38 protein-coding genes and 1 tRNA gene are annotated in these 49,469 nt (G+C 36.5%); 24 read left to right on the top strand and 15 right to left on the bottom strand.

The window, feature by feature from the left end; all coding sequences use genetic code 11:
- The 5 genes from N2Z72_02655 to N2Z72_02635 all read right to left on the bottom strand — a co-directional run.
- On the bottom strand, window positions 1-454 hold a 454-nt coding region (locus N2Z72_02655), incomplete at its 3' end, for a GEVED domain-containing protein (protein MCX7696577.1).
- Between the two features lie 95 nt (window positions 455-549).
- The gene (gene sprA / locus N2Z72_02650) at window positions 550-7,764 is read right to left on the bottom strand and encodes a cell surface protein SprA (protein ID MCX7696576.1); all 7,215 of its coding nucleotides are present in this window, start codon (window positions 7,762-7,764) and stop codon (window positions 550-552) included.
- Window positions 7,765-7,777: 13 nt separating this feature from the next.
- Window positions 7,778-8,368 (bottom strand): Holliday junction branch migration protein RuvA, encoded by a 591-nt coding sequence (gene ruvA, locus N2Z72_02645; GenBank protein MCX7696575.1) that lies wholly within the window; start codon window positions 8,366-8,368, stop codon window positions 7,778-7,780.
- On the bottom strand, window positions 8,361-9,824 hold the full coding sequence (locus N2Z72_02640) for an NADP-dependent malic enzyme (protein ID MCX7696574.1): 1,464 nt from the start codon (window positions 9,822-9,824) through the stop codon (window positions 8,361-8,363). Before N2Z72_02640 ends, ruvA begins: the two co-directional genes overlap by 8 nt.
- Window positions 9,825-9,831: 7 nt before the next feature.
- Window positions 9,832-11,076 carry a glycine C-acetyltransferase gene (locus N2Z72_02635; GenBank protein MCX7696573.1) on the bottom strand — a complete coding sequence of 415 codons (1,245 nt, stop codon included), beginning with the start codon at window positions 11,074-11,076 and terminating at the stop codon, window positions 9,832-9,834.
- Window positions 11,077-11,294: 218 nt separating this feature from the next.
- On the opposite strand from N2Z72_02635, the gene N2Z72_02630 reads away from it, so the two are divergent.
- From N2Z72_02630 to N2Z72_02610, 5 genes are read left to right on the top strand one after another with little or no spacing between them, the layout of a single operon-like run.
- A complete protein-coding gene (locus N2Z72_02630; protein MCX7696572.1) occupies window positions 11,295-13,253 on the top strand; it encodes a hypothetical protein in 1,959 nt (652 codons plus the stop codon).
- Window positions 13,243-14,544, top strand: coding sequence for a T9SS type A sorting domain-containing protein (locus tag N2Z72_02625; protein ID MCX7696571.1), 1,302 nt, complete (start codon window positions 13,243-13,245; stop codon window positions 14,542-14,544). The genes N2Z72_02630 and N2Z72_02625 overlap by 11 nt, the downstream gene beginning before the upstream one ends.
- Before the next feature lie 56 nt (window positions 14,545-14,600).
- A complete protein-coding gene (locus tag N2Z72_02620) occupies window positions 14,601-15,839 on the top strand; it encodes an insulinase family protein (protein ID MCX7696570.1) in 1,239 nt (412 codons plus the stop codon).
- A 7-nt stretch (window positions 15,840-15,846) separates the two neighbouring features.
- On the top strand, window positions 15,847-17,112 hold the full coding sequence (locus tag N2Z72_02615) for an insulinase family protein (protein ID MCX7696569.1): 1,266 nt from the start codon (window positions 15,847-15,849) through the stop codon (window positions 17,110-17,112).
- Entirely contained in the window at window positions 17,112-19,112 is a 2,001-nt protein-coding gene (locus N2Z72_02610) for a gliding motility-associated C-terminal domain-containing protein (protein MCX7696568.1), read from the top strand. The genes N2Z72_02615 and N2Z72_02610 overlap by 1 nt, the downstream gene beginning before the upstream one ends.
- 495 nt (window positions 19,113-19,607) lie before the next feature.
- Here the strand turns inward: N2Z72_02610 and N2Z72_02605 are convergent, their stop codons facing one another.
- Together N2Z72_02605 and N2Z72_02600 are read right to left on the bottom strand one after the other, a co-directional pair.
- Window positions 19,608-20,039: a hypothetical protein gene (locus tag N2Z72_02605; GenBank protein MCX7696567.1), complete on the bottom strand. Its 432-nt coding sequence runs from the start codon at window positions 20,037-20,039 to the stop codon at window positions 19,608-19,610.
- 311 nt (window positions 20,040-20,350) lie between these two features.
- Window positions 20,351-20,422, bottom strand: a tRNA-Arg gene (locus N2Z72_02600).
- 403 nt (window positions 20,423-20,825) lie between these two features.
- Here N2Z72_02600 and purB point away from each other — a divergent pair.
- From purB to N2Z72_02585, 3 genes are read left to right on the top strand one after another with little or no spacing between them, the layout of a single operon-like run.
- On the top strand, window positions 20,826-22,175 hold the full coding sequence (purB, locus tag N2Z72_02595) for an adenylosuccinate lyase (GenBank protein ID MCX7696566.1): 1,350 nt from the start codon (window positions 20,826-20,828) through the stop codon (window positions 22,173-22,175).
- Window positions 22,172-22,879: a ceramidase gene (locus tag N2Z72_02590; GenBank protein ID MCX7696565.1), complete on the top strand. Its 708-nt coding sequence runs from the start codon at window positions 22,172-22,174 to the stop codon at window positions 22,877-22,879. The genes purB and N2Z72_02590 overlap by 4 nt, the downstream gene beginning before the upstream one ends.
- Complete coding sequence (locus N2Z72_02585) at window positions 22,860-23,942, top strand: radical SAM protein (protein MCX7696564.1); 1,083 nt, start codon at window positions 22,860-22,862, stop codon at window positions 23,940-23,942. Before N2Z72_02590 ends, N2Z72_02585 begins: the two co-directional genes overlap by 20 nt.
- A gap of 591 nt (window positions 23,943-24,533) precedes the next feature.
- Here the strand turns inward: N2Z72_02585 and N2Z72_02580 are convergent.
- A complete protein-coding gene (locus tag N2Z72_02580) occupies window positions 24,534-25,268 on the bottom strand; it encodes a DUF4339 domain-containing protein (protein ID MCX7696563.1) in 735 nt (244 codons plus the stop codon).
- A gap of 506 nt (window positions 25,269-25,774) precedes the next feature.
- Between N2Z72_02580 and N2Z72_02575 the strand changes: the two genes are divergently transcribed.
- The 3 genes from N2Z72_02575 to N2Z72_02565 all read left to right on the top strand — a co-directional run bounded on the left by N2Z72_02575 (window position 25,775) and on the right by N2Z72_02565 (window position 29,700).
- On the top strand, window positions 25,775-27,313 hold the full coding sequence (locus N2Z72_02575) for a Re/Si-specific NAD(P)(+) transhydrogenase subunit alpha (protein ID MCX7696562.1): 1,539 nt from the start codon (window positions 25,775-25,777) through the stop codon (window positions 27,311-27,313).
- A gap of 6 nt (window positions 27,314-27,319) precedes the next feature.
- Window positions 27,320-28,732, top strand: a complete 1,413-nt coding sequence (locus N2Z72_02570) for an NAD(P)(+) transhydrogenase (Re/Si-specific) subunit beta (GenBank protein MCX7696561.1) — start codon at window positions 27,320-27,322, stop codon at window positions 28,730-28,732.
- Between the two features lie 83 nt (window positions 28,733-28,815).
- Window positions 28,816-29,700, top strand: coding sequence for a class I SAM-dependent methyltransferase (locus tag N2Z72_02565; protein ID MCX7696560.1), 885 nt, complete (start codon window positions 28,816-28,818; stop codon window positions 29,698-29,700).
- Between the two features lie 143 nt (window positions 29,701-29,843).
- Here N2Z72_02565 and cydB read toward each other — a convergent pair whose 3' ends face one another.
- Genes cydB through N2Z72_02550 form a run of 3 tightly spaced genes read right to left on the bottom strand, consistent with a single transcriptional unit; the run spans window position 29,844 to window position 32,784 of the window.
- On the bottom strand, window positions 29,844-30,983 hold the full coding sequence (gene cydB / locus N2Z72_02560) for a cytochrome d ubiquinol oxidase subunit II (GenBank protein ID MCX7696559.1): 1,140 nt from the start codon (window positions 30,981-30,983) through the stop codon (window positions 29,844-29,846).
- Between the two features lie 19 nt (window positions 30,984-31,002).
- Window positions 31,003-32,562, bottom strand: coding sequence for a cytochrome ubiquinol oxidase subunit I (locus N2Z72_02555; GenBank protein ID MCX7696558.1), 1,560 nt, complete (start codon window positions 32,560-32,562; stop codon window positions 31,003-31,005).
- A 6-nt stretch (window positions 32,563-32,568) separates the two neighbouring features.
- Window positions 32,569-32,784 carry a DUF4492 domain-containing protein gene (locus tag N2Z72_02550; protein ID MCX7696557.1) on the bottom strand — a complete coding sequence of 72 codons (216 nt, stop codon included), beginning with the start codon at window positions 32,782-32,784 and terminating at the stop codon, window positions 32,569-32,571.
- A gap of 274 nt (window positions 32,785-33,058) precedes the next feature.
- On the opposite strand from N2Z72_02550, the gene N2Z72_02545 reads away from it, so the two are divergent.
- The 12 genes from N2Z72_02545 (at window position 33,059) to N2Z72_02490 (ending at window position 44,073) form a co-directional block, all read left to right on the top strand.
- Entirely contained in the window at window positions 33,059-33,547 is a 489-nt protein-coding gene (locus N2Z72_02545) for a hypothetical protein (protein MCX7696556.1), read from the top strand.
- Window positions 33,544-34,302, top strand: coding sequence for a 5'/3'-nucleotidase SurE (surE, locus tag N2Z72_02540; protein MCX7696555.1), 759 nt, complete (start codon window positions 33,544-33,546; stop codon window positions 34,300-34,302). Before N2Z72_02545 ends, surE begins: the two co-directional genes overlap by 4 nt.
- The gene (locus N2Z72_02535; protein MCX7696554.1) at window positions 34,299-34,577 is read left to right on the top strand and encodes a hypothetical protein; all 279 of its coding nucleotides are present in this window, start codon (window positions 34,299-34,301) and stop codon (window positions 34,575-34,577) included. Before surE ends, N2Z72_02535 begins: the two co-directional genes overlap by 4 nt.
- A gap of 8 nt (window positions 34,578-34,585) precedes the next feature.
- Complete coding sequence (lpxB, locus tag N2Z72_02530) at window positions 34,586-35,686, top strand: lipid-A-disaccharide synthase (protein MCX7696553.1); 1,101 nt, start codon at window positions 34,586-34,588, stop codon at window positions 35,684-35,686.
- Window positions 35,683-36,822, top strand: coding sequence for a SpoIID/LytB domain-containing protein (locus tag N2Z72_02525; GenBank protein MCX7696552.1), 1,140 nt, complete (start codon window positions 35,683-35,685; stop codon window positions 36,820-36,822). Before lpxB ends, N2Z72_02525 begins: the two co-directional genes overlap by 4 nt.
- Window positions 36,819-38,810, top strand: coding sequence for a ComEC family competence protein (locus tag N2Z72_02520; protein ID MCX7696551.1), 1,992 nt, complete (start codon window positions 36,819-36,821; stop codon window positions 38,808-38,810). Before N2Z72_02525 ends, N2Z72_02520 begins: the two co-directional genes overlap by 4 nt.
- A 104-nt stretch (window positions 38,811-38,914) precedes the next feature.
- The gene (locus tag N2Z72_02515; protein ID MCX7696550.1) at window positions 38,915-39,373 is read left to right on the top strand and encodes a hypothetical protein; all 459 of its coding nucleotides are present in this window, start codon (window positions 38,915-38,917) and stop codon (window positions 39,371-39,373) included.
- A 4-nt stretch (window positions 39,374-39,377) separates the two neighbouring features.
- On the top strand, window positions 39,378-41,228 hold the full coding sequence (locus N2Z72_02510; GenBank protein ID MCX7696549.1) for a PKD domain-containing protein: 1,851 nt from the start codon (window positions 39,378-39,380) through the stop codon (window positions 41,226-41,228).
- Window positions 41,225-41,605 (top strand): hypothetical protein, encoded by a 381-nt coding sequence (locus tag N2Z72_02505; GenBank protein MCX7696548.1) that lies wholly within the window; start codon window positions 41,225-41,227, stop codon window positions 41,603-41,605. The genes N2Z72_02510 and N2Z72_02505 overlap by 4 nt, the downstream gene beginning before the upstream one ends.
- Window positions 41,606-41,609: 4 nt before the next feature.
- Window positions 41,610-42,983 carry a Mur ligase family protein gene (locus N2Z72_02500; GenBank protein ID MCX7696547.1) on the top strand — a complete coding sequence of 458 codons (1,374 nt, stop codon included), beginning with the start codon at window positions 41,610-41,612 and terminating at the stop codon, window positions 42,981-42,983.
- Between the two features lie 10 nt (window positions 42,984-42,993).
- Entirely contained in the window at window positions 42,994-43,569 is a 576-nt protein-coding gene (locus N2Z72_02495; protein ID MCX7696546.1) for a DUF1573 domain-containing protein, read from the top strand.
- Window positions 43,570-43,572: 3 nt separating this feature from the next.
- The gene (locus tag N2Z72_02490; protein ID MCX7696545.1) at window positions 43,573-44,073 is read left to right on the top strand and encodes a DUF1573 domain-containing protein; all 501 of its coding nucleotides are present in this window, start codon (window positions 43,573-43,575) and stop codon (window positions 44,071-44,073) included.
- 1 nt (window position 44,074) lies between these two features.
- Here the strand turns inward: N2Z72_02490 and porQ are convergent, their stop codons facing one another.
- The 3 genes from porQ to N2Z72_02475 are packed head-to-tail and all read right to left on the bottom strand — an operon-like array spanning window position 44,075 to window position 47,359.
- Window positions 44,075-45,112: a type IX secretion system protein PorQ gene (gene porQ / locus N2Z72_02485; protein MCX7696544.1), complete on the bottom strand. Its 1,038-nt coding sequence runs from the start codon at window positions 45,110-45,112 to the stop codon at window positions 44,075-44,077.
- A gap of 15 nt (window positions 45,113-45,127) precedes the next feature.
- Window positions 45,128-46,666 carry an NAD(+) synthase gene (gene nadE / locus N2Z72_02480; protein ID MCX7696543.1) on the bottom strand — a complete coding sequence of 513 codons (1,539 nt, stop codon included), beginning with the start codon at window positions 46,664-46,666 and terminating at the stop codon, window positions 45,128-45,130.
- Window positions 46,667-46,675: 9 nt separating this feature from the next.
- On the bottom strand, window positions 46,676-47,359 hold the full coding sequence (locus N2Z72_02475; GenBank protein MCX7696542.1) for a PorT family protein: 684 nt from the start codon (window positions 47,357-47,359) through the stop codon (window positions 46,676-46,678).
- Between the two features lie 24 nt (window positions 47,360-47,383).
- On the opposite strand from N2Z72_02475, the gene N2Z72_02470 reads away from it, so the two are divergent.
- Complete coding sequence (locus N2Z72_02470; GenBank protein ID MCX7696541.1) at window positions 47,384-48,451, top strand: hypothetical protein; 1,068 nt, start codon at window positions 47,384-47,386, stop codon at window positions 48,449-48,451.
- Between the two features lie 48 nt (window positions 48,452-48,499).
- Here N2Z72_02470 and N2Z72_02465 read toward each other — a convergent pair whose 3' ends face one another.
- A complete protein-coding gene (locus N2Z72_02465) occupies window positions 48,500-48,934 on the bottom strand; it encodes a hypothetical protein (protein MCX7696540.1) in 435 nt (144 codons plus the stop codon).
- Window positions 48,935-49,469: the final 535 nt, after the last annotated feature.

Here is a 49,469-nt window from a genome sequence, read left to right as displayed (position 1 = left end):
CTCCAGTCGTATTACAAGGAACTGCTTGAGCATTGTATTTCTTCATGACACGCATTCTCTTGGGACCAGTACTGCAACTTGATGGAACGGTGATGTTTCCTAGCACAGGACAAGAATTACAATTTAAAATTCGCCCAAGGGCATATCTTTCACCAGGATCATTCAAAACTCCATTGTTGTTCCAATCAAAATACACCGTAATACTGTCGGTGAAATTTCCATTGGTATTTCCAAAAACCATGATTTCGTAGGATTGACCTGCAACAATATAGGTATTCACATTCGTGAAATCTTCGTATGCACTTCCCCCTACCGAACAAGAACTGTTCTGATCAATGGTATGAAAAACAACCCTACATATAGGTTCAACCACACCTGAAAAATTAGGGGTACAATACTGGGCTTTTATAATGATTGCAAGGCAATGAATAAATAAAAAAAAGGACAACCTCATATCAAAATGAACTTTTAACAAATTTAAAATTATTTTTTTTCTAGAGTAAAAAGAAAATTGTTCAGAAAAACATCATTTAAACAAAATGCTCATAGTTATTGAGTAAGTGTGAATCTCACACTAATTCCTGCGTTGGTGCTACCATTAATAAATTGAGATGACACATGAGGATAGTTTAACACTTTATCGAAGAAAGCTCGTAAAGTGATCTTCTGACTAAGTTGATATTCTGCCGAAGTATTTAAAGTAAACACCCGTTGCCCAGCACTGACCTGATTGAACTGCTCAACAATCTTCCGTAAAATGGTTTTATTATCTTTGATTGAAAAATCCAATTTTAATGTAAGATCAGACTTAAATGTTTTTTGATTTATTGTAAATTCTACATTTTGGAATTTATATCCACTCCCTACAATAAATTCGCTTGAATACATTTCAGTAATTTGATTGTTGGTTAAAGCCATCGAAATATTACGTGTCCTACGATATTCAAGTTTTGTGATCAAACTATTCTTCCATGAAAGATCAATGCTTAGTAAAGGTGTAAATTGTTCATTGATAGCAACTTGATTCAATTCATAGGGAGCAATGAAGTTATTGAGCGCATCTCGCACAGTGCTAAAACCATCTCCATCTGGATCCTTAAAAAGAACGTTTCCTTTAAAACTTCCTATAGTATACGTTGACTTATAGGAATGAGTTATGGTTCCGGATTTTAAATATTTTTTAAAAGCCTTTATATTTTGTAAACTGGAATAAGTAATGCGCCAATTGGGAAGTGGTACATGAGGGAACATCTCATAAATCCATTTCATGGTAGTCTTTCCAGTATAAGCAGCCAAAAATGCTGGAATTAAAACATATTGCGATGTGGATCCATAACCATCAGGATAAGACTTACCTGTGATGGTATCCGTCACGTAATTTCCATTCCAATTTGTTGAGCGGATTGCTACTTCTTGGGCTATTTCTTGTCGGATCTCCAGAAAACGTGTAAAATTCTTGTTTGAAAAATCTTTGGCATTTTTCGCAAAAGTGGTTCTCCATGTAATGATGCTCATACTGAAATTGCCAGTTTCTTGAGGAGTATAAGATTCAAAATACAAACCGTTATAACGATAGTATTCAGTTTTATCCATAGAAAAATTTCGCAAAGTTGTTACATCGACTTTGAAATTTTTAAATGGCTCTAATGATGCTCTGAAATTAAGATTTTCTTTAAATCGCCTTGTCAGAGGTACATTGAGTAAAGTATCTGTGGATAACATACCCATTGAAGCAAGTCTTTCATGTACGGGCTGCTGATGCCCAAACACAAATCCCCAACCGGGAGACTGTTTTTTGAGATACATGCCTAAGATGTCAACTGTTCCCATATAACCTGGTATGGTCATGCCCTCCGAACGGGTATAATTGACAGAAATGTTTTTTACCATGAGCAAAGTGGTAAAAAACGCATCTCTAATTTTTACAAAAATGGAAACTGTATCTTTGGGTTCCTTACTCTTGGGAACGGTATCTTGTTGTTGGACAGGTTTTTGTGGTTTTGTCTGAATTTGCTGTTGTTGTACTTTTTGTAACAACTTTTTAAAATAAGAAACCTTGTTATACAGGGTTGTTAAATTAGCACTTCCGTTAAGTGTAATGCTACGATTGTTTTCAATGATGTTTCCGAAAGGATGTGGTACATAATTACCTAAAGAATCCTTATACAAAGGTGCCCCTTGCCAACGATAATCGCCTACATATTGAACAGATGCACTCAAAAAATCAAGCAACGGTAGTTTGTTGATTGGTACGGTATAATTGAATTTTGTACTTTGGTTAAAATTGGTAATACGGCCCATACTTTTAATGTTCTGCCAAATAGAATCCATCTTAAAACGATAATCACTATCCCTTCTATCAATTCTTCCAGGAGGTTCGTCGATACGTGCGTCTACGTTGGCAGTATAATCAAGGGTCAAGTTTTTCGTTAATTTATGCTTAAGTGCATAATTTCTATTCCACGTAAAAGTCTTAATGTAGTTTGGTTCGATAATAATAAGAGCATTCATTTTGTTTCTCCACTTGTTCTCTTCGTACTGGCGTTGCAATTCAGTCATAAATGAAAATGACTGAGGCATAAGGGAAAAATTAAACTCCTTAATAATTCTGAAAACCTTGGGTTGTAGCCATTTGACTTTTTTAAAGGGCTCGTACACCTTTGGGTTCGTGCTAAAATTATATCCTATGCCACCTCTATATTGCTTTTTTAAATTGTATTCAATATCTATGTTTCGGTGGAAAATCTCATTGTATGCATAAGTAATGGAAAAATTTGAAATATCATAAAAATGGGCTTTATCTGATGTCTTTTCCTTCTGAACATTTACGAAATTGATGCTTTTACGACGAGTATAATCCTGGACTATTCTTCTAACCGAATCACGATCATCTTTAGAAGAATAAGTTCTCAAATCTTCATGTAAATACACGTCAGGATCAAGAGGATTGTATTGAGGGTTAGCAAAAGTTTCGCTGAAATCCCAATGCATAGGAAACTTGATTTTAGCTTTTTGAGGCATGAGCTTGCCCAATTCAAGGTTAGTAGCAATGTCGTATGAAAGGATGTTTTCTTTCTGTCGTTCTGCTATTTTTTTGTCGATACTTCCAAAGCCAGCTGTCGATACATTCCCAACTAGAGTTACATTGCCTAAATCAGCAAGATTAGCATTAATCTGAGTAGTGGCAGCCCATCCACCTTTTTCGTCAAAATCTGTCAATCGAAGCTCGTTGACCCACACTTCGACACATTTAGGTTCCTCATCATCATTTAAGTTGGTAGGGGAACGCTTAGGATTACGGATTCCAATCATAATAGTACGAACATCACTTAAGTTGGGAACTCCCATGATGGTTATTTTGTTCTGGCCATCCATGATAGAAAAAGGAAGTGTAGTCGATACACCTTGTGCCCCTGCTCTAATGAGAGTATTTCTTTTTTTCTTGAGTTCCACAAGCTTGTCAAGATCCAAATCTATCGAATCTTTCCATACCAGTTGACGTATGTTAGGATCTTGTGGACTAATACTCAAAGGCGTAGGATGCAGTGGTATTTCGTACTCATAAAAATTATCTGTAAAATCTGTTCCTAGACGTATAAAAATAGTCACATCACCGTCATTTAATGTATACCGATCTGGATCGCTCAATTCTGAATGAATAAACATTTTAAGTTTTTTATATAAGCGAATGTCAAGATTTGTAGTTTTGTAAACTGCACGAGCGTCACCATCAATCAAATGACAGGCTTTCAATACCAAAGCCTGTTCGTTCATCCGGTAAGAGGTATTTCCTCCCCAACCTATTTCTCGCTCGATTCCGGGTGGTAAAACATAAGGAATAGGAAGTCTGTTACCGTTCTCTTCATAACTTACAGCAGAAATGATAAATGAAGTCTGGTTTTGATCATCCCCTGTAACATACTCTCCAGGATACAACAAAGAATGTTCATACTTCCTCCATTGACTTCTTACAAGTTCAAGTGTGGCAAAACGAAGTACGATGGGTTCACTGAATTCACGTAAAAATATGCGCATAAAACGAATAGACTTGAAGTCTGAAATATTTCCAATGACCTGCTGAGGCTCTTTGACTGGTATCTTAAATTGATACCACTTAACATTCGTGGTAGTTCCGTTAGGTAATTTCACTGTTGCTACACGAATATCCGTTATATAATTTTGTCCTATCTCCATTTTGGATGGCTGAAGATCGATCACATACTGAAAATATCTCTCGTTTTCGTTGAGAGTATTGTCCTTGTTGATATCTTCCATGTCGGGAAGTGTGGTAGATGAAGTAGGATAAGGCTCAGGAGAAAGTTCGCTCGTAGGACTATTACCCTCCAATCCATTATACATCATGTATCTTTCCAAAATAGAAAGCTTTTGCTCGTCGTAATCTGAACCTCGAAAATAATGATAATTATCCGAAGCTGGATCAGCTAAGGCATTTGCATAAGCTTGTGAGGCATTGGTAAAATTGAGAGCTATAGCATCAAGATAAGCTTTGAAAAAACTTTTTTCTTCTTCGCTATTTAATCCATCTAAACCAATGTCTTGATATTTTCTAGATTCAGGACTGTTATCAAAAGCATTGGTGATGGCCTGCATCTTTGGGACTCTACCCCATTGGGTAGTGTCGACATTAGTCACTTCAGCGCTTGTGGGTAAGCCGTTTTCAAAACTTTTACGGTGATCTCTCAGAATATCTTCAGAAATATCCCCTAAGTTAAATACCAATTTTCCACCAGGATGGTTAGGTTCATAAATGAATGGATCCATTAGCCAGAATTCGATGTATTCCACGTTAGTTTCTTCAAAATCCGGAGCATCGATTTTTCTCATAATCCCTCCCCAGCGTGTTTGAGGAAGTAAAAGTCTTCCCTGAGCATCTATTCCAGCAGAAACCGAAGTAGGAATTACATCGAAATTGTAGGGACCTTTCATCGAAGGATAAAAAGCCAAATCAAGTGTAGGAATATTGGTTACAATGTTATTAGGATTTTCCTTAGATGGAAACACCTCCGTTTCTAAAACTTCACGCATGTAATGATTTGATCTCATTTCAGGATCCTTGCGGATGTGTTCAGGTGTTAAGTTGTTGTTTCGCCAAAACAATGGATCAATCACATACCAACATAATTTAGCACGATTAAATCCAGACCTCCAAGTTGAATCATCCGAAGCTTCAGGGAACCAATAAGGCTGCCCTTGCGGAATGGAAGCAAGCCTCCATGTACTTACATTCTTCAATTCAAAAGAAGATTTTGTTGCCTCAAAGTCATCGATGTAAGCTGTCCCGTTTTTACCAATTGCTCGTGCATGTCCTGGGATCAAGTTAGCTACCTCTCCCTGAATATTAATCTTAGAAGGAGTTTTTGTCGAAATATTGGGTAAGTAATCAACGAGTTTTGTCAGAAATGGTGACTCAGTTTGATACGAATAGTTCAGACCCCAAATGGTGTTTGAGATAGGTTCGTCGCCAATGTTCACTTTATATGTGTATGGCCTTTCAGTTAAATTAAGAAGGGTTGCACCTATAAGAAAGTTCTTATTAATTTCGTAATCCCAATGTGTTCCCATGAAAGTCTTAGTCTGAAAAGTAAGCATAGACTGACTCTCTACCGATACATTAATGGGAGCACCACTATTTAATATGCCTTCGTTGATAATGCGAAGCCTACCTAAATTATAATCTACCGTATAATCCACATTTTCTGTAAGCAAAACTCCGCCTGCTGTGACCTTCACGCTTCCTTGAGGAATATTCGTGGCATTCAGCATAATTTCGTTACCCACAGCCGATTTATATTGCCCAGTAATGATAAACCGATTTTTCTGAGGAAACTGTCTTGCACCAGATTTAGTCATAGTATAGAGTGAATCGTAACAGTATTTATCAGCAAGTACAGGATCGTTAAGTATTTGTCTCAAATCTCGTCCGAATGGCTCAAGAACGGGAAAATAAATACGTCCGTTCTTCGCATTTATGGTTCCTCCCGTGGTTGCAGCATTATCAATAAAATCGAAAATCCCATCAGGTTCAGGATCGTTGTTGACATTGAGGTTATCTAGATTCAACAAGCGTATGAGGGGAATTCCTTGCCATTGGCCCTCAGGAATGTAACCCACTGGAACACCTATTTTTTCACTCTTGTATAAAACGTCCAGCCTAAAATCTTTTGAGTTAACCTGATATCCTCCAATGGAGTACACATTCTTCATCATTAAATCCCAAAGAGGAATTTTGGTATTGGTGCTTGATCCCTTCAAAAGCTTGACTATCAGACATTTAGGAGGATCTATACCACCATTAGCAAATTCTCCAACCTGATAGACACTATCTGAACCTATGATCGTATATTGGAAAGCCACAGCAAGAACTTGATCATCATTAAGTTTAGTATTAAGTGAAATAAAACCAAGTTTTGTATTTACTGTGTATTCTGTTGGTGAGAGAAGACGTGCATTTTCTACAATTTCATAATCCACTCCACCACTAAACCCAGCACTTTGTAAATAAGAGCTTACCTTGTTAATATCGCGAATTTGCGAAGGATCGATGTATGAGAGCAAGTTATTGGCTTTGTTACTTGGCAAATATTCACCTGGGGTAGGGTTAAGTATGGAGTTATAAGGATTGGCCTCTCCCAAATCCATAAATGCTACAATGTTTCTGTTTTCTTGAGTTGCAGGGCCAATATTGGTTACCCAAACTTCAATTTTGGTTATATTGATAGGCGACCCTACTATAGGTAGGTTTTTGAGCCATTTGTTGTAATTATTTCTAAAATAGTGAGCAAGTAAATAATGTTTCTTTTCCTCGTATTCATCAGCATAGAGCTCAAATCTATTGACCTGCCCACCACCACTGATCGTAATATTGGTTGTCTGACTTTTTTGTTGACTGAAAACATTGGTCATGGTGAGCTTTCCAAACTGAAGTTTGGTTTTTATCCCGAAAAGAGACTGACTCCCAGTAATAAGTGTGCTATTTAAAGGCAGGGTCACATCTCCTGCTTCAATCAGTTTGATAATCTCATCTTCCTTCCCCTCATATTTTAATTTTACTTTGTTCTCGAACTCGAAGTTTGACTCCGTATTCCACTTGATGCCAAAGTCAACCTTATCGCCAATTTTTGCCTGAACGTTCATTTGAATTTTCTCCTGAAAATCGAAGTTGGTAACTCGTCGTTGTTTGGCACTTAGAGCAGGATCATCTCGTCGGTTGGAATTAATCCCAAAAATAAGTTCAGCTGTACCAGAAGGTCTAATGTCGATAGTACTCGAACCGAAAGGAGATTCCTCTTTCATGAAAGGAATGTTGAACGAAAAAAGAGAACCAGGGTCTTTGACTTTCTTTTGTCCCTTTGCCTGTTCACGCCAGTATCGTTCAAGTGCTCTGTCGAAGTCATACTCAATATATTCATCCCTGCTTAACGTGATAGGATAACGATAATGAAAGTTACCAATTTTCTGATAAATAATGTATTCATTCGATTCAGGGTCATAAACCACAGTGTCTTTATAGTTCTTAGGCAGAGAAAGATAGAGAGGAGGCTCATAGTCTGGTGGTATTTCATACCACAAACGATCCCTGAAAGGGAAAGGTAAACTATCATCTACGGTAGAATCTGGAGGATCTCCTTGAAAAATAGGATAAACAAAGTGAATTTCCGTTTTTGCAGGACGTGATACCCATGAAATTGGTATCAACATGCCAACAAACGATGCAAAAAAAATTGTGTTTCTCAGAACTTTCACTTTCCCACTGTTTTTAGATATGTTTGAGTGCTTGGCGCAAAACGAGTTCTGTGTTAAGTGAGGGTAAGTCTTTTAATTCATCCATAGCTTTCATGACTGCTTTTTCAGCTTGTTGTTTTTGATATCCGAGTTGCATCAATGCAAGTAACGCTTCCCTTGCAAAATTATTGTGTAAAGGTCGTTGAGTGCTTTGAATAGCAGACAACGATTCAAATTTATCTTTAAGCTCTAAAACAATCCTATCAGCAATTTTTTGTCCTACACCTTTCACTTTCCTTAGTATAGTTGAATCTTGATGCATCACAGCATCAATCAATTGAGACTGCTCAACGGAAGAGAGAATCATCCGTGCAATGGAAGGACCAACACCAGAAACACTAATTAAATGACGAAATATTTCACGTTCTTCCCGGCTAAAAAAAGCATACAAACTCACATTTTCTTCTTTGAAAATCATATGGACATACAGTAACGCTTCATCTTTCCCTCTCAAAAATTCATACGTAGGAAAAGTTATATGTAAATAAAAACCAACATTATTCACGTTAAGTACAACATGAACGGGTGATAGTTCTACTACACGACCTCGAAGAAAATCAAACATATCCCATTTTAGCAAGTGTTTTTTGCAAAGCTTTTTCAACCAGTTCGTTGGGTGGTGCAGGTATATAACCTTGTTCCATCATGGCATGAGTAAGAGACTGGGCATATTCAATATCTTTTTTAGCCCATGCCAAAGCTTCTTCGAAAGTAAGTTTTCGCCTAGCAACACCATCCTCAATAGCTTGCATGGCCACGCAAGCAGCTTCATAAGGAAACACTTCGCTCTCCTCCATAGTGGGAACAATGTATTCAGGATGAATGCCTTTTTTCTCAGCAAATTCGGCCACAGCATGAGCAGCAGCTATAGCCATTTCATCAGTAATTTTTCGAGCTCTCACCATAAGAGCTCCTTTGAGAATCCCAGGAAAACCAATGGAGTTATTCACCTGATTAGGAAAATCACCACGTCCCGTAGCTACAATAAATGCGCCTGCTTCTTTAGCTGCACAAGGATATATTTCAGGAACAGGATTAGCACAAGCAAACACGATGGCTTTCGGGTTCATCAGACGGATCCAATCTTGTTTTACCGTGTCGGGGCCTGGAGTAGAGAGAGAAATTAAAACATCAGCACCTTTCATGGCATCTTCTATGCGATCAATTCTCTCTGGATTTGTTTGCAGGCACAATTCCCATTTGCGGTAAAAACGCTTGTCTTGTTCAATGTCGGTTCTTCCCGCATGAAGAGCTCCCTTGCTATCAAACGCAATAATATGATGAGGATTAGCGCCATCCAAGATCAATAACCGGGCAATGGTCGTATTCGACGCACCAGCACCAAACAGCACAAACTTCGCTTCGTCCATTTTCTTCTCGGCTAGTTTAAGAGCATTAATTACCCCAGCAAGAGTAACACTTGCAGTTCCCTGAGCATCATCGTGCCAGACGGGTATATCACATTCTTCACGAAGCACGTCCAAAACCTCAAAACAATTGGGCTGACTGATGTCTTCAAGGTTGATTGCTCCGAAGCTATGCTGAACCATTTTCACAAAGTCGATGATTTTGCGAGGATTATTCTTCCCCGTCTCATCTCTACTATCCACACATAAAGCTACAGCGTCTACACCACCTAAATACTTCATTAAAAAGGCTTTTCCCTCCATGACCCCCAATCCTCCTGGGGGAGTCACATCTCCATCTCCCAACACACGAGTCGAATCAGAAACCACAGCCACCAAATTGCCGCGATTAGAAAGTTCAAAACTTACATCGTTCTCATCCCTAATGGCAGTTGAAATGGCAGAAACACCAGGCGTATACCACACATTAAACCAATTAAAACCTATCACAGGGGCTTTGGGAACCACCTGTATCTTGCCCCCAAAAAAACGATGAGCTAACAATGCCAGCTCCTTCAGAAATATTGTTTTAGCTTTAGCTAGTTGATCAGCAGTAAAACTGGATGGAAACAATTTTTCCAATTCTTGTAATGGATCATGAAAAAAAACAGACATATTGACTTTAAATTATTCCAAAATGTTTTCCTACTTTGACAAAAGCTTCTACAGCTCGGTCAATATGTTCATCTGTATGAGCTGCTGACAATTGGACACGAATTCTATCTTTTCCTCTTGGAACCACAGGATACGAGAAGGCGATCACATAAATACCTTCATCCAACATCTTATCGGCAAACTGCCCAGCTAACTTAGCCGAATCGGGATATTTACCAAACATAATGGGAGTGATAGGATGCTCACCAGGGAGAATATCGAACCCTGCTTCTGTCATCATACTTCGGAAACGTTTGGTATTCTTTTCAAGCCTGTCACGCAATTCGGTCGAAGCTGAAAGTAGATCAATAACTCGAATGGTTGCCCCCACGATAGCAGGTGCAAGAGAATTAGAAAATAAATAGGGACGAGATTTATTGCGAAGCCATTCAACGATGGTTTTAGGTCCTGCTATGCATCCGCCCGATGCACCTCCCATGGCTTTGCCGAAGGTTGTCGTGATAATATCTACTCTTTCAATCACGTTATGGTATTCATGTGTACCACGACCTTTTTTACCCATAAAGCCCGTGGCATGACTATCATCGATCATCACCATGGCATCGTATTTCTCAGCCAGGTCACAAATTTCATCCAGCTTTGCTATATCCCCATCCATACTAAAAACCCCGTCAGTTGCAATCATGATAAATCGAGCGCCCTCTTGCCGTGCTTCTTTAAGACAACGCTCTAGCCCTTTCGCCATTTTTCCTGTGGCAGGATCCAACTCTTCCACATCTCTCATATCGTTGTGCTTATATGCCCATCTCTTTGCCTTGCATAATCTAATCCCATCGATGATGGAAGCATGATTCAATGCATCACTAATGATGGCATCCTCAGGCCCCAACAATGGCTCAAACAAAGCACCATTGGCATCAAAAGCACTGGAAAATAAAATGGCATCTTCCTTGCCTAAAAATTCAGCAATTTTTTTCTCTAATTCTTTATGGATATCTTGAGTTCCACATATAAACCGAACACTCGACATCCCATAACCACGATAATCAATCGTCTCATGTGCTGTCTTGATAAGTTCAGGATGGGATGACAATCCAAGGTAATTATTGGCACAAAAGTTTAACACTTTCTTGCCTTTTACCACAATCTCTGGCCCTTGAGGACTTTCTATGATCCGTTCATGCTTATATAAACCACTTTCGTGTAATACTTTAATTTCTTTTTCTAAAAATTCTACAACTGTCTTGTGCATGGTTTAAAATTTTCACAAAAGTACATGAAACTTTTAAAATTTTATCCTGCCTCATAAAATTTTTAAGAATACCATGAGTTTTTTGATAAATACATACTAATTTTTTTGCTTTTCTGTAAAAAAGATCCTATATTTGTCATATGATAACAATCAGATAATTTACTAGGCATGATAAACTTTTTTTACGTATTTTTGTCTAAATAATAGTAAAAAATCTTATGAAGATGATGTATGAAAATTTTATTAAAAAATTAGTGATTATCATAGGAGCATTTGGTATTTCGCTAACTGCAAATGCTCAATCAATTGGAATAGGCAGTACTGTTTTTACACCTGATGCTTCAGCTATGTTGGAAGTTCAAGCTACCAATCGTGGGATTTTAATTCCACGGGTTGCTTTAACAAGCATCAACGATGCCGCAACTATTCCTTCTCCTGCCACATCGTTGCTTGTTTATAATACTGGAACTGGTGGTCTTTCCCCTGCAGGCTATTACTACAATGCTGGAACTCCTGCTGCACCCAGCTGGACTCTTCTGATTACTCGAGCTCATGCTTGGTTGCTGGCAGGAAATGCAGGGGTAGATTCAGCCACTCAATTTTTGGGAACTACCGATGCCAGACCTGTGATTATTCGAACCAACAATACAGCTCGTATAAGAGTTCTGACCAGTGGTCAAGTTCTCGTAAATGGCACCACTCCAGCTAGCTCTGCCGATCTTTTCGACGTATTTGGAAATGCTACCTATCTTTATGCCATCAATGGTTATGCCACTGCAAACAATGGGATTGGAGTATATGGTCAAAACGCTGTTAGTGGAGCAGGTGGAGGCGCTGGTGTTTACGGAATTTCCCTGCAAACAGGTGCTGGGGGAGTTGTAGGAGATGGTCTTAACAATACACGTGGTACCGTAGGAATTACCAACAATGCTAACTATGCTGGCGTCCATGCTCAACAGCTTCATGCTGATGGGGATGCTATATTCGCCGCTAATTCAGCCGCCAATGGAGCAGCAACAGGTTCCGCAATATGGGCTACTTCCGGCCAAACAGGAGGTGCCACCATCATGGCTGGCCTTCGCTCTAATAGTTATTTTTCTGGTACTACTATATCAGCCATCACCGATCAGAGCATCACTAATGGAAGAGCCATCATAGCTGAATGCAGTAACACCACAGGTGTTTCAATACATGGTCAAACCAGTGGCACACAAGCAATTGCAGTTTTAGGAATTAATAGCAGCACTACAGCCAACATTAACGCTACAGGAGTATGGGGGCAAACCTCTAATCCACGAGGATCAGGCGGTTATTTTGCCAACACAGCTGCAGCCGGAACCAACGATGGAATTGGAGTTTGGGCTGAATCACGTCAGTCCACAGGTGCAGCTGTCTATGCAAGAAACCTTCACAGCTCAGGAACTGGCGTCATGGCAAGTGGTAATAATGTTGCTACGAGCTTTTTAACTTTGGGATCTGGAGGTGCTTTCACCAGCACCAACTATGGTGTGGCAGGCTTTAAAAATGGAGCTTTAGCTGATAATACTGGAGGAGGTTATTTCATTGCTTCAACAACTACTAACGTTGGTGTATGTGTGGCATGTAGATCAGGAGGAGTGAATTATAAAATTTTAAACGTGGGAGCTTTTGGTGGTACTGCTTCCACCGACGTTTTAGGGCTTGAAGGTAAAAAGGACCGCCGTATTATGTTTGCTCCCGAAGCTACGGAAATATTCTTGCAAGACTATGGAAGAGGGCAACTCGTCAATGGTAAAGCACACATTAAATTAGATCCTATATTTGCACGAAACATCATTGTCAATGATACTTTTCCTTTGCATGTATACATACAACTCGAAGGTGATTGCAAAGGAGTTTATGTTGCCAACAAAACCAACGAAAGTTTTGATGTCATTGAATTACAAGGTGGGACATCCAACGTACCTTTTACGTATTTTGTAACAGGTCATCGTCGAGACTATATTGATCCAGAAACAGGTGAGCTTATTTCCAAACATCAAGGAGTAAGGCTTCCCTTAGCACCCGAAGCTCTTCCACTTTCAGAATTTAAACGAGAACCACTTCCCAACAAAGAACCTGTTCCTTCCATAGAAAGACAGAAAAAGGCAGATCCACTTATAGTGAAACCATTAAAAAATTTAAAACATGAAGAATAAAAATTTTATTGTTGCATTGTTTGTTTCCACGTTCAATCTCTTTCTAATTGCACAAAACAACGCACTGATATTACACAATGATGTAGTTCTTAACATCACCAATGGAGCTGTTCTCAATGTAGCTCAGTCAAATCAAAATGGCATTATACGATCAGGGACAGCCAATGGTATCATTCGAAGCGAAGGTGAGTTGAACAGGGTAGCTTGGCATATCAACAACGCTACGGGAACTTACGTGATTCCCTTTGGGGTAACCACTGCTGCTGCCGATCAGTTGCCTTTTACCTATCAAATTACGGGTGCCGGCAGTAATCCAGGTGTTCTGGTCGTAAGTACATATCAAACTGCTGCTAACAATACTCCTTTTCCCACTGTAGCTCCAGCAGTGACCAATACGAACGCATGTTGGCCCTCTGGTAGTTGTGTGAACAGATCTCTTTATGCTGTTGATCGTTATTTTATTTTACGCAAAGTCAACTGGACCACCAACCCCACCAGTACGATTACCATCCCTTACCGAGATGTGGAATGGGCAGCACCTAATACCATTACAGAAGCCAACATTCAAGCAGAATATTGGGATGGGACCAAATGGATGCCTGGCTGGTACCTTAATCCACCATTGCTTGGAACTGTAAATACCGCTACGAACGTAGTTTCTAACATAAACGCAGGAAGTGGTAATTTTTATACGTGGATACTGGTAGATAGAACCAATCCTTTGCCTGTGGAACTTGTATCTTTTACTGTGAGTTGTCCCGACAATAAATCACCTCTCATTGAATGGATTACACAGAGCGAAACCAACAACGCTTATTTTGTACTCCAACGCTCATTAGATGGCTCGAGTTGGGAAGCTATCGCTACCATCACCGGAGCTGGCACATCTAACGAACCAAAATATTACTCCTATCGAGATTTCGATGCAAAAGGCAACATGTTTTATTATTCCATCAAACAAGTTGATTTCGATGGAATTCAACACGACGGGCCAGTAGCCAACACAACATGTTCGGCTCCCCTTTCTCTGACAGCTAATCAATTCAATATTTACGGAAACCAGCATGATCTTGTTTTTATTTCCTTCAATTCGCAGAAAGACGAAAACGTCCATGTGAAAATATTCGACTTGCTAGGTCAAATAATTTACCAAAACACGTTTACTGCTAATCCAGGCATGAACACTTTCAGGATCTTCCTGCCCAATCTTCCGAAATCATATTACATGATTCAAGCAACAACTTCTGATAAACAAGAAGTGAGGAAGCTTCTTCTAGGTAAAAATCAATAACATAAGGCCCGCCGAAAGGCGGGTTTTTTTATATTCAAGTAAATTTGCAAAAAAAAGTGAACATCATTAAGCATACCCTTTCCAATGGCCTAAAAGTACTTATTTCTAAAAACACATCCACACCTATTTCTTATGTTAATATTCTTTACAACGTTGGAGCTAAGCATGAAGATCCTGAAAAAACAGGTTTTGCTCATCTTTTCGAACATCTTATGTTCGGAGGTAGTCGGCATGTTCATGAGTATGATCATGTAATTGAGGAAATTGGCGGTGAAAACAATGCTTTTACTAACAACGATTTTACCAACTATTACGTAAGTTTCCCAGGCAACAACTTGGACACGGTATTATGGGCTGAATCCGATAGGATGAATGATCTTGCTATCAACGAAGAAAAACTTACTATTCAAAAACAAGTGGTCATCGAAGAATTTAAGCAAAGATATTTGAATGCACCTTATGGCAGAGCTTCGCACGAACTAAGAAAACTCTCTTATCAAGTTCATCCTTATCGCTGGCCCACCATTGGACTTGAACTAAATCACATTGAACGTGCTACTTTGCAGGATGTTCAAACATTTTATGAAAAATGGTATAATCCTGATAATGCCATTTTAGTTTATATCGGTCCGATCGATCCCGAAGAAGTATTCAAAAAAATTGAATACTGGTTTGGTGACATACGAAAAAATCGAACTATTCATTTACCCTTACCTGCTGAACCAAGCCAAACAGAAAAGCGACAGAAAATCTTAAAAGAAAATGTACCCTTTAGAGCTGTTTATCGAGCATATCACATGCCTTCCCGGATGGATCCTCAATATGTTGTTTGCGACCTTATATCTGATCTTTTGTCGGAAGGTAGATCTGGCCGACTCGAACAACACCTTGTTAAGGACAATCCCATTTTTTCGAGTATTTCAGCTTACGTAGGTGGCGATATCGATCCTGGACTGTTTTATATTGTCGGTGAACTGAGGGAAAATGTATCATGGAATCAAGCTTTAACTGCACTTGACAAAGAATTACATGCAATTTGTGAAGGGAATTTCTCTGACGATGAACTTATAAAAGCAATTAATCAACATCAATTTGTCTTTTCTTCTTCACTCGTGTCTATGCAAGAAAGAGCTGTACAGTTAGCTTTTTTTGAACTACTTGGTGATTGGTCTTTACTCCTCAGACAAAATCAGATCTATCAATCTATTACTCGTGACGCGATCATCGAAGTTGCCCAGCAAATTTTTTCAGAACACAACTGCTCCGAAATTTTGTATGAACCCCTCGACAAATGAATCTGAGATGAAACACAATTCAAAACCTTCATTGATTCCAATTTCTTATTTCGAACCTTCTGTTCCCCAGAAGCTTAAAATAGATGAGAACCTTACTCTACATCTCCTACCGTATGAGGGAGATTTTGCTCAGTTTATCTTTGTTTTACCCATTGGGAAAAAAAATGAAAAAAAATTACTTCAAGCAAGTTTCACGGCATTAATGTTATTGGAAGGAACCAATAGGAAGACATCGAGCGAAATAGCTTTTGAATTTGACAAGCTCGCTTCTGAAATCAACATTCACACATCCTTAGAACACACTATTTTTTCTATAGCTACGATAAAAAACAATGTCGAACCCGTGATGAATCTTTTTTTTGAATGTCTTTTCAACTCGGTGTTTCCCGAGAAGGAACTTCATACACTTCTTCAACAACATCGACAAGATTTTATGATTAAAATTCGTAAACCCATGTTTAAAGCACGTACCCTTTTCCCCTCCTTACTTTTTGGCGATCAGCATATAGCATTTAAACCCACCACAGATGAAGATTTTCTTCATGTCGGCACTTCTGATCTTCATGCATTTTATCATCATTACCCATGGGATAAAATTCAAATATTTTTCACCGGAGATCCTTCCTGCATAGATAAAGTAGACTTTACCCCACTTGTTAAAGCTGCTCAAAATACCACATCTCATGAAGAACAAATTCTTATTTGCCATCCCACTAAGGAAAAAGAAAAAATCGATTATGTTCCCGAATCTGCCCAATCGGCTATTATTTTAGGAAAACCCACCATAACTTTCAAGCATCCCGATTATCCAGCATTTTACTTCCTTAACGTAGTTTTAGGTGGTTATTTTGGCAGTCGACTCATGAAAAACATACGTGAAACTAAAGGATACACTTATGGCATCTATTCAGATATAACTTCGCACAAAACATTATCTTTCTGGGCTATTTATTCCACCGTAAACAAAGAAAAAACTCAAGATGCTATTAATGAAATTTTCCACGAAATTCAACGTTTATTAGATGAAAAAGTTCCACTAAAAGAACTGACTAAAGTGAAAAATTATATCAAAGGGGTATATCTTTCGAATTTTGAAAATGAGTTCACTACCACGCAATATTTTGTCTCTTTGTACAAACATGATGTTGATCCTCTCTCATACGGAAAATATTTTTGGAATGAGGTAGATCATATGGATCCAGACAAGTTACTTAAAGTTGCCAATCAGTACCTTCAACCCGATGAACTTAAAATTTTGATTGTTACCTCGTGATGAGAAAAGTTTGTGTTTTCTTTTTCATGGTTATATCATACTCTTTGGTTGGGTTGGATCCTCCTTCTTTTCGATGCATTGAGGTTTTGCCCAACGGTGACGTTCGTCTTTCTTGGCTGCCACCCGCTGATCCAACTTTTATTTTTGATGCATATTTGATTTATTCTTCTGCCCAACCAACAGGGCCTTTCGTTCTAGTAGACCAAATTAGCAATTACAACCAACTCTCTTATATCCATGTGGGTGCTTCTGCACAAAATCAAATCAAGTATTATTATCTTGTTACCAGGTATAATGCTCCTAATTTCCAATACTCTATTTCATCCGACACTCTAGCGACCATGAAACTATCAGTCATCAATCCCATGAATGGCATAGCTCTTCTCCAATGGAATCCCCTACATGCCCCACTTTTAAATACACATTCTTCCTACCAAATCTGGATGGAATATCCCCAAAATGACTGGAACATCCTTGCCACAACAACAAACACTCAACATACCGACACCATTACCGTCTGTCATGACAGCATTACATATCGTATTCAAGTGCAAGATCAAAGCGGCTGTGTTTCTATTTCCTCGCTTTCTGGTGGAGTTTTTCAAAACCTCATTCCACCTGTTAATCCCGGAATCGACAGCGTTAGCATACAAAATCCGGTTGGGCATGCTTTGATTGGTTGGCATCCCTCACCTTCGACCGATACTCGTGGTTACGTCATTTATTTCTTTTCTTCAATGGCGTGGGTTCCTATAGATACCGTCTGGGGGAGGTTTAATACATCCTATGTCAATACATCTTCACAAGCCAATTCTCAAGTTGAGACCTACGCCATAGCATCTTTCGATTCATGTCATCGTATTAGTCCTATTTCATCACCCCATTCAACCATTCTTCTCAAAGCATCCTATGATTCCTGCCAGCGCAAAGTTTTTTTGCAATGGAGTGCATATCATGCATGGACGGCAGTCAAATATCTTGTTTACCGCAAAATAAACAGTTCATCATATACATTGGTCGACAGTACCCAGCAACTTTATTATACAGACTCGCTTCATGTATCTCAAGGAACCTACTGCTACTTCATTAGAGCCAAACAACTTGGAAAAAGCTCATCTTCTAATGAAATTTGCTTTGATGTAAACCTTCCCCCTTTGCCACAATTTGTTTATCTCCGAAAAGCAACTGTTTTCCCGGATGGATCTACTCAACTTTCATGGTTCGTCGATCCATATACCACCATTTCCAGCTGTAAAATCTACTCTTCTCTCGACAAGTACCAATGGAAATTGTTAAATGAGATCCCTTATCATCCTTCTGGTCACTACAGTTGGATTGACGAAAATAAAATAGCCAACGAACGACCAGTTTATTACAAAATCACTACCACCGACATCTGTGGAATTGAGCATGTTAGTTCCAACGTAGTTAGAACAATGTTCCTAAAGGCTTATCCCGGCGAACAACTCATGAATAACCTTGAATGGAACTTATATGAAGGATGGAATGGTTTTTCACATCTTTACCTCATAAAAACTCCCACACATTACATTGATACTTTAGTTCTGGAGCTGGATCCCACCTTTAACTCTTTCCAAGATGATGTCTCCTTATGGAACGAAACAGATGGTTATTTTACCTATCGCCTCATGGCTGTAGAAAACAATTTAAATCCTTTTGGGTTTCAAGATACCGTATTTTCCAACATTGCTTACGTACGACAATGGCCCAGGCTTTTTGTACCCCAAGCCTTTTCACCAGAAGGATATAACAAGACATGGTGTGTGTTTGGAGTATTTGTAGATAAGGCTACGTATTTATTACAGATTTTCAATCGTTGGGGAGAATTGATGTTTGAAACTACATCTCTCGATGATTGTTGGAACGGCATCAACGACGGTAAAAGTGCTCCACCCGGAGCCTATATTTATCAGATTCTTATGACTTTTCCTGATGGTACCCAGTTTAAGAAAAATGGTCCGGTTATTTTGATACGATAAAATTTTGATTTGTACAATGTTTTTTTGACTCTAAAAATATTACAAAACTGACATCACATTTATTTGTTCCATTACTCCATCAGCTTCATCGTACCTGCAACAACAAAGGAAGCTTTTAATCCACTTAAGTTCATCATGCAAGCTAATCACTAACACTTCTGGGACAACACCATCAGACTAAAAAAGTTTAGCGAGAAACACAAAAGTAAGTTTAACCATCGAATATTCTTCGAAATTTCACAAAGTTATGACGGATACAATGCAAAAGAGAAACAATATTTCACCTCACAAATGTTACAGCTTACGTATTTTTCAAAATCGTTGATATGGATAAAAAGCATCCGTATCTAAACTATCAGAGACACTATTGTTGTCATATGCAAAAACTAAGTAATAATCAATCCATCAAATATGAATTTATCTGAAAACTTCTTGATCATGAGATTGTTACTTTCTGATTTTCGACAATAGAACAAAGAAAGAATCAAAAGTTACTTAATTTATTTGGTCATTATGGGATTTTCTTTTGAAAAAGAAATACAAGTAGGTATATGAAACCATGAACATTATTGTTCCTATTAAAAATACAAATGGTTGCCAATTGAAAATATTCCACACAACTAAAATATAAAGTGCTAAAAGTAGCGCAAGCACATTAGGCACCAGGTAAAGAAAATACCCCCAGTATTTTCTCAAGGCCATTAACAAAGCTCCTATCCATTTAACCATGAACATGATAAAAGCACCCCAAAATAAAGCATAAATCTTAGCAGGTGAAATTTTGGAAGCAAATATTTTAACCGTAGATTCAAAATCAGGATTAAACACAACATCCTGAAAAAACCATAAACATTCAAAAAATGTAACAACTGAAGTCAACGCAAATAAAAACCATAAAAAATATCGATGAAGAAGTAATGTTCTCATTTTTTAAACAAAAATAAATAAATTTTGTACATTGTCATACTTTTAAAAAAATTAATGAAAAAATTAGTTAAATTATCACTACAATATAGGCATGAGTAGATAGGCATGAGTAGAAGCTACATCAGTTATGAAGTTTCGAGATATAAAAGACTATATCGTCATTTATAAAACCATGAATTAAAAAAAGTAATTATTGAACAATTTAATCAGAGGTTTTTCGCAACAATTGAATATTACAGCGAAAATTATTTAGCGAAAATAAATTAACCTAACAAAAATAATTACATGTAAGTGGAAGAAGCATTAGCTTGTAGCCCCGACAGGAATCGAACCTGTATTTGAAGTTTAGGAAACTTCCGTTCTATCCATTGAACTACGGGGCCACGTTGCAAAAATAAAAAAAATTAAGACTCTTTTAGGCTATACGATATTACTCTTGAACTTGTTCTTCTCCACCTATATGCCCATGCTCATCAAAAAAATCCACAAACCAAAACATAAAAAAGATTTGATTCAAGAAAATTAATAACACATTTTGTGTTTTTCAACTAATGTATTACACTGAAATTGATTTTATTTCTTAATTGGAATTTTTGAAACAATTTTTTTTCTCAGAATGAAGTATACAACTTCAAGAGCATGAAAAATTGATATGTCAAAAAAATTAAGAAAAAATTAATTGAAAGTTTTTTTCTGAATTTATCCGAACCCAAATTCATATCATCAAAACAACTAAATTTTAATGGTTTTTGATCATATTTGAAAAAATGATAGGTTTGCAAAAAAATGCATCATTTATCCATTTCACCTGTTGATGGGAGATATTATTCGCTTACAAAGGATTTGTCGTCGTATTTTTCCGAATTTGCCCTAACCAAATATAGAATTCAAATAGAAATCGAATATTTTATAAACCTGAAAAAAACAATTCCTCAACATATTTCTTTAAAGGATGAAGATGAACATCAACTTCGCTCCTTACTTGACAAATTCGACCAAAAGGAATTTGAGAATATTAAAATCATTGAAAAAACTACTAATCACGACGTTAAAGCAGTCGAAATATACCTTCGTCAGAAGTTTGATGAATTAGGCCTTACGTCAGTTAAAGAATGGATTCATTTTGGACTGACTTCTCAGGACGTAAACAGCGTAGCTTTCACTCTCATGGTTAAAAATGCCTTCGAACAAATTATGCTACCTATTATGAGAGAACTCATCGAACTACTTACCAGTCAAGCTCATTCATGGCTTAATATATGCATGCTGAGTAGAACCCATGGTCAACCAGCTTCTCCTACCACATTAGGCAAAGAATGGATGGTATTTGCTGAACGACTGCAAAATATTCTTACTCAATTGGACCAACATCTTTTCACGACTAAATTTGGTGGTGCCGTTGGGAATTTCAATGCACACTATGCGGCATTTCCTGAAATTGACTGGGTCCTTTGGGCAAATTCATTCCTCGAAAGAACTTTTTCTCTCAAGCGTCAACAATGGACTACACAAATCGAACATTACGATACCCTTTGTTTATTTCTGAAAAAAATGGCTTCGTGGAATACCGTATTGATTGACTTGAACAAAGATATTTGGTTATACATCATGCAAGACTATTTCCTTCTGAAAAAAGTAGATGAAGAAGTGGGCTCATCTACTATGCCTCACAAGATTAATCCTATAGACTTCGAAAACTCTGAAGGTAATTTGTACGTGGCCAACGCTTTGTTTTCATTGTTGGCTGAGAAACTTCCAGTTTCAAGACTGCAGCGAGACCTGACAGATTCGACTGTTATTCGAAACATAGGGGTACCATTTGCCCATAGTCTTATTGCATATAAAGCTTTGCTCAGAGGATTGAAAAAACTTGAAGTTAATCAAGATAGAATAAAAGAAGACCTTACCGTCCACTGGGAAGTTATCACCGAAGCTATTCAGACCATCCTTCGCAGGGAAGGATTCCCAAATGCGTACGATACACTCAAGCAACTTGCGAGAGGTAATCGTCAGCTTGATCAGCAATCAATCCATCGTTGGATCGACACCCTCCCCGTTTCTAACGAAGTGAAAGAAGAACTTAAAAACATCACGCCTTTTAATTATATTGGTTTTTTGAAGAAATACGGTTCATGATGGACTCTGGTATTTTTTCAAAAGATCATGGGCCTATATATCGTGAAACATGGCTTTATCTTCAAAGAGGAGAAAACTCTTTCATAGTAGAACCTTGGAATGCTTATAGCTCTCTTCTTTTTATAGTAGGTGCTTTCTTAATCTACATCTACTTACGAAAAAAAAGAATTTCTTTTCCTTTTATGCAATTTGTTTTTATACCCCTTCTTTTTTTGGGAGGATTAGGAAGTACGTTCTATCATGCGTTTCGCGCACATCGATGGATCATGTGGCTAGACGTCATGCCTATGTTCGTTCTTACACTTGCTATAAGTTTCCATTTTTGGCAAAAAATCACCCACCGCAGTTGGCTTACCATCTTGATTTTGATCTTTTTTATTCTCAGTAGAATGACTGTTTTCGAGTTGTTACCACTTCAACTGGCTATCAATGTGAGTTATGCTATTGTAGGAATTGCTATGGGATTGCCCTTATGTTGGGTTGCCTATAAGACCCATTTTTATAAACTATCATTCCTTATTGGAGCTATGATCATGTTCGTGATAAGCTTATTCTTTCGCTGGTTAGACGATATCTCTCTTAATTCTATGCCCATCGGTACTCATTGGCTCTGGCACGTGTTTTCCACCATAGGAAGTGTTCTTGCAGGAATTTACATCATTCACCTCTTTATGTATGAAAAACATGGATTTCGCAACATATGACATAAAAAACAAAATCGAAACAGGAATTCGTCTTACCGAAGACGAAGTTTTTTGGATGTTCGAAAATTTCTCTTTGCATGAATTATCTTTTCTTTCATTGCGACGCAAAAAAGAAATTTCAGGAAATTACGTTTTTTTTAACCGCAACATTCACATAGAGCCAACCAATTATTGCATACATCATTGTACTTTTTGTTATTTTCGAGCTAATCATCCGCAGGATGGTTATATCCTTTCAGAAACAGAAATTATACAACGTATTAAAAGTGTAGCCGACCAAATTACTGAAGTTCATATCACAGGTGGAATTATTCCAGACCTCGATCTTCAATACTATAAAAGTCTTTTTCGAAAAATTAAAAAACTTTTTCCTCACATATCCATTAAGGCTTTAACAGCTATTGAGCTTCAATACCTTTCCGAAAAAGAAAAAATCTCTTTAAAAGATCTTTTGACGGAACTAAAAGATGCAGGTCTTAATGCCATACCCGGAGGTGGAGCAGAACTTTTCGATGAAAAAATCAGACAAGATTTTTTTCCCGAAAAACTTTCTGCAAGAGAATGGCTCAACATACATAAAACAGCCCACCAACTCGATATTCCTTCAAACGCTACCATGCTCATGGGCCTTGGAGAAACCATCAAAGAACGGATTCATCACTTGAGTCTCGTTCGTTCTTTACAAGATGAAACTCATGGTTTTCATGCATTCATTCCTCTGCTCTTTAGAAGTCCGGAAAAGAAAACTCGCATCAACATCATCGAGATCATGAAAACTTTTGCTATTGCTCGCCTTTTTCTCGACAATATCCCACATCTTAAAGCTTACTGGCCATCACTTGGCATCGACACTGCCCAAATAGCTTTGCTCTATGGAGCTGATGACCTAGACGGAACCATATTTACTTCTACCGTTATTTACCAACGCACAGGATCAATGAAAAAAACACATTTATCTCTCAACGACATTGTTCAACTGATTAAAGATGCTGGTTTTTTGGCCGTAGAGAGAGACACGACCTATCAAATTTATAAACAATGTGTTATTGATTTAAGTGTTTGATTGCTGAAAAAATTTTTCAGTGTAAAATCCTTTCTTTCCTAAACTTTTGTTAGGTCTGAGGCAAAAAACTTCAAAAAAAAATATCAACCCTAATTTCAATAATTGAAGATTAGCGGCTTTTAAAGATCTCATCATATCAAAATCAGTGTAGCATTTAATTGCTGGCATTTATAGCCGTTTTTATTTTGTTTTTTTTTAACATAAGAAACAATAAAAAAGCATTACTTGTTGTTTTGTATCGAATTGTAGCTTCACTTATGCAAGGTCAGAATTTTATAAGATCATCAATTCGTGGTTTTATTTTCGTGATAACCAGTTTTCTACATAAAACTCTCAAGGCAAAATTTAAATAAAGGTTATTATCCAATAAAAAAGTAAACAGTGTTTTGGGTCATCACATTATGAAATTACCAATTTCGCTTATTGCCCTAAAAATAAAGTAAATGGTTAAGTTTAGCACAGCTTTTTGTGATATATCAATTACAATTCAAGGAGGTATAATACAATCAATTACCATTACATATTGTTGCTTTTGAGCTTTTGTAAACATACTGCTCAATGTCTTTTTCGTGTGTAGTATTATTTCAGTCTTTAGTACGGTGTTGCTCCAATCACTTCAAAATCTAAATCATTTACGTTTTTGTTTTTATCTATTTTGAATCTTAACTTCTTAGTTGAATTCGGTGGAAATATTTCGTAAAAAGTCAAATCTTTGTTTCCAATTTCTGTACCCGTTTTTGACTTATACGTTACTCTGATAACTACATCCTTATACCTTGCTACTAACGCCTCATTTGTGATTTCACATTCTACAATAAATTTGTCACCTATAAAGTTTTCCCTGTAATAGTAAATTCCATTTAAAAAGTCTTCTGGTCTTGCATTCTCAATTTCTTCAATAGCCATCTTGAGTTCCTCATAACTCATTTTATGTTCTTGAAAGCTATAAAAGTTAATATCACCATTGCTTTCTCTTATATTGCCGATCATAATACCGATGCCAATTAATAAAAATGCTATTATGATAAAGAGAATTAACCTACCGACTTTTCTTTTCTTTTTAGGATAAATAGTTTTATCTTGTGGTTTTGTTTCTTGCTGGATATATTCTTTGTTGAATGTTAAAGTGATTTGATCTGTCTTGAGAGGAGGTGGAACTGAAACGATCAATATATCTTTAAGTTCATCAATATTCTCTGCCGAAGTCCAGTTAGGAAGTCCTTCAAACCAAATTAGTGTATCTTTATTAACGCCCCTTTTTTTCAATTCGTTAATGTCAAATGGTCCTTGTGGTTCTATTCCATTATGTATAAAATACTTCCTCATAATTCATATAATTTTAAGGTGTAATTAAAGACAAACTTAAAAAATTATTACTAAGTAAATAAAATTTTTATTAAAGGATATGTGCTTTTAGTTCAAAGCTTTCATGTCGACACTAGGAAAATATCGTCATGAAACATCAAGAATTAAATTTCATAAACATTATTGCATATTAAGTATTTTGTACAAAATTTACCTTAGGTTGCTTTTGGGTAGTTTTATTCTCGGAAGGGAAAGTTGGATAAGTTGTGTTAAGCTGGTGATACAATTAAATAACATGAGTTTTCGGGTAGCAATATAATTTTTTTGATGTTTTCCTAAAACTTGCTAAAGAATAATGTTTTTTCTTGCTTTTTTATCTCATGATTGTAGCTTTTTTATGTGCATTATTGAAAGTACATTATGTGATTTACATTGTTTTGCTAAAATGTCATTGTAGCATTTACTTATTGATAAAAAATATTATTTGAAATAATTTTTATTTTTGTTCACACCTAATTAAAAAACCTATGAAAATTGGCATATTAAAGGAAATTACGCCGGATGAAAAACGGGTGGCTGCTGCGCCCAAAAACATTCCGCGGTTTAAAAAAATGGGATTTGAAGTTCTTGTTGAAAAAGATGCAGGGGTTGAAGCACTCTATCCTGACACTCAATACGAAGGAGCTGGTGCTACGATTACTACCAGAGAAACAATTTTCAAGGAAGCTGATCTCATTCTCAAAGTCCTACCACCTACTATCGAGGAAGTGGCTATGATGAAAGAAGGCACTTTGCTTATGAGTTACCTCTATCCAGCAATGAACCAAGATTTACTCAAAAAGCTTGCTGAGAAAAAAGTTAACGCTATTGCTATGGATGCTATTCCACGAATATCACGAGCACAGAAAATGGATGTGCTAAGTTCGATGGCTAATATTGCTGGGTATAGAGCTGTGATAGAAGCTGCTTTTAACTTTGGACGTTTTATGAACGGACAAATTACTGCAGCTGGCAAAGTAGAGCCTGCTAAAGTATTGGTGATTGGTGCTGGTGTAGCGGGATTAGCTGCCATTGGAATTGCCAAGTCGCTTGGCGCTATCGTTCGTGCCTTCGATACGAGGAAAGAAGTAAGAGAGCAGATTCAATCCATGGGGGCTCAGTTTCTGACGGTTGACATTGAAGAAGATGGTTCTACCGAATCTGGGTACAGCAAAGAAATGAGCCAAGCTTTCATTGAAGCTGAAATGGCTCTATTTAAAAAGCAAGCTCAAGAAGTAGATATCATCATAACCACTGCTCAGATCCCAGGTAAACCTGCACCAAAACTTATACTAGAAGATCACGTCAATGTAATGAAACCTGGTTCTATTATTGTTGACTTGGCTGCTAGCACAGGAGGAAATTGTGTTTTAACTAAACCAGGAGAAATTTATACAACACCAAATGGGGTCACCATTATCGGTAAAGTTAATATGATGCCCATGCAAGCTAGTTTTCTGCTTGGGAACAATTTTGCCAACATGCTAGAAGACATGAGAAAAGACGGCCAGTTTTTCATCAACATGGACGACGACGTAGTAAATAGGGCTATGGTTGTCTATCAAGGTGAAATTCATTGGCCTCCTGCCCCTTTAGCTGTTTCAGCTAAAAAAGCTGCTACACCCACAGCTCTTCCAACACCAGAAGAATTAGCTGCTCAAGAAGCTAAGAAATCCCGTCGCAAAACCATTATGTCTTTTGTATGGCTAGGAATTATCGCTATTCTTTTTTACCTGTTAGGGCAAGTAGCACCTCCTGCTTTTATGTCTCATTTTACCGTTTTTGTTCTTTCTGTTTTTCTAGGTTGGAATCTCATTTGGAATGTTACCCATGCTTTACACACACCTCTTATGTCTGTGACAAATGCCATCAGTGGAATTATTGCTGTTGGTGGAATTCTCATGATGGGTGAGGATTTAACTAACCCCATCACCATCATGGCTTTGATTGCTTTCTTCATTGCCAGTATCAATATTGTTGGAGGTTTCTTCGTCACTTATAGAATGTTAAAAATGTTTAAAAAATAAGCCCCTATGGAAAATATATTGAATATTGAAAACATAAATATGATCCAGGTTGCTGCATATTTAATTGCAGCTATTTGTTTCATTCTAAGTCTTTCAGGACTCTCAGCCCAAGAAACTGCAAAGCGTGGTGTTATTTTCGGAATTATTGGGATGATTATTGCTTTGACTTTTACACTACTTGGTCCCAATATCAAAGGATTAGAATACATGCTTGCCGCATTTCTCGTAGCTGCTTTTATAGGCATTATGGTAGCCCGTCGCGTACAGATGACTGCTATGCCACAACTTATAGCTCTTTTACACAGTTTTGTTGGACTTGCTGCTGTTCTCGTCGGTTTTGGCTCTTACCTTGACCCTGTCAATCATGCTTTGACTGGCGTTGAAAAAAATATTCATCTTATCGAAGTTTATGTTGGTGTTTTTATCGGGGCACTAACATTTACAGGTTCAGTGATCGCTTGGGGTAAATTGGATGAAAAGATTACTTCCAAACCCGTGGTTTTTCCAGGTAAAGATGCTTTACTCGTAATACTTATTTTAGCATCTATTGTTCTTGGCGTATTTTTCGTTCCTGCTGATATCCATGATGGCTTGATATATCTTTCCATCATGACTGGACTTTCATCTATTCTTGGGATATTTTTAGTGATGGCCATCGGTGGTGCCGACATGCCTGTTGTAATTTCCATGCTCAATTCATATTCGGGATGGGCTGCTGCTGCATCAGGTTTCACTCTTGGAAACGACCTGCTCATCGTAACCGGAGCTTTGGTCGGAAGTTCAGGGGCTATTCTTTCCATCATCATGTGCAGGGCAATGAATCGATCATTTCTATCTGTTATTCTTGGTGGTTTTGGGGAGACTGCTATAGCTAGTTCCAAAGTCGAAGGTGAAGTAAAACCAATTACTCCCGAAGAAACTGTATCGTTGCTTGAAGAAGCTAATTCAATTGTCATTGTCCCTGGCTATGGCATGGCTGTTGCCAAAGCTCAATATCCTATCAGCGAGTTAACAAATAAATTAAGAGAACAGGGCAAAACCGTACGTTTTGGTATCCATCCAGTAGCTGGGCGCTTGCCAGGACACATGAACGTTCTATTAGCAGAAGCTAATGTTCCGTATGATATTGTGCTAGGAATGGATGAAATCAATCCTGACATGCCTGAAACCGATTTAATTTTTGTAGTTGGTGCCAATGATACGGTCAATCCTGGTGCCCAGGAAGACCCCACAAGTCCCATTTATGGAATGCCTGTCATTGAAGTTTGGAAAGCTAAACACGTTATCGTTATCAAACGTTCCATGGCAGCAGGTTATGCAGGTGTTGATAATCCTTTGTTTTACAAAGAAAACACACGCATGCTTTTCGGAGATGCCAGAGTTGTTATGGAAAAATTGCTTGAACTAATAAAAAAATAACTGCTTGTTCTTTTTTACAAAAAACTGCCTCTATGCGAGGCAGTTTTTTTATCTGAAAAATCTACTTTATAATTGCAAAAAAGATGGGACCACAAAACTATCATACGAAATGCCCTATTTGTGACTCATCCGAGTTAAGACCTTTGAAAAAATATCAAAACCATCATCTCACACGCTGCAAGAAATGTCGTTTTGTCTTTAGCCAACAAATACCTTCTTTTGATGAATTGAAAATCTTTTACGAACAATATTCTTATACCGAAAATTATTATATCTCTCCTATTACCCTAAAACGTTATCAGGAATGGTTAAAAAAACTTGAAAAATTCAGACTTTACAATCGAATACTTGATGTGGGTTGTGGAAATGGAATTTTTTTGTTGGTTGCTAAAAACTTAGGTTGGGAAACGTATGGCATTGAACTTTCAAAAGTGGCTGTAGATATTACTCGCTCAAAAGGAATTACTGTTTTTGAAGGAACTCTTAATGATCATCTTTCTTTCTTACCCCAAATGGATATTATTGTTAGTATAGAAACTATTGAACATACTTCATTTCCTGCCACCGAAATTGCCGACATGTATAAAATCTTAAGAAAAGGTGGTGCTCTTATTATTACAACCCCTAATTTCAATAGTATTACCAGAAGAATCCTTCAAAACAAGCATCCCGATATTTTATTTCCTGAACATCTTTCTTATTTTACACCGAATACTTTAAAGAAACTTTTAAAAGCAAATTCGTTTTCCATTCAACGACTTACGACAACTGGAATAAGCATTACCAGAATAAAAAACATTTTGGGAAAAGAAAATGAAAATCCTTTTACAGAACAAAGCCAAGATGAAAAAGTACGTCGATTTTTCGAGAAAACTTTTATTTTACAATATTTCAAAAAAATCATTAATAGTTTACTAACCCTCCTGAGATTAGGAGATAGTGTTTTTGTTTTAGCCATTAAAAAATAAAAAAGCTGCTCTTTCGAGCAGCTCAATTATTCCTCAAATTTCTGCTCATATTTCTTGAGCAAAAATTTAATTAACTGAAACGCTACAATTATTAATACTGGCCAAGACAAAAACCATAAAATTTCTTTCCACATACGACTTTTTTAATATGGTTCAACTTCTGAACTTTCTAAATCTTTGACCGATGCTTTTTTTCTGTTCATTGAATACCACGCATAAACAATATAACCAACTACGAAAGGTACCAACAATGATACGTAGCTCATCACGGTGAGTGTAAACTGACTTGACGAAGAATTTTCAATAGTTAAACTATGCTGGATATTTACAAGTGAAGGAAAAATCACCGTGTTGTTATATCCCAAATTAAAGAACAAGGAGAGAACTGTAAGAAAAGTGCCCAGACCTACAAACCATATGGCTTTTTTATAGCAGTTAGCAAAAAAGAACAAAGAACGAATCAATCCCCACAAAACAAGTAAAACGCCAAGTAAAAAGATTATTCCAACAAGAGGCATTTCAATGAAATTTAATAAATATTTGTGCTTAACAACTATCACCTCACCAGATGGCAAATAACCATACCCTTTTGATAACCAGATGGAAACGATAAATGTTAAGAAAAAGAATAAAAATAAGGGAGCACAAATTCTTAAGCGCTTTCTGACACGTTCGAGAATACTTTCATCGAGAACTCTGTTTGCTACATATAACATGGCCAACACGCGTGAAAGGAAAAACACAGCCAAGCCTAAAGCAAGATTAATTGGATTAGCAAAAGCCTCAAGACCATGCCAGGCATTTGCCCATGAAACAAAATTCATTTCATTATGAACAAAATTACCTCCAGTAAAGAAAGTAGCAACGGCAACACCTAAGGAAATGGTACCCACAAGTCCGTTTAAGAACAAAAACCATTCATAAGTCTTCTGACCCAAGAAATTACCTGCTTTTGTTCTAAATTCGTAACTTACAGCTTGCAAAATAAAAGTCGATAGAACAAGCATCCAGAGCCAATAACCTCCACCAAAATAAGTACTATATACGAGTGGGAATGAGGCAAACAGGGCACCACCAAATGTCACTAAAGTAGTGAAAGTCAAATCCCATTTATGTCCAAAGACATTGACAAGTACAGTTACTTCTTCTTTTGTCTTACCAAGTACGTAAAGTAGAGACTGCCCACCCTGAACGAATAACAAGAAAACAAGAATTCCACCCAACACCGAAATGATAAACCACCAATACTGCTGCAATGCGAGATATGACAATTGTTCAAACATGACTTTCCCTCCTATTATGCTAATTTTTTGGACCTTTTTTTATGGCATTTAACATGATGGAAATTTCTGCAATTAAAAGAGTTGTAAAAATGATAGCAAAAAGAATGAAAGTTGTTACCACGTTGTTCACACTCAATTGAGTTACCGCCACAGAGGTTGGCATGAGGTCTTGAATAATCCAGGGCTGACGCCCAACTTCAGCGACAATCCATCCTGCTTGTGAGGCAATAAAACCAAGCAGAATATTCCACGGAGCAATTTTCAACCAGAATTTTCTCCGATCAACTTGATTTTTTAGAACAAACCAAAGCATTAAAGTAAAGAAAAGGATAAAGAAAAGACCAAGACCGACCATGACACGAAACGAATAAAAATTAAGCGAAACCCATGGTATGAGCTCTTTTTCAGAACGAAGAAAACCATAGCCAAAGTAAGAAAAGTAATTTTTATAAAATTCTTTTCCCTTTTCAGTATTAGGATCAAACAAAGATCGTAGTTCTGCCATTTTAGCTGTATCTTTATTTTTCATAGCTTCCTTGTAAGCTGATAAAGTTTCTACAGCAATACGGCCTCTTTCTATCTTTTCTTGTGAACTCATAATACCTTTTTCAGGGTTTCCATACAGCAAGTCTTCAATCCCCGGCACAAAAGCATTAGCGTCTCTATAACCCAACAACGACAATAAATAAGGAATTTCTACTTTAAAAAGATAAGCTGATTGATCATCCCCTACTTCTTTAGTGGGATTTAAAAGTCCAAATGCCACAATACCAGCACGCTCTTTCCCTTTATACATACCCTCCATGGCAGCTAATTTCATAGGTTGCTTCTGGGCTACTTGATAAGCTGAACCATCACCAGTCAGTGCTAGAAATATTGCCGAAAGCAAACCAAACACGCTTGCAATAAGAATGCTTTTCTTCGCTAAAATTTTTTCACGATTCTTTAAAAGAAACCATGCACTTACCCCTACAACAAAAAGAGATGAAATGACATAGGCACTGGATATGGTATGCAAAAACTTATTTATGGCTACTGGGCTGAAAAGAACTTCCCAAAAATTGATCATCTCATTACGAGCTTTATCAGGATTAAAAACAGTCCCTGTTGGGTACTGCATCCACGCATTAGCAACTAAAATCCACAATGCAGATAAATTCGATCCAATAGCTACGAGCCAAGTCGAAAGTAGGTGAAATCCTTTGCTTACCCTGTCCCACCCAAAAAACATCACAGCAATGAACGTACTTTCCAGAAAGAAAGCTAGAATTCCCTCAATAGCAAGAGGTGCTCCAAAAATGTCGCCCACAAACCAACTATAGTTACTCCAGTTTGTGCCAAATTCAAATTCAAGTATAATTCCAGTAGCTACACCAATGGCAAAATTAATCCCAAACAACTTTGCCCAAAATTTAGTCATCCGTTTCCATTCTTCTTTACCAGTTCTTACATAAAAAGTTTCCATCATTGCTACAATAAAAGTCAATCCAAGTGTAATCGGGACAAACATCCAATGATACATGGCTGTCAGCGCAAACTGAGCCCTAGACCAATTGACCAACTGTAACAAATCTTCCATAGGCAATTATTTAATCTTTGTAATATTGTTCAAAACATGATCAACCCTCTCTTTTTCTGTATTAAAGTTTTTTTTGAGAACATTGGGGAAAAACAACCACTTCATGACAACAAAAAAAACAAATAGTTTGATTAAAATAATAACCCACAATTTCTTTCCCCATGATGGCATTTCTTTAAAACCTTGGTAATAAAAAAAGAAAATTCTTTTAATAATTCCCACTACAAACTATTGTTTGCAAAAATATAAACTCCTTTTTAATATTGCAATACCTTTTTACCGAGTTTATGAGAAAATTTATGTTTAATTTTACAAAAATTTAATCATGAAAATGTTCATTCCTCTATTTTTCATTTTTACTTTTGTTTTCGCATTTGCTCAATCTATCAATATTTCTGAAAAAACCGAAAAAATGAGCGTGGGGAAAGTAAACTGTTTGGTATTTAACATCCCCTATGCATCCAAAGATGATATTGTGGAAGGGTGGAAAGATTTGATGAAGAAAGCCAAAGCTAAAGTTAGCGGAAAAGATGAAATTTTTGCCGATAATGCAACATTTACTGAGATATCTGCCAATACTATTGATTTTTATTTTAGATTGGAAAAAGACAACGACAATACGTACACCGCTATCGTAGCTATGGATCTTGGAGGAGCTTTTCTCAATAGCAAAGATCACACGCAAGGCTATAACGCTGCAAAAAATATGCTTTTATCTTTTGCTAAAGGCCTGGCAACTAATGCACTTAAAAAGCAAATAAAAGATCAGGAATCAAGAATATCAAAATTAAAAGATTCTCAAAGCGATCTTGAAAAAGAAAATCGAAAGCTGCAGAAAGAAATAGAAGAATGTGAATCTACCATCAAAGAAAACAAAGAAAAAATAAGCAGCAACGAAAAAGAAATTAAAACAATAGGTGATCAAATCAATAAAGAAAACGAAATTTTAGAAGAGTTAAACAAAACCTTAAAAAAAATTCAATGAGGCCCATCTTTCTTGTAACCAACGACGATGGTCTTTATGCTAATGGACTGCGTACACTAACAAACATTGCCAAGACTTTTGGTGAAGTGGTTGCTGTTATCCCTGACACACCTCGTTCTGGCACAGGACATGGAGTTACCATTCAAAATCCTCTTCGTTACTCATTGTTAAAAACAAGTCCTCTGGATTGCCCTACCTACTTAGTGAATGGAACCCCTGTGGATTGCATTAAACTCTCACTATTTCATATCCTTCCCCAGAAACCAGTTATGATTCTTAGTGGTATTAATCATGGCTCAAATGCATCAATAAATGTGCTTTACAGTGGCACTATGGCAGCAGCTATCGAAGGTTCTTTGCATCATATCTCCTCTATTGGCATATCACACGTTAGTTTCGAACCCGATATCGAATTTGATATATATGTTCCTTATCTGCTCAAAATCATACCATGGGTTCTTGATCATCCCCTTCCTTTTGGCATTTCATTAAACATTAATTTACCAGACAGTCGAGAAATTAAAGGAATCAAATGGTGTGCACAAACCCCAGGTTTCTGGGAAGAAGAATTTGACATGCGAATCGATACTCATCAAAAAAAGTATTTCTGGCTTAAAGGAGATTTTCAAATCCGCGAACTTACTGAAAATGGGGACATTAAAGCGCTTAACGAAAACTACATCAGCATCGTCCCAATCAGTGTAGATATGACTGCATATGATTTTTTAAAAAGCGTTCAGCATCAACTGAAATGAAAAATTTTTTTCTGAAGGATAATTTTTTTTTCGGTGTTTTACTATCCTTTCTCATTACGGGGATAACCTATGGCTTATTATACCTCATTACCCACGTTTTTTTTGCCCGAAATTTTCCTATCCTTCAGCCAGGCACGATGCTTCTTATTGCTATTGCCATCAATTTAATACCCTTTCGATACTATTTGGTAAAACTTAAATTCGACAAAACAGGACGGGGAATTTTTTTAGTAACATTTATCTTTGCTTTGTTTTATTTATATCTCTACATGTAAATGAAAACATGAAATATTTCATTATAGCCGGAGAAAGTTCAGGCGATTTGCATGCTTCCAACCTCATAAGATACCTGAAGCAACATGATCCCAACGCAGAATTTAGAGGATGGGGAGGTGAGCATATGCGATCCATTGGTGTTCAAATGCTCAAGACATTAAATGACCTTAATTTTATGGGTTTTATTGAAGTTCTAACACATCTTCCTAAAATTATCCAAAATTTCAAGGACGCCAAAAGGCAAATTCTTGCATTCAAGCCAGACGTAGTTATTTTAATTGATTTTCCTGGTTTTAATTTGAAACTTGCCAAATGGCTTAAAAAAAAGCAATTTAAAGTGGTTTATTATATTCTACCCCAGGTTTGGGCTTGGAAAGCTAAAAGAGTTTTTACTTTGCACAAATTTTCAGACCTGCTCCTTTCGATCTTGCCTTTTGAGAAAGACTTTTTTTTATCTTACGGAATACATGTCGAATATGTCGGGCATCCTCTGGTTGAGGAAATTCAAGAAAAGCGCAAAGACATTGTCTCCACGAAAAGCGTTAAACCAATTCTCGCCATTTTCCCTGGCAGTAGAAAACAGGAAGTGATAAAACTTTTGCCCATCATGCTGAAAGCTGCCAGAAATTTTAAGAATAGATTTTCCATTATGGTGGCTGGTGTTTCACATCTTCCACGTAAACTTTACGGCATACTTCAACCTGACGAAGAACTTATGATAGACGATCCACACCTCGTTTTAGCTTCTGCAAAAGTCGCCATAGTTAAAAGTGGCACTTCAACGCTTCAAGCTGCTCTTTGGGGTGTACCTCAAGTGATCTGCTATAAAGCTAGTTGGCTATCATACTGGATCGCAAGATGGTTAGTATCTTCAAGAATTCGCTTCATTTCTTTAGTTAATCTTATCATGAATAAAGAAATTTGTCCTGAATTAATACAGCATCAATGCAACTCTGCATTAATAGAAGAAAAAATTGAACAAGTCCTCACAAATATCAACTCGATTAAAAATGATTATCTACAACTGATGAGTATTCTTGGCAATCAATCTGCTAGCAACAACGCTGCCCAAAAAATAATGCATCTTTTATCTAACCCAAAGAAATGAAGTTTCTTGCCTCCATAGTTATTGTGCTAAACTACATAGTTATTTTTTCACAATCAGTCAAAGTTCGCATCTTATCTGGTAATGAAATAAGAAACATTCAGATGACAATTTATAGTGGCACTTACGAACTAATAGATGAAAAAGGAAATGTACTAACTACTCTGAACAGAGATCAAACCGTATCCATTTCTTTAAACAACAACGAAATTCAATGCATTACCCAGCAAGATACATTTAAAACTACAAAAAGTTTTTCTTTTCGTGGCAAGGGATTCATTAACATTTTTCAGCTTAGATCTGCTAGAATTGATAGACTTTATGATGATCATCTACAAGTCCTCTTGCAGGGCAAATCTATCTGGCTTATCAATGAAGTTAGCCTTGACAAATACGTAGCAAGTGTAGTTCAAGCAGAAGCAGGTGTTGGCAAAGAAGCAGAATTTTTTAAAGCTCATGCCATAGCTACGAGGACGTATAGTTTGAAAAATTTTCAGAAACATAAGACTGAAAATTTCAATTTTTGTGATCAGGAGCATTGCCAAGTATACAAGGGTCGTTGCACTCGTACAGATATACTGGTTGCAGCTATGCAAACACATGATCTTGTTTTGGTGGATAACAATAACGAGCTTGCCCTCACAGTGTATCATTCCAATTCCGGTGGCGAGACTGCTGCAGCCGAACATATTTGGGGAAAATTTGTCCCATATCTTTTGCAAAAAAAAGATTCTTTTAGTGTTGGACAATCTCAGTACAATTGGACAAAAAAAATCAACAAACAAGAATGGTTATTATACCTGAAAAAAAACTACTCATATCCGATCGAGGATCCTGTTAAGGTAAAAGAAGTTCTTTCCTTTCGTCAACCTAGTCGTAAAATTTATCTTGCTGAACAAATCCCATTAAAACAAATTCGCATAGATTGGAAACTTAACTCAACTTTTTTCGATATTTACGAAGAGGAGGATCATGTTGTATTTAAAGGAAAAGGCTTTGGTCATGGAGTAGGTTTTAGTCAGGAAGGAGCCATGCAAATGGCAAGGCTGGGTTTCACTTACGACGAAATTCTTGAATTTTATTATCCCAATACAACCATAACTAGATTAGATAAAATCGGATTTAAATTCAACCCGTGATACCTTCATCTATACCTTTTCTACGGATAATTATTCCTTTTGTAGGTGGAATCGTATTTTATAGTTGGTTTCCATATCTTATATATTCTTATTTTCTTATTCCTCTTATGCTCCTGCTATTAATCATAGCAATTCTTCTTATTGCATTTCCTGCATACTCAAATCGTTTCTATATTGCTGGTGTCATTTATTTACTTGTATTTCTTACAGGATGCTTTGTTTCGTACATTCATGATATCAAGCGTCGACCAAATTACATAGGTCATTTCATCCAAAGTGAAAACTCATATCCTGTATTACTTCAAATAACAGATGAAGTACTAGAAAAAAACAAGTATTATCGTGTTGAAGGCAGCATTCTTCTTATCCACAATGATACACAATGGATTTCGGCTACAGGAAAGTTACTTCTTTGGATTCTGAAAGACGACTCCCTCAAAAAGCCAGTTTACGGAGATATGATCTTTGCCAGTATTATGTTTCAAACTATTGATCCGCCTCTTTTAAAAACAGACTTTAATTATAAGCAATATCTGTCGAATAAAAACATTCATCATCAAGCTTTTATTCGCTCAAAGGATTACGTCATTGTTGATCATAAGCCCAATCAAATAAAAAAATTTTTTCTTTTGGCAAGACAATTTTTAACACAACATATTCTGAATACCCTACAAGATGACGAAACGGGATGGTTATTAATAGCCATGACCTTAGGTATTAAAACAGAATTATCACCTGAAACTTTAAAGCATTTCCAAGCAGCTGGTGTCATGCATATTCTGGCAGTTTCAGGACTTCATGTTGGAATTGTTTATCTTTTTGTATCAACTTTATTTGGACTTTTCTTCCGAAATAAAAAAACTAAAAAATGGATATTTCTTTTCAGTATCTTGACCATTTGGTTTTATGCTCTCTTAACAGGACTATCCAATTCTATTTTTCGTGCTTCCTTGATGTTAACACTTATCCTGATTGGCAACATATTACAAAGAAGTTCAAATTCTATAAATTCTTTACTTGCATCAGGTTTTATAATCTTACTTTTAGATCCTTTTGCTTTATATGATATAAGTTTTATTCTTTCGTTCAGTGCCGTAGGAGGAATTTTGCTTTTTTATCCTATCATCTATCATTGGGTTTACTCTAAATACTGGGTGATCGACAAAGCATGGTCCTTAGTAGCTGTGAGTCTATCTGCTCAACTTGCTACTCTTCCATGGACTTTGTATTTCTTTGGTGGTTTTCCAGTATATTTTCTTCCAGCAAACTTCGTCATTGTGCCTTTATTTACTCCTTTTTTAATCACATGTATGATAGGAATTATTTTATCTTTTTTACCTGCCATTTCATCAATTATCACATCATTACTTACTATATTACTTCATTGGTTTCTACGATTGCCTGAATTTTTTTCTTCTTTGCCATGCTCTACCATTGAACCCGTTTATATTTCCCTAGTCACCTCACTTTTGCTAACATTCACGTTAACATTATTTTATCTCTTTTTCAAAAGCCAAAGATTTGGAATGTGTTATATTGCAATGTTTTCGCTCATTTTCGCAATTGTTGTCCAACAAGCCTGGCAAAAGAAGGAAAGCGATACGAATTTTGCTCTGATACAATATAAAAAGCGGCTTTTTCTTACTGCTGTTAAAGAAAAACATTCACTTACAGTTTTTTTACCTCCATTTTTAGAAAACTTTAGCAAAGAACTAGAAAATATAAAACGCTACGCCAGACAGTTTAGATTGAAATTACATCTTCTTGCAGTACATCAATCAACATCGATGTCAATAAATGAATATCCCTTTCAAGCATACAAAAACTATAGATGGTACTTAACTAGTACTTGCAAAAATCTAGATCTGATCAAAAACATGAATTTATTTACTTTTTATTATTATCCTTTTTCCACTTCATGCAAGTCAAGTCATGCATATATGCTATCAAATTCAAAGACAAAATTTCTCTTGTCTAATATGTTTTAGTATTTGTTAAGAAAAACATTTTTATTGCAAAGTTTCATTAACTTTAATTTTACTACGTATAAACTTTTATTAAATTTGCATATCTAAAATTAAAATCAAAAATGATGAAAAAAATTATTATATTCTTAACGATATTTTTATGGGTATTACCGTTTTTTGCCCAAAAGGTAGAATTTGATAAAACAGAACAATGGAAATTTTTGCTCACTCAGAATGGTGTAACCTTTTATTACAAAGTAGCAGCATGTCATGATGATGTAAATAATATTCATTCTGAGTATGTTTTGTTAAAAATTGAAAATACTTCTGATCAGTTGGTTCAAATTACTTGGAATGTGTTGTTGTATTACAACAATACCTGTTGGAATTGTGCTACACAAAATCCAGAATATGTTAAAACCATTCGTCTTGAACCAGGTAAAAGCGTAGAAGGAAAATGTTTCGAAAAAGGAGATAAAACTTTGAGAATTTTTAGCAAATTTCTGGATTACAAAGATAGACCTGAATCTACCTTAACCAATTTCAAAATAATCAATATAGAAATCAATCCTTTAAAATTATGACAATATGAAAAAGGGGAAATATTTTTTTATTTTATTAATATTTTTCATAAGCTTTTCAAGAATTCAGGCTCAGTGTAGTGTTGATGCTATAGCTAATCCAACAGTTATTTGCGCTGGCGAAGAGGTTATTCTTTCTGCAGTGGGAGCCTGTGGCTACCTGATGTATAACGATTTTAACAATGGTACACCTGGTAGTGGTTGGGTAGCAACAAATGGCGTGCAATTTAATAATCCTTGTAATCCTAGTTTTGATGGTACCATATATTTATGGATGGGGCCAAATGTTCCCATTCCTAGAACTTTAACTTCAGTAGGTTTTAACATTTCTTCCGGATGTCAGGTTAAGTTTGCCATGAAATATGCTATACAGGGTCAATCTTCTCCTTGCGAAGGGCCTGATGAATATGACGAGGGAATTACTCTCCAATATTCCATCAATAATGGTAGCACATGGGTAGATATTGCGTATTTTAGGCCAGATGGTACTATTTTGCCCAACCAAATCCCACCCGGATCTAACAATACTTCTATCACAAATTACAATACCCCTTTTACCGTCTGGAATGTGTATACTTTTACTCTGCCTTCCGGGGCTGTTTCTTCTAACACACAGATTCGATGGCGTCAAGAAGATTGGAGTGGAAGCGACTATGATCATTGGGGACTTGATCAAGTTGAGCTTACTTGTCCTTCAAACGTGCAAGTCACATGGTCTCATGGAGCAACAGGTTACAATCCCCCCCCTGTATACCCAACAAGCGATACCACTTTTACTGTTACCATTACAGATCAGGTCAATAACATTTCAGCAACTGATTCAGTTCATATCACAGTCAAACCAGTTCCTACTCCGGATTTTATGATTTCCCCTGCAATTTGCCAGGATTCTGTGGCTACGATTATTTACACAGGGACAGGTTCAAGTAACGCCTATTACAACTGGGTTTTTGGGGGTGGTAGTGTGGTTTCAGGAAACCCAACAGGACCAGGACCACTTCAAGTAAAATGGAATTTTCCTGGTATGATGTATGTAAGTCTTGAGGTTTCTCAAGATGGATGTACAAGTGAAACCAAATATGATAGCATCATGGTACACCCAGTACCAACCGCAAATTTCACAGCTACTCCTACTGAAGGCTGTGAAGATCTACCAGTTCAGTTTACTAACACCACCAATCTTCCTTGTTCTCTTTATCTTTGGTCAATGGGTGATGGCTACATTTCGATCGAACAAAATCCATTTCATACGTATTCAACCCCTGGAGTTTATGATGTGTCTTTATATGTTCGCACTGAACACGGTTGTGATGACACACTTACCAAACCTCAATATATTCACGTGTATTACCAGCCCGTGGTAGATATTTGGGCCTCTCCAATGGAAACTTCTATTTCCTATCCTGAAATCACTTTTGGCAGCAATGCTTCAGGAATTGATCATTGGTTCTGGGATTTTGGCGATAATTCAACCTCCACACAACCTCCCACAGTCATTCATTCTTATTCTACTGATGGCATCTATACCGTTACAGTAATTGGCTCTACTAATAACGGTTGTGCCGACACCGCAAGTGTCGTCGTAAAAGTCTTCGCTGAACCCGAATTTTTTAACATCATCACTCCTAACGGTGACGGTAAAAATGACTTTTTCGTTATTCTCAACGGCGAAAAAATTCCCAATCATTTATGGGTCTACAACCGATGGGGAAAGTTAGTTTTTGAAGCCGAAAATTATCAGAACGACTGGGATGGAAAAGGACTAGCAGACGGAGTCTATTATTTCATTTACAAATATGGAGTTGAATTAAAGAACGAATATACAGGAACCCTAAACATTGTGCGAAAAAATCAATGAAAACTCGCACATGCCTTGAATGTGGTGAACCTCTTCAGGGAAGAATAGATAGGAAATTCTGTTGTGATGCTTGTCGAGTTTCATATAACAATAGGATTTATAGGAAAGAAAATCTTTTCATTCATAAAATCAATAAACAACTTAAACATAACCGTAATATCCTCAAATCTCTCAATCCTTCTGGGAAAGCAAAAGTTTCTAAGGAAGAACTTCTGAAAAAAGGTTTTTCGTTTAATTTTTTCACACATCAACTTAAGACCTCACGTGGGCAAACTTATTTTTTTGTTTATGAATATGGGTATTTACCTCTTGAAAATGATATGTTTTTTTTAGTAAAAAACACTAAAATTGCTGAAGAAGAGCTAGCATCCAAATAAAAAAATGAAAATACATTGCATTTCCGTTGGAGGTGCTGTGATGCACCAATTAGCTATCTCTCTAAAAAAGTTAGGTCATATTGTTACTGGTAGCGACGATGAAATTTATGATCCTGCTTATTCAAATCTATTGAAGCATGAAATCATTCAAATGGACTATCATTTTAATCCTGACCTGATCACCCATGATTTGGATTTGATTATATTGGGCATGCACGCCCGTAAAGATAACCCAGAACTTTTAAAGGCACAAGAATTACAAATTCGAATTGTATCTTACCCCGAATTTATTCATGAATTTGCAAAAAATAAAATGAGAATAGTGGTAGGAGGATCTCATGGTAAGACCACCACAACTGCCATGATTATGCATGCTTTTCATAAAGTTTCCATACCCTTTGACTATCTTGTGGGTGCAAACGTAAAAGATTTCACTACTAATGTTCACCTGACCCATGAAAATCCTTACATTATCCTCGAAGGAGACGAATACCTCTCTAGTTGTATTGACAATAAAGCTAAATTTCATTGGTATCATCCTCACATAGCCGTATTAACTGGGATAGCGTGGGATCACATCAATGTCTATCCTGCCTTCGATCAGTATTTAGAAGCTTTCTCTTTCTTTATCGAAACTATCGAACCCAACGGCTATCTCATTTACAATGAAAATGATTCATTTTTGCATAAGTTAGTATCATGCCATGCAGGCGAAATTCATAAAATCCCATATCGAGTTTTTCCTTATTTCCATTCAAACGAAGGCTGTTATGTTTGCTATCTAGAAAAAAAATACTGCGTATCCTTTTTTGGAAATCATAACTTCAGTAATATGGCAGCCGCCATGGAAGTAGCTAAGTTGGTTGGAATCCAACCAGAAACTTTCCTGGAAGCCATAACTACGTTTTCCTTACCTGACAAGAGATTAAATTGCCTTTTTGAAAATCAAAAATTGAGCATTTATCGCGATTTTGCTCATGCTCCTTCAAAAGCACGTGCAACCGTTCAAGCTATAAGAGAAAAATACCCTCATCATCAGGTCGTCGCTATTTATGAACTCCACACCTACAGTTCGATGGATGAAAGTTTTCTCCCTCAATACGCCCAAGTTTTTGCTCATGCTGATCGACTTATCATATACATATCTGCCCATTCGTTTGAAATAAAGAAAAGAAGTTTAATTCCCCCTGAAAATATTATAAAATATTTTGAGCACCCCAAAACAGAAATAGTATTTCAGCCAGAAGAGCTTGAAAAACTACTCATTGCTGTTGTTTCTAAACTAAAACCTCCTTTAGTACTCCTTTTTATGAGTTCAGGTAATTTTGATCATTTTGAGCTAAACAATAAATTGTATCAAAAATTGTTAATTTTGTAAAAAACATACCATGAGAACAAAAATCAGTATTATTATTTTATTTACAATTACGGGACTAATTTTTAGTCAGAAAAAGCCTTCCATTTATTTTGAAACAAAAGTTTTTGATTTCGGTCAAATCAAAGAGGAAGAAGGTCCTAAAACTTGCAAATTTGAATTTACCAACGTAGGGAATGATACTTTAAAGATCACCAGCGTAAAACCTTCGTGTGGATGTACTGCTTCGAGGTATACTAAAGATCCTGTCTTACCTGGTCAAAAGGGTTTTATTGAAGCCACCTATAATCCTGCAAATCGCCCAGGCTTTTTCAACAAAGCTATTACTGTCACAACCAACGACCCTGACAATCCGTCCATTGTCCTTTCCATCAAAGGAGAAGTCATTCCAAAACCTAAAACCAAAGCTGACAATTATCCTCAACATCTAGGAAATCTCTACTTTTTCACTAATCATCTTGCTTTCGGTGATATTTACGATTCAAAAACCAAAACTGACACTTTAAAATTTTATAATAACGCAACCATTCCTATGACCATCACTGCTCAAGACGTAAAGCCTTTTTTCAAAATAAATATTCCTAAATAAACTTTGCAACCTGGTGAAGAAGGTATTGCCCTCGTTACCTATATCCCTAAGGAAAGAAAAGAATATGGTTATGTATTTGATCAATTTTATCTTAACACCAACGATGACCAGCAGCCACAAAAAATTATTTACCTCAGTGCCAATATCATTCAGGATTTTTCATGGATGACAGAAAAAGACAAAAAAAATGCACCTAAAATCGTTTTCAAGGACTCTACTACTTTTGATTTCGGAACCATTAAACAAGGTGAAAAAATCGAACATTCTTTTAAATTTACCAATCAAGGCAAAAACCCACTTCGAATATTGAAAGTTAAAGCAAGCTGTGGTTGCACAGCTGTTGAACCACCTCAAAAAGATATAAAGAAAAATGAAACTAGCGTTATCAAAGCAATTTTCGACTCAAGCGGTAGAAAAGGTCCTCAATATAAAACTATCACTGTTATCACTAATGATCCTGAACATTCTCAGATTACACTTGTAATTAAAGGCAACGTCGAATAAACTACTTCCAATTTCCAATTGCTGATGAGAAAGTAAACATATTTGGAGAAATATTCGGATAATAGGAATTTCTGGTATACGAAAGGGTAAATTTTCGTAGGTGTAGAGATATCCCATAAGTTAATCCAACAAGTGCCCGGCGAGAAGGATAGCTTAGTTCTTGTCGTCGTTGAAAATTGTAGCCAATTCCAATACTAAGAAACTTGCCTATGAATATGTCACTTCCTATTACTACATGCCTTAAAAAAGTATTGAAAATACGAAAAAAATTCGTTGGATAATTGGGTTCTTTGGTAACTGGATCGATCGAAACTTTGGTGGAATCGAAATAATAAATATTCCACTTATGCAAATGATGATATATTAACGATAAACCAAAAGGAGAACCTTTAAGCCTCTTGTAGGTAGCAAGCTGAACATCCAAAGGAAAAGGTTCGTATGTTTTATAAATGTAAGGTTTGAACTGAAATCCTGCATTTTTTGCAATAAGAGCAACAGACCAAAGCTTGTCCTCCAAAAAATACATTAAACTAACGTCCACACATAAACCATGAGATAGTTTGGTAAAAAGTTCTGAATAGGCATATTTGATATTTGCACCTATACTAAAAAATGGTGAAAACCATCTTCCCCAACTCATCGCAAGAGCCATGTCATAAGCTGAGAATTCTCCTTTGTTCTGTCCAAATTCGTCCGTCCAAATCATCTTGCCATAGTTCAGATATTGAATATGTAGTGCATAATTACCTAAACGGGGAACAGTCAGTGCATAAGAAAAAACACCGTAGTGTATACCTGCAAAATGCTTATCATAATGAATGGCAAAATGACCATTGCTAGAATCAGTTAAAATTGCAGGATTAGATAATACCAGACTAGCATCAAGTTGACGAATTCCAGAAATAAAATTTCCTCCAAGTCTGGCTACAGATGCACTGGTAGGTAATTCAAGAAAAGTAAAAGTCTTCATTATTCCATTCTGCGACAACACAGTCAAAAAAAAGGCAAATAAACAGATGGGAAAAAGGAAGATTCTCATGTTAAACTTTCCGACTTACAAAAGACATTCAGAAGGATAAAATATGTTCTTTGTGATTTTTAGAGATGATTTACATAATATTAACTTAGGCGGAAGCTGATAAAGCTTGAAAACGGAACTATAAAGAAGATGTAATACTCTATTTACAATAGTGGTGTCATACCTGGTTAGTAAAGCTTCATAATCCATTTCATTCTCAACAATATCAATCAAGATAGGGTCAAGCAAAGGATATGGCGGCAAGGAATCACTGTCTTTCTGGTTTTGACGAAGTTCAGCCGAAGGTTCTTTGGTTAAAATACGATCAGGTATTATAGGTTTATCTTGATTGATGAGAGTAGCTAGTTTATACACTTCTGTTTTATAGACATCACCAAGCACACTTAAAGCACCAGCAGCATCCCCATATAAAGTGCCATATCCTGTCAGAATTTCACTCTTATTAGAAGTGTTAAGCATAAGAGAATTTTCGCTGTTAGCCTCATACATCAAAAAAAGCATGCGGAGACGTGCTTGTAAGTTTTCATCAGCCAACGATGGTTCAGAAATATGTATTTGCCTTTCATTTCGAAAAACTTCGTAAACTTTTTGTATAGATACCAACTCATATTCAATTTCAAGATTTTTTGCGACTGAAAAAGCGTCTTCCAAAGATGTTGTAGAAGTAAACTGAGATGGCATAATAAGTGCCTTTACTTTCTGCGTGCCCACGGCTTTGACAGCAAGAGCAGCCACAACTGCACTATCAATCCCTCCAGATAGACCTATTACATACGACCTTCTACCATTGAGTTCTGAAAACTCCCGAATACCAAAAAGTAAGGCTTCATAATCCAAGCTGGCAAAATCATTATTGTCTTGGCTGGAAATTTCATTCAAGTTATACAGATCCTCTTTGAAGGGCGAAGAAACAAAAATTTCATGGTCAGCATCTTTTTTCAAAAACAAAACAGTGCCATCGTACAACTTTTCTCCAGCCAACCCAAAGGAATTCAGAGCAAGGATATCAGTAACCTTTTGGTACTTTTCTAATGTTTGTATTCTATCCTCAATGCACCCATGGTAATAGGGCTCGTCCATAAAAACTAAGCAAACGTCAATGTCTTTCAAAAAATCTACAGAAATATTAGCAGAAGCAACTTCTTTAAAAAATAGCACCAAAACTCTACGACCATCATTGATAGTAAATATCTTTTTCTTTTTCAAATCAGATAGATCAACGAGCCCGTCATTTTCAGTGAAAACATCCAAAATTTTGCCCTGACTAATGAGTAGTATGTGATTACCCTCATGACCTTCGTGTAAATCTGTACCTATCAAAATCTTTGCATCTATAGGACGAGTTTTTTCAATCATCTCAGCTACATGAGATAAATATTTTTCTTTCGAATAAAGTCTTGGATGGTAGTCACGAAAACCTATTCCTGTAATGAAATGTGAAGGAAAAATCAATAAATCTAAATTATTTTTCTCAAACTTTGAAAAAACATTATGAAACTGAGCAATGTTAAAACTAAAATTGCCTGAACGTGAAAGTACTTGAGCAACGAACATAATGACACATCAGAACAAAATTCCCAACTTTAACTGAAGATAGTTACCTTTCACTTTGTCGTCGAGAAGATAAGTCAAACCATTAGTAAAGGAAACTTCAGCAAGAGCTGCAGTAGTTCCTCCAAGAGAATATTCTACACCAGCTGCTATGAGAAAATTGACTCTGAAGAACTTTCTTTCTTCTTTAATATTGACCTTCTCTAAGGTAAATTCTTTAGTGCCTGGAATATTTTTGTAGTTTTCATCAGCCTTTGCCTGGAGATTTAAGCCAAACGAACCACCAATACGAGCAAAGTAAGTCATGTAATTGATTTCATTGGTTTTCATTTTCAACGTAAGAGGAATATCGAGGTATTGTAAGCGATATGTTGAAATTCTGCTAGCAAGTTCTTTCACAGTGTCGGGAGGAAATGCTACTTTAATTCCCTTTTTTTCAATTTTTCCTCCTTGGTAAATTACATCGAATCCAGTAGCGACAGCAAAATTTTTTGCTAAAGTTATTTCTGTGATAAATCCATATCCATAACCAAGACGTAAACCCAAGCTTTGCAATGAATCTTGGTCTGTTTTCATCCAGCAAAGACCCGCGTTCCCTTGAAGCCCAAATCGTAGCAATTTGGTTTCAGTTTCTTGAGCTTTTAATGTATTCACATAAAATGTAAAGACCGCCATTAAAAACACAACCTTTTTCATAACTTTGTTTTGTAAAACAAAAATATGAAAAAAAAATATGTATCTTCAATAATGTTGACAATTATCAAGGCAACTTTCTTTTTCTCCATAACTTTTCTATTATTTTTCAACTCATGTACATGCGACAGAAAAAAAGCATATGAACGTGAACCCATTGTTAAAGAAAAAGATAGCCTCGACCAGATCACTATTACCATCTATCGTTACGAAAAAGATCTTTTTGCTATTCCCTTAGATAGTTTGAAAGAAAAACTCTCCAAGCTCCACTCCATATATTATCCTTTTTATTCTCAAGCAGATCTGGATAATCCCGCTAATTTGGCACAACTAAAATCATACCTCCAAGACTACTCAGTTAAAAAACTTTACGAGGAGACCATGAAACAATATCCAAATTTGGATACACTCGAAAAAAAGCTTAAAGAAGTTTTTATAAGAATCAAAAGTCAATTTCCAGACTGGAAAATACCCCGAGTTTACACGTACGTTTCAGGTGGAGATATTGAATATCCCATAAAGTATGCAGAAAACACCATCATCATTGCATTGGATATGTTTCTGGGGAAAGATTTTCACATATACAAACTTTGGCAAATACCAGAATATCTGCGAAGAAGAATGAGTCGCGAATATATTATCCCTAACATCAGTCGTGAAATAGCAAGAGCTTTTATCGAAAGCAAAGGATTCACTCCTCACAACTTTTTAGACAAAATGATCTTCGAAGGGAAATTGCTCTATTTCAATGACATCACTCAACCTGATTTGCCAGATTCGATTAAAATTGGTTATTCTGCCCCTCAGATGTTTTGGGCAGAAAAAAATGAAGGAAATATTTGGTCTTTTTTTATTGAAAAAAAACTACTTTATACCACCGACTGGCGCGAAATTAACAAATATTTCATGGAGGCTCCTTTCACATCAACCTTTTCTCGTTACAGTGCTCCTCGTGTAGGAAAATTTATTGGTTGGCGAATCGTTCGTTCTTACATGAGCTATAATAAAGCAGTCACTGTCGAAGCTCTCCTTAAAAACATGAATGCCCAGGATATTTTGCAAAAAAGCAATTATCGGCCAGAAAAAAATAAATAAAAAAGCCATCCAAAGATGGCTTTTTAACACCTTTATTCATCACTTCATTTACTTAATTTTTGCTAGGCGTGCAGTGACTTTTGCAGTAGTTATAACTACAATGGGAATACCTACAGGTTTGAGTTTCTTAATTTCGTATTGAGGATATAGAACTATATCGTAACCCGGATTTTTTTCCATGAGTTCGTACAGAGCATAATTGGCTGTTTTATCAAGCAAGACATTTCCTATCACGGGTATATTTACAATGGAAAAAGGAATAGATCCTTCTTTTTCTGTACTTGCTTCCTTTGACATGAGCAGACGAGCCCAATCAACACCTAGAATTTTTGTGGATGTAGCCTCAGCTGTAACTTGTGGAGAAAGCTCCAAATCTCCTCGTTCAAGTTCCAATCTGGTTTGTGGCTCACGCATAGTCCTACTAATGGTTGTACAGGACATTAAAAACCCCACCAATGACAAAAAAACAAATAACTTTTTCATATAAACGTAATTTTGATTAGCAAAAATAAAAAAAATAATTATGCGATTTAACTTCCAACTAAAAACTTATCGATTTTAAAAATTTCTTCATGTCATTTAGAATCTATCTTCTTTCATACAACGCTGTTGGGCACTTATAATGACTAATATTTATCCTATACCAATTTTGTGGGGCACCTTGCTTTGCACCACCTATCCTCTAACGTTTCTGTATGGTTTGCTAACAAATACGAAAGAATTTGTACTAACCCCCCTCCTTGATAAATAAAACAAAAATAGCTACATGACTTAGCTTCTTAATCTGTAATCACTGCTTATAACCAAACATTTTCTGGTTAAGCTTTTATCTTGCTCTCGATCTTCTCGTTTTTTTAAGAGCTGCTCACTACTTGAATTCTGCTCAAAGCTCTCTGCAAACGGTAGTCATTCCTTGGGCATTCTCACCTACATGCCTACATGGTTTGTATTGACTTCTTTTTCCTTATAAAGCGTTGTGACTTAACATGCCTAGTTGGTATTTATTTTTTTACTTCTT

The sequence above is a fragment of the Bacteroidales bacterium genome (genome assembly GCA_026418905.1).
GTDB lineage: Bacteria > Bacteroidota > Bacteroidia > Bacteroidales > DTU049 > JAOAAK01.
This window is presented reverse-complemented; position numbering and strand designations above follow the sequence as displayed.

Excerpts from the sequence above, each read along its gene's own strand:
- ruvA (MCX7696575.1), bottom strand. The coding sequence starts at position 8,368 with ATGTTTGATTTTCTTCGAGGTCGTGTAGTAGAACTATCACCCGTTCAT.
- N2Z72_02640 (MCX7696574.1), bottom strand. The coding sequence starts at position 9,824 with ATGTCTGTTTTTTTTCATGATCCATTACAAGAATTGGAAAAATTGTTT.
- N2Z72_02635 (MCX7696573.1), bottom strand. The coding sequence starts at position 11,076 with ATGCACAAGACAGTTGTAGAATTTTTAGAAAAAGAAATTAAAGTATTA.
- N2Z72_02630 (MCX7696572.1), top strand. The coding sequence starts at position 11,295 with ATGAAGATGATGTATGAAAATTTTATTAAAAAATTAGTGATTATCATA.
- N2Z72_02625 (MCX7696571.1), top strand. The coding sequence starts at position 13,243 with ATGAAGAATAAAAATTTTATTGTTGCATTGTTTGTTTCCACGTTCAAT.
- N2Z72_02615 (MCX7696569.1), top strand. The coding sequence starts at position 15,847 with ATGAAACACAATTCAAAACCTTCATTGATTCCAATTTCTTATTTCGAA.
- N2Z72_02610 (MCX7696568.1), top strand. The coding sequence starts at position 17,112 with ATGAGAAAAGTTTGTGTTTTCTTTTTCATGGTTATATCATACTCTTTG.
- N2Z72_02605 (MCX7696567.1), bottom strand. The coding sequence starts at position 20,039 with ATGAGAACATTACTTCTTCATCGATATTTTTTATGGTTTTTATTTGCG.
- purB (MCX7696566.1), top strand. The coding sequence starts at position 20,826 with ATGCATCATTTATCCATTTCACCTGTTGATGGGAGATATTATTCGCTT.
- N2Z72_02590 (MCX7696565.1), top strand. The coding sequence starts at position 22,172 with ATGATGGACTCTGGTATTTTTTCAAAAGATCATGGGCCTATATATCGT.
- N2Z72_02585 (MCX7696564.1), top strand. The coding sequence starts at position 22,860 with ATGGATTTCGCAACATATGACATAAAAAACAAAATCGAAACAGGAATT.
- N2Z72_02580 (MCX7696563.1), bottom strand. The coding sequence starts at position 25,268 with ATGAGGAAGTATTTTATACATAATGGAATAGAACCACAAGGACCATTT.
- N2Z72_02575 (MCX7696562.1), top strand. The coding sequence starts at position 25,775 with ATGAAAATTGGCATATTAAAGGAAATTACGCCGGATGAAAAACGGGTG.
- N2Z72_02570 (MCX7696561.1), top strand. The coding sequence starts at position 27,320 with ATGGAAAATATATTGAATATTGAAAACATAAATATGATCCAGGTTGCT.
- N2Z72_02565 (MCX7696560.1), top strand. The coding sequence starts at position 28,816 with ATGGGACCACAAAACTATCATACGAAATGCCCTATTTGTGACTCATCC.
- cydB (MCX7696559.1), bottom strand. The coding sequence starts at position 30,983 with ATGTTTGAACAATTGTCATATCTCGCATTGCAGCAGTATTGGTGGTTT.
- N2Z72_02555 (MCX7696558.1), bottom strand. The coding sequence starts at position 32,562 with ATGGAAGATTTGTTACAGTTGGTCAATTGGTCTAGGGCTCAGTTTGCG.
- N2Z72_02545 (MCX7696556.1), top strand. The coding sequence starts at position 33,059 with ATGAAGAAAGCCAAAGCTAAAGTTAGCGGAAAAGATGAAATTTTTGCC.
- surE (MCX7696555.1), top strand. The coding sequence starts at position 33,544 with ATGAGGCCCATCTTTCTTGTAACCAACGACGATGGTCTTTATGCTAAT.
- N2Z72_02535 (MCX7696554.1), top strand. The coding sequence starts at position 34,299 with ATGAAAAATTTTTTTCTGAAGGATAATTTTTTTTTCGGTGTTTTACTA.
- lpxB (MCX7696553.1), top strand. The coding sequence starts at position 34,586 with ATGAAATATTTCATTATAGCCGGAGAAAGTTCAGGCGATTTGCATGCT.
- N2Z72_02525 (MCX7696552.1), top strand. The coding sequence starts at position 35,683 with ATGAAGTTTCTTGCCTCCATAGTTATTGTGCTAAACTACATAGTTATT.
- N2Z72_02515 (MCX7696550.1), top strand. The coding sequence starts at position 38,915 with ATGAAAAAAATTATTATATTCTTAACGATATTTTTATGGGTATTACCG.
- N2Z72_02510 (MCX7696549.1), top strand. The coding sequence starts at position 39,378 with ATGAAAAAGGGGAAATATTTTTTTATTTTATTAATATTTTTCATAAGC.
- N2Z72_02505 (MCX7696548.1), top strand. The coding sequence starts at position 41,225 with ATGAAAACTCGCACATGCCTTGAATGTGGTGAACCTCTTCAGGGAAGA.
- N2Z72_02500 (MCX7696547.1), top strand. The coding sequence starts at position 41,610 with ATGAAAATACATTGCATTTCCGTTGGAGGTGCTGTGATGCACCAATTA.
- N2Z72_02495 (MCX7696546.1), top strand. The coding sequence starts at position 42,994 with ATGAGAACAAAAATCAGTATTATTATTTTATTTACAATTACGGGACTA.
- porQ (MCX7696544.1), bottom strand. The coding sequence starts at position 45,112 with ATGAGAATCTTCCTTTTTCCCATCTGTTTATTTGCCTTTTTTTTGACT.
- nadE (MCX7696543.1), bottom strand. The coding sequence starts at position 46,666 with ATGTTCGTTGCTCAAGTACTTTCACGTTCAGGCAATTTTAGTTTTAAC.
- N2Z72_02475 (MCX7696542.1), bottom strand. The coding sequence starts at position 47,359 with ATGAAAAAGGTTGTGTTTTTAATGGCGGTCTTTACATTTTATGTGAAT.
- N2Z72_02470 (MCX7696541.1), top strand. The coding sequence starts at position 47,384 with ATGAAAAAAAAATATGTATCTTCAATAATGTTGACAATTATCAAGGCA.
- N2Z72_02465 (MCX7696540.1), bottom strand. The coding sequence starts at position 48,934 with ATGAAAAAGTTATTTGTTTTTTTGTCATTGGTGGGGTTTTTAATGTCC.